The sequence below is a fragment of the Nonomuraea antri genome (assembly GCF_013283785.1).
GTDB classification, from domain to species: Bacteria; Actinomycetota; Actinomycetes; order Streptosporangiales; family Streptosporangiaceae; genus Nonomuraea; species Nonomuraea antri.
Genome location: NZ_JABCPZ010000044.1, coordinates 1 through 55994, shown reverse-complemented (window position 1 = coordinate 55994; position 55994 = coordinate 1). Strand labels below are relative to the sequence as shown.

56 protein-coding genes are annotated in these 55994 nt (G+C 71.8%); 30 read left to right on the top strand and 26 right to left on the bottom strand.

All coding sequences use genetic code 11. The features are described 5' to 3' along the window. Window positions 1–3: 3 nt before the first annotated feature. Window positions 4–2073 (bottom strand): Xaa-Pro dipeptidyl-peptidase, encoded by a 2070-nt coding sequence (locus HII36_RS17235; RefSeq protein WP_173524204.1) that lies wholly within the window; start codon window positions 2071–2073, stop codon window positions 4–6. Window positions 2074–2371: 298 nt separating this feature from the next. On the opposite strand from HII36_RS17235, the gene HII36_RS17230 reads away from it, so the two are divergent. Both HII36_RS17230 and HII36_RS17225 read left to right on the top strand, forming a co-directional pair. Further along, window positions 2372–2884 carry a cytochrome b family protein gene (locus tag HII36_RS17230; RefSeq protein ID WP_173524203.1) on the top strand — a complete coding sequence of 171 codons (513 nt, stop codon included), beginning with the start codon at window positions 2372–2374 and terminating at the stop codon, window positions 2882–2884. Between the two features lie 117 nt (window positions 2885–3001). Continuing rightward, window positions 3002–3448, top strand: coding sequence for a cupin domain-containing protein (locus HII36_RS17225; RefSeq protein WP_173524202.1), 447 nt, complete (start codon window positions 3002–3004; stop codon window positions 3446–3448). Window positions 3449–3751: 303 nt separating this feature from the next. Here HII36_RS17225 and HII36_RS55700 read toward each other — a convergent pair whose 3' ends face one another. Together HII36_RS55700 and HII36_RS55695 are read right to left on the bottom strand one after the other, a co-directional pair. After that, window positions 3752–3976, bottom strand: a complete 225-nt coding sequence (locus tag HII36_RS55700) for a hypothetical protein (RefSeq protein WP_217369620.1) — start codon at window positions 3974–3976, stop codon at window positions 3752–3754. A gap of 11 nt (window positions 3977–3987) precedes the next feature. Next, entirely contained in the window at window positions 3988–4263 is a 276-nt protein-coding gene (locus HII36_RS55695) for an SMI1/KNR4 family protein (RefSeq protein ID WP_217369619.1), read from the bottom strand. A gap of 221 nt (window positions 4264–4484) precedes the next feature. On the opposite strand from HII36_RS55695, the gene HII36_RS17215 reads away from it, so the two are divergent. Further along, window positions 4485–5300: a hypothetical protein gene (locus HII36_RS17215; protein WP_217369618.1), complete on the top strand. Its 816-nt coding sequence runs from the start codon at window positions 4485–4487 to the stop codon at window positions 5298–5300. Window positions 5301–5581: 281 nt separating this feature from the next. Then, window positions 5582–6580 (top strand): NAD(P)-dependent alcohol dehydrogenase, encoded by a 999-nt coding sequence (locus HII36_RS17210; protein ID WP_173524201.1) that lies wholly within the window; start codon window positions 5582–5584, stop codon window positions 6578–6580. On the opposite strand, the gene HII36_RS17205 is transcribed toward HII36_RS17210, so the two are convergent. After that, a complete protein-coding gene (locus HII36_RS17205; RefSeq protein ID WP_173524200.1) occupies window positions 6564–6818 on the bottom strand; it encodes a hypothetical protein in 255 nt (84 codons plus the stop codon). The two genes, HII36_RS17210 and HII36_RS17205, sit on opposite strands and share 17 nt — an antisense overlap. Window positions 6819–7139: 321 nt before the next feature. On the opposite strand from HII36_RS17205, the gene corA reads away from it, so the two are divergent. Then, window positions 7140–8294, top strand: a complete 1155-nt coding sequence (gene corA / locus HII36_RS17200; protein WP_173524213.1) for a magnesium/cobalt transporter CorA — start codon at window positions 7140–7142, stop codon at window positions 8292–8294. A 40-nt stretch (window positions 8295–8334) separates the two neighbouring features. On the opposite strand, the gene HII36_RS17195 is transcribed toward corA, so the two are convergent. From HII36_RS17195 to HII36_RS17175, 5 genes are all read right to left on the bottom strand, one after another. After that, on the bottom strand, window positions 8335–9315 hold the full coding sequence (locus HII36_RS17195; protein WP_173524199.1) for an ABC transporter substrate-binding protein: 981 nt from the start codon (window positions 9313–9315) through the stop codon (window positions 8335–8337). Between the two features lie 29 nt (window positions 9316–9344). Continuing rightward, complete coding sequence (locus HII36_RS17190; protein WP_173524198.1) at window positions 9345–10130, bottom strand: ABC transporter ATP-binding protein; 786 nt, start codon at window positions 10128–10130, stop codon at window positions 9345–9347. Further along, the gene (locus HII36_RS17185) at window positions 10130–11230 is read right to left on the bottom strand and encodes a FecCD family ABC transporter permease (RefSeq protein ID WP_173524197.1); all 1101 of its coding nucleotides are present in this window, start codon (window positions 11228–11230) and stop codon (window positions 10130–10132) included. The genes HII36_RS17190 and HII36_RS17185 overlap by 1 nt, the downstream gene beginning before the upstream one ends. Window positions 11231–11334: 104 nt before the next feature. Then, window positions 11335–12780, bottom strand: a complete 1446-nt coding sequence (locus HII36_RS17180) for a basic amino acid/polyamine antiporter (RefSeq protein WP_328807749.1) — start codon at window positions 12778–12780, stop codon at window positions 11335–11337. 151 nt (window positions 12781–12931) lie between these two features. Further along, on the bottom strand, window positions 12932–15805 hold the full coding sequence (locus HII36_RS17175; RefSeq protein ID WP_217369617.1) for a BTAD domain-containing putative transcriptional regulator: 2874 nt from the start codon (window positions 15803–15805) through the stop codon (window positions 12932–12934). A gap of 393 nt (window positions 15806–16198) precedes the next feature. On the opposite strand from HII36_RS17175, the gene HII36_RS17170 reads away from it, so the two are divergent. Continuing rightward, on the top strand, window positions 16199–19390 hold the full coding sequence (locus HII36_RS17170; RefSeq protein WP_173524195.1) for a S8 family serine peptidase: 3192 nt from the start codon (window positions 16199–16201) through the stop codon (window positions 19388–19390). 89 nt (window positions 19391–19479) lie between these two features. Here the strand turns inward: HII36_RS17170 and HII36_RS17165 are convergent, their stop codons facing one another. Then, entirely contained in the window at window positions 19480–19638 is a 159-nt protein-coding gene (locus HII36_RS17165) for a hypothetical protein (protein ID WP_173524194.1), read from the bottom strand. On the opposite strand from HII36_RS17165, the gene HII36_RS17160 reads away from it, so the two are divergent. Both HII36_RS17160 and HII36_RS17155 read left to right on the top strand, forming a co-directional pair. Further along, the gene (locus tag HII36_RS17160; protein ID WP_173524193.1) at window positions 19628–20119 is read left to right on the top strand and encodes a hypothetical protein; all 492 of its coding nucleotides are present in this window, start codon (window positions 19628–19630) and stop codon (window positions 20117–20119) included. The genes HII36_RS17165 and HII36_RS17160 overlap by 11 nt on opposite strands. A 365-nt stretch (window positions 20120–20484) precedes the next feature. Beyond that, window positions 20485–20667: a hypothetical protein gene (locus tag HII36_RS17155; protein ID WP_173524192.1), complete on the top strand. Its 183-nt coding sequence runs from the start codon at window positions 20485–20487 to the stop codon at window positions 20665–20667. A gap of 240 nt (window positions 20668–20907) precedes the next feature. On the opposite strand, the gene HII36_RS17150 is transcribed toward HII36_RS17155, so the two are convergent. The 3 genes from HII36_RS17150 to HII36_RS17140 all read right to left on the bottom strand — a co-directional run bounded on the left by HII36_RS17150 (window position 20908) and on the right by HII36_RS17140 (window position 22726). Then, window positions 20908–21396 carry a hypothetical protein gene (locus tag HII36_RS17150; RefSeq protein ID WP_173524191.1) on the bottom strand — a complete coding sequence of 163 codons (489 nt, stop codon included), beginning with the start codon at window positions 21394–21396 and terminating at the stop codon, window positions 20908–20910. Window positions 21397–21657: 261 nt separating this feature from the next. Further along, a complete protein-coding gene (locus tag HII36_RS17145) occupies window positions 21658–21984 on the bottom strand; it encodes a hypothetical protein (RefSeq protein ID WP_173524190.1) in 327 nt (108 codons plus the stop codon). 262 nt (window positions 21985–22246) lie between these two features. Next, window positions 22247–22726 carry an AAA family ATPase gene (locus HII36_RS17140; RefSeq protein WP_173524189.1) on the bottom strand — a complete coding sequence of 160 codons (480 nt, stop codon included), beginning with the start codon at window positions 22724–22726 and terminating at the stop codon, window positions 22247–22249. Between the two features lie 175 nt (window positions 22727–22901). Here HII36_RS17140 and HII36_RS17135 point away from each other — a divergent pair, with 175 nt between their 5' ends. Beyond that, window positions 22902–24053, top strand: a complete 1152-nt coding sequence (locus tag HII36_RS17135; protein WP_173524188.1) for a serine hydrolase domain-containing protein — start codon at window positions 22902–22904, stop codon at window positions 24051–24053. Between the two features lie 105 nt (window positions 24054–24158). Beyond that, window positions 24159–24641 (top strand): carboxymuconolactone decarboxylase family protein, encoded by a 483-nt coding sequence (locus tag HII36_RS17130; RefSeq protein WP_173524187.1) that lies wholly within the window; start codon window positions 24159–24161, stop codon window positions 24639–24641. 107 nt (window positions 24642–24748) lie between these two features. Here HII36_RS17130 and HII36_RS17125 read toward each other — a convergent pair whose 3' ends face one another. The 4 genes from HII36_RS17125 to HII36_RS17110 form a co-directional block, all read right to left on the bottom strand. Beyond that, window positions 24749–25591 (bottom strand): hypothetical protein, encoded by an 843-nt coding sequence (locus HII36_RS17125; protein ID WP_173524186.1) that lies wholly within the window; start codon window positions 25589–25591, stop codon window positions 24749–24751. 94 nt (window positions 25592–25685) lie between these two features. Beyond that, window positions 25686–26762 carry a CU044_5270 family protein gene (locus HII36_RS17120; RefSeq protein ID WP_173524185.1) on the bottom strand — a complete coding sequence of 359 codons (1077 nt, stop codon included), beginning with the start codon at window positions 26760–26762 and terminating at the stop codon, window positions 25686–25688. Further along, the gene (locus HII36_RS17115) at window positions 26759–27388 is read right to left on the bottom strand and encodes an RNA polymerase sigma factor (RefSeq protein WP_173524184.1); all 630 of its coding nucleotides are present in this window, start codon (window positions 27386–27388) and stop codon (window positions 26759–26761) included. The genes HII36_RS17120 and HII36_RS17115 overlap by 4 nt, the downstream gene beginning before the upstream one ends. A 157-nt stretch (window positions 27389–27545) precedes the next feature. Beyond that, the gene (locus tag HII36_RS17110; protein WP_173524183.1) at window positions 27546–27950 is read right to left on the bottom strand and encodes a nuclear transport factor 2 family protein; all 405 of its coding nucleotides are present in this window, start codon (window positions 27948–27950) and stop codon (window positions 27546–27548) included. Between the two features lie 61 nt (window positions 27951–28011). On the opposite strand from HII36_RS17110, the gene HII36_RS17105 reads away from it, so the two are divergent. The 5 genes from HII36_RS17105 to HII36_RS17085 all read left to right on the top strand — a co-directional run bounded on the left by HII36_RS17105 (window position 28012) and on the right by HII36_RS17085 (window position 31462). Then, window positions 28012–28608 carry a TetR/AcrR family transcriptional regulator gene (locus tag HII36_RS17105; protein WP_173524182.1) on the top strand — a complete coding sequence of 199 codons (597 nt, stop codon included), beginning with the start codon at window positions 28012–28014 and terminating at the stop codon, window positions 28606–28608. A 177-nt stretch (window positions 28609–28785) separates the two neighbouring features. Next, the gene (locus HII36_RS17100; protein ID WP_173524181.1) at window positions 28786–29175 is read left to right on the top strand and encodes an ArsR/SmtB family transcription factor; all 390 of its coding nucleotides are present in this window, start codon (window positions 28786–28788) and stop codon (window positions 29173–29175) included. After that, on the top strand, window positions 29172–30002 hold the full coding sequence (locus tag HII36_RS17095; RefSeq protein ID WP_456238015.1) for a cation transporter: 831 nt from the start codon (window positions 29172–29174) through the stop codon (window positions 30000–30002). Before HII36_RS17100 ends, HII36_RS17095 begins: the two co-directional genes overlap by 4 nt. A gap of 111 nt (window positions 30003–30113) precedes the next feature. Next, window positions 30114–30560, top strand: coding sequence for a DoxX family protein (locus HII36_RS17090; RefSeq protein WP_217369616.1), 447 nt, complete (start codon window positions 30114–30116; stop codon window positions 30558–30560). 230 nt (window positions 30561–30790) lie between these two features. Next, window positions 30791–31462 (top strand): alpha/beta fold hydrolase, encoded by a 672-nt coding sequence (locus HII36_RS17085; protein WP_173524180.1) that lies wholly within the window; start codon window positions 30791–30793, stop codon window positions 31460–31462. 30 nt (window positions 31463–31492) lie between these two features. On the opposite strand, the gene HII36_RS17080 is transcribed toward HII36_RS17085, so the two are convergent. The 4 genes from HII36_RS17080 to HII36_RS17065 form a co-directional block, all read right to left on the bottom strand. Continuing rightward, window positions 31493–31942 (bottom strand): sunset domain-containing protein, encoded by a 450-nt coding sequence (locus tag HII36_RS17080; protein WP_173524179.1) that lies wholly within the window; start codon window positions 31940–31942, stop codon window positions 31493–31495. 88 nt (window positions 31943–32030) lie between these two features. Then, the gene (locus HII36_RS17075; protein ID WP_173524178.1) at window positions 32031–33068 is read right to left on the bottom strand and encodes an HAD-IC family P-type ATPase; all 1038 of its coding nucleotides are present in this window, start codon (window positions 33066–33068) and stop codon (window positions 32031–32033) included. After that, window positions 33065–33748, bottom strand: a complete 684-nt coding sequence (locus HII36_RS17070) for a cation-translocating P-type ATPase (RefSeq protein ID WP_173524177.1) — start codon at window positions 33746–33748, stop codon at window positions 33065–33067. Before HII36_RS17070 ends, HII36_RS17075 begins: the two co-directional genes overlap by 4 nt. Window positions 33749–33752: 4 nt before the next feature. Beyond that, window positions 33753–35150 (bottom strand): hypothetical protein, encoded by a 1398-nt coding sequence (locus HII36_RS17065; RefSeq protein ID WP_173524176.1) that lies wholly within the window; start codon window positions 35148–35150, stop codon window positions 33753–33755. A gap of 152 nt (window positions 35151–35302) precedes the next feature. On the opposite strand from HII36_RS17065, the gene HII36_RS17060 reads away from it, so the two are divergent. Both HII36_RS17060 and HII36_RS17055 read left to right on the top strand, forming a co-directional pair. After that, window positions 35303–35959 carry a response regulator transcription factor gene (locus HII36_RS17060; protein ID WP_173524175.1) on the top strand — a complete coding sequence of 219 codons (657 nt, stop codon included), beginning with the start codon at window positions 35303–35305 and terminating at the stop codon, window positions 35957–35959. 8 nt (window positions 35960–35967) lie between these two features. After that, a complete protein-coding gene (locus HII36_RS17055; protein WP_236003578.1) occupies window positions 35968–37116 on the top strand; it encodes a sensor histidine kinase in 1149 nt (382 codons plus the stop codon). Window positions 37117–37128: 12 nt separating this feature from the next. Here the strand turns inward: HII36_RS17055 and HII36_RS17050 are convergent, their stop codons facing one another. Continuing rightward, window positions 37129–39993, bottom strand: a complete 2865-nt coding sequence (locus tag HII36_RS17050) for an NACHT domain-containing protein (RefSeq protein WP_173524173.1) — start codon at window positions 39991–39993, stop codon at window positions 37129–37131. A gap of 75 nt (window positions 39994–40068) precedes the next feature. Next, the gene (locus tag HII36_RS17045; RefSeq protein ID WP_173524172.1) at window positions 40069–41934 is read right to left on the bottom strand and encodes a propionyl-CoA synthetase; all 1866 of its coding nucleotides are present in this window, start codon (window positions 41932–41934) and stop codon (window positions 40069–40071) included. A 93-nt stretch (window positions 41935–42027) separates the two neighbouring features. Here HII36_RS17045 and HII36_RS17040 point away from each other — a divergent pair, with 93 nt between their 5' ends. The 3 genes from HII36_RS17040 to HII36_RS17030 all read left to right on the top strand — a co-directional run bounded on the left by HII36_RS17040 (window position 42028) and on the right by HII36_RS17030 (window position 44140). Beyond that, a complete protein-coding gene (locus tag HII36_RS17040; RefSeq protein ID WP_328807748.1) occupies window positions 42028–42678 on the top strand; it encodes a nucleotidyltransferase domain-containing protein in 651 nt (216 codons plus the stop codon). Beyond that, entirely contained in the window at window positions 42675–43418 is a 744-nt protein-coding gene (locus HII36_RS17035) for a nucleotidyltransferase domain-containing protein (protein WP_328807747.1), read from the top strand. The genes HII36_RS17040 and HII36_RS17035 overlap by 4 nt, the downstream gene beginning before the upstream one ends. Window positions 43419–43597: 179 nt before the next feature. Further along, a complete protein-coding gene (locus HII36_RS17030; protein WP_173524171.1) occupies window positions 43598–44140 on the top strand; it encodes a DUF2165 family protein in 543 nt (180 codons plus the stop codon). A 77-nt stretch (window positions 44141–44217) separates the two neighbouring features. Here HII36_RS17030 and HII36_RS17025 read toward each other — a convergent pair whose 3' ends face one another. Next, on the bottom strand, window positions 44218–45150 hold the full coding sequence (locus HII36_RS17025; protein WP_173524170.1) for a GNAT family N-acetyltransferase: 933 nt from the start codon (window positions 45148–45150) through the stop codon (window positions 44218–44220). A gap of 128 nt (window positions 45151–45278) precedes the next feature. Here HII36_RS17025 and HII36_RS17020 point away from each other — a divergent pair, with 128 nt between their 5' ends. Both HII36_RS17020 and HII36_RS17015 read left to right on the top strand, forming a co-directional pair. After that, a complete protein-coding gene (locus HII36_RS17020; protein ID WP_173524169.1) occupies window positions 45279–46211 on the top strand; it encodes a hypothetical protein in 933 nt (310 codons plus the stop codon). A gap of 34 nt (window positions 46212–46245) precedes the next feature. Beyond that, the gene (locus tag HII36_RS17015; RefSeq protein ID WP_173524168.1) at window positions 46246–46764 is read left to right on the top strand and encodes a hypothetical protein; all 519 of its coding nucleotides are present in this window, start codon (window positions 46246–46248) and stop codon (window positions 46762–46764) included. 153 nt (window positions 46765–46917) lie between these two features. Here HII36_RS17015 and HII36_RS17010 read toward each other — a convergent pair whose 3' ends face one another. Beyond that, on the bottom strand, window positions 46918–47712 hold the full coding sequence (locus HII36_RS17010) for a class I SAM-dependent methyltransferase (protein WP_173524167.1): 795 nt from the start codon (window positions 47710–47712) through the stop codon (window positions 46918–46920). A 143-nt stretch (window positions 47713–47855) separates the two neighbouring features. Here HII36_RS17010 and def point away from each other — a divergent pair, with 143 nt between their 5' ends. The 5 genes from def (at window position 47856) to HII36_RS16985 (ending at window position 51365) form a co-directional block, all read left to right on the top strand. Then, the gene (def, locus tag HII36_RS17005) at window positions 47856–48395 is read left to right on the top strand and encodes a peptide deformylase (RefSeq protein ID WP_173524166.1); all 540 of its coding nucleotides are present in this window, start codon (window positions 47856–47858) and stop codon (window positions 48393–48395) included. 7 nt (window positions 48396–48402) lie between these two features. After that, on the top strand, window positions 48403–49026 hold the full coding sequence (locus tag HII36_RS17000; protein WP_217369614.1) for a helix-turn-helix domain-containing protein: 624 nt from the start codon (window positions 48403–48405) through the stop codon (window positions 49024–49026). Then, on the top strand, window positions 49019–50428 hold the full coding sequence (locus HII36_RS16995; RefSeq protein WP_173524165.1) for a pyridoxal phosphate-dependent decarboxylase family protein: 1410 nt from the start codon (window positions 49019–49021) through the stop codon (window positions 50426–50428). The genes HII36_RS17000 and HII36_RS16995 overlap by 8 nt, the downstream gene beginning before the upstream one ends. A gap of 153 nt (window positions 50429–50581) precedes the next feature. Then, the gene (locus HII36_RS16990; protein ID WP_173524164.1) at window positions 50582–50998 is read left to right on the top strand and encodes a CBS domain-containing protein; all 417 of its coding nucleotides are present in this window, start codon (window positions 50582–50584) and stop codon (window positions 50996–50998) included. 10 nt (window positions 50999–51008) lie between these two features. Further along, complete coding sequence (locus tag HII36_RS16985; protein WP_173524163.1) at window positions 51009–51365, top strand: MmcQ/YjbR family DNA-binding protein; 357 nt, start codon at window positions 51009–51011, stop codon at window positions 51363–51365. A gap of 40 nt (window positions 51366–51405) precedes the next feature. Here the strand turns inward: HII36_RS16985 and HII36_RS16980 are convergent, their stop codons facing one another. Further along, a complete protein-coding gene (locus HII36_RS16980) occupies window positions 51406–52494 on the bottom strand; it encodes a TerC family protein (RefSeq protein WP_236003577.1) in 1089 nt (362 codons plus the stop codon). Between the two features lie 251 nt (window positions 52495–52745). Here HII36_RS16980 and HII36_RS16975 point away from each other — a divergent pair, with 251 nt between their 5' ends. From HII36_RS16975 to HII36_RS16965, 3 genes are all read left to right on the top strand, one after another. Next, window positions 52746–53687: a 2-hydroxyacid dehydrogenase gene (locus tag HII36_RS16975; RefSeq protein ID WP_217369613.1), complete on the top strand. Its 942-nt coding sequence runs from the start codon at window positions 52746–52748 to the stop codon at window positions 53685–53687. Between the two features lie 245 nt (window positions 53688–53932). Further along, window positions 53933–55354 (top strand): phenylacetate--CoA ligase family protein, encoded by a 1422-nt coding sequence (locus tag HII36_RS16970; RefSeq protein ID WP_173524162.1) that lies wholly within the window; start codon window positions 53933–53935, stop codon window positions 55352–55354. Beyond that, the coding region (locus HII36_RS16965) for a hypothetical protein (RefSeq protein WP_217369612.1) at window positions 55351–55994 on the top strand (644 nt) is incomplete at its 3' end. The genes HII36_RS16970 and HII36_RS16965, both read left to right, overlap by 4 nt.

Here is a 55994-nt window from a genome sequence, read left to right as displayed (position 1 = left end):
GGATCACGGCCTGGTCAGGCCCAGCTCGTACGCGCCCGACCCCCGGTAGGCGTGCACCCGGTAGCGGTAGTAGCCCGCCGTGCCGTTGTGGCTCACCGTCTCGTTCGCGCCGGACGACGTGCTGCTGGCCACGTTCGCCCACGACGAGCCGTTCCACTTCTGCAGGTACAGGTCGAAGTCGGCGCCTTCAGGACCGGCCAGGCACGCCCGGTGCGTGCCCGCGACCGTGCTCTGGTAGTGGCCGCCGTCCGGCTGGTACGCGCTGCTCCCCGCGTTCAGCGTGCCCCGGTGGGTCGACTGGTGGCCGGTGCAGGCCGGTCCAGGCCCGCCGCCGAGGTCGGTGAGCGGCAGCGTGAGCGTGCTCAGCGCCGGGGCGACGCGCAGCCTGGTGCCGCCGAGCGGGCGCAGCGTGTAGTCGTAGTCGGTGGAGATCACCACCAGCCCGATGCGCCGGCCCGCCGCGAACACGTGGTCCTTGGGCTGCAGGTCGAAGCGCAGCGCGTACTCCTCGCCCTGCACCACCTTCTCCCCGGTCTCCGCCCCGCCCCGGTTCTGCGGGTCGAGCCAGCCGCGGGTGACCACGACCGGGCTCGACGTACCGCCGGCCGGGCCGTAGTCGACCAGCAGGGCGGTCAGGTTGGCGTCGCCGCGGTTCTCCACCGCCACCCGCAGCTCCGCCTGCGCCACGCCGGACAACCGCATCGCGGTGGGCAGCGGGGCCGTGCGGTAGACGAGCCGGTTGGCGTTGGCGGTGTCCGGGTTCGCGGCCAGCGTCTCGGCCCTGATCGTGCGGCCCTGGTCGGTGAACGTCTGCCTGACCTCGCCCGTCGCCGGGGTCGTGGTCAGCTCGCCCGGCGCGGTCGCGGAGCCCGCGCCCAGGTGGAAGACGGTCCGCGTGGCCGCCGGGTCCGGCCAGTCGGCGAACTGCCGCCAGGTGCCGTCGCGGTACTGCACGTCGCTCTTGGGCTCGTTCGGTATGCCGGTGTCGACGCCCTTGACGTACTGGTCGAACCACCTGCCCACGGTCGCCTGGTAGTCGGAGCGTGAGGCCGTGCCGTGCCCGCCGTTGTGCAGCCAGATCTTGCGTGGCACGCCGCGCTGCTTCAGCGCCTCCCACCACCGCGCGTACTGCCGGCCCTTGACGTTCCAGTCGGACTGGCCGTGGATGACGAACACGGCCGCGCCGACCTGGTCGGCGTGCCGGACGTAGTCCCGCTCCTGCCAGAACGGGATCAGGTCGCCGGTGACGCGGTCCTGGGCGGCCTCCAGCGCGTCGAGCTCGTCGCCGCAGCCGGCGCGTTTCACCACGGCGCGGGCCAGGACGTCGGCGTCCTCGCCCTGGTATCCGCCGGGGGCGACGACCAGGCCGTTGGCCCGGTAGTAGTCGTACCAGCTGGAGATGGCCGCGATCGGCACGATGGCCTTCAGGCCCGGCACGCCCGTGGCCGCGGCCATGTTCGGCAGGGTGCCGTCGTAGGAGATGCCGATCATGCCCACGTTCCCGGTGCTCCAGGTGGCAGTGACCTGCCGTCCCGCGGAGTCGTAGCCGCGGGCGCGGCCGTTGAGCCAGTCGATCACGGCGGTCGCGCCGAGCGCCTCGCTCCTGTCGCCGCCGGTGGGACAGCCTTCCGAGGAGCCGGTGCCGATGCTGTGCCCGAGCACGACGGCGTATCCGCGGGGCAGGAAGTAGTCGTCGTACCAGCCGGGCAGGTCGGGCACCGGCTTGTTCGCGGCCATGTCTCCGGGGTCGCGGCCGGCCAGCCGGGCCCCGTCGAACAGGTCCTCCTGCGGGAGCCTGTCGACGTTGACGTTGTGGTTGGGGACGTTGTTCAGCCCGGTGCGGTACGGGCTGTGCTCGAACACCACGGGTACGGGCGCCGAGCCGGTGGGCCGCGCGATGTCGACGGCGACCCGGTCGGGCCGTCCGTCGTGGTCGGTGTCCACGGTGGTTTCCACGTAGACCCGTTCCTCGATCATGGCCGCGTCCGCCGCCGCCTGTGCCGCCGGTACGGCGGGCAGGCCGCCGACGGTGAGCACGGCCAGTACGAGCGCGGCCCTGGAGAGTGATCGCATGGTGATCCCGGGGGGTAAGGGAGGGTGACTCTCCAGAGGTAGCCCGCGACAACTCCGCTGACAATAGGAATCCAGCTTATTGTCAAGAAATGTCGAACCATCGGCCGCTTTCGAGCCAAAGGCAGCCATAAAACAGAGTTATGGGGAAATGTGATTTCCTTTCCCGGGGAGGGAGGCGATAACGGAATCACTCCCGTGAAATACCCGCGCGAAAGGCTCGCCGCACCCCTGCCGGTGTCACGATCCGGGACTTCACCTGGTCGTTGCTGTGAGACGCAACCGAGTGGGTGGGGTGACGATGAAGATCGGGCCACTGGCCACGGCGCTGGACGATCGTTTCGGTGGCGCCGGTTTCCTGAACAAGGCGATGCGCAAGGCGTTCGCCAACCACTGGACATTCCTGCTGGGCGAGATCGCCCTGTACGCCTTCGTGGTCGTCCTGGTCACGGGCGTCTTTTTGACGTTCTTCTTCAAGCCGTCCATGGAGGAGGTCGTCTACGACGGCGCCTGCGTGCCGCTGCGCGGCGTCATGATGAGCCAGGCGTTCGCGTCGTCGCTGGAGATCAGCTTCGAGGTGCGCGGCGGTCTGCTGATGCGCCAGATGCACCACTGGGGCACGCTGATCTTCATCGCCGCGATCGTGGCGCACCTGCTGCGCAGCTCCAGCTGGCTCGCGACACGATGCGGCTCGTCGATGGGGCGCGCGCGCATCCGTATCCGGATCCTGATGCGGGCTGGTGGCAAGATCTCGCTCCTCGTCGCTCCGTCGGACCGTCCTGCCTGTGAGACCGGACGGCGGCCCGGCCCGTGACAGCTCGGGTCCGGCGGGCCGTCACGTGCTGGAGCGGTGTCACGCATCGGAGCGCCAGCTTGTCCTAACTGATGCACGGCCGGATCGAGCCGGTCACCGTCCCGCGGAGGATGCCTGATGAGCACCGACCACCTTTCCCACCTCGACCACCCCCAGGACTCCCCCGGCCGGAGCGGGCCGCCGCCGAAGCTCGACGTGGTCGCCACAGTGCCGGGGGCGCCGCCCGCGCCGGAGGGGGCCGAGGCGATGACGATCCTGGTCACGTTGCCGCCGAACAGCCCCGGCGCGCCGCCGCACCGCCACTCGGGACCGGCGTACGGGTACGTGATCAAGGGAGCCGTCAACTTCGAGCTCGAAGGCGACCCCGTCCGGGTGGTCCGCGCGGGCGAGGCGTTCTGGGAGCCCGGCGGCGACCTGATCCACTACCAGGACGGCAACCACCTCACCGACGAGGAGTCGGCGTTCGTGGTGACGATGTTCTGCGCACCGGGACAGCCGATGCTGACCGTGGTCAGCCAGGAGGAGCTGGAGTCCCGGCGAGACCGCAGAGCACCCCGAGACTGACCGGGAGCCGTACCGGACCACCTCGGCTCAAGGAATTCATCGTGACCGTCCAGCCCCCGCTCTACATATCGGGCCGGCGGCACGGGCGCCCGCCTGCACGCCGCGTACTGCGGCGAGCACCGCCCCACCAGCTCCGTCATGGGGTGTCCGATCTCGCCCTGCCCGACCAGCTCGTCGAGATCGGCGCGGTCGTCCGCCTCGACCTGACGCACCAGGCCGGAAACGTCCGCATGATCCGGCGCCGAACGGCCTTCGGCTACCGGGCGGAAAGTCCCATCCACCCAGGTCGGGCGGTACGGGAGACTAGTGGCCGGCCCAGTGCTTGACCCACCCGGCGAATCCAGGTTCTCCCGAGGAGATGCCGAAGGGTCCGGCGCCTTCGCCGCTGATCTGCCACACGTGCCCCCGGTGCGGACCGGTGACGATGAGGTGCCAGTACAGGCCGCAGCCGTCGGTGCCCAGGACGATCGAGCCGTGATCGAAGACCTCATCGATCTTCTCTGGAGGACGGGGATCGTCTTCCCACACCCATGCCTCCGTCAGAGGGAAGGGCGGGACAATATCCTTGGCGACCGATCGTCTCCCCAGTCCTCGGGCAGATCAGCCAATGGCACCAGCCCGAAGTCCGGCGGTCCCGAGAAGGAACCGTCGCAGATCTCAGCCACGAACGTCCGATACGGCTCCGGCAAGACGACCCCGTGCTCAGCCTCGAAGGCATGGACGGCCTTCCAACCCAGTGGCGGTTCACATGCTTCACCGTCGAACGCGGCACGGAGCACCGCGAGGTCGGCCAGGTCGGCATGATCGGTGTTCATGCGACCAACAGGTACCACAGCACGCCGACAGGACGCGTCGGCGAGAACCCAGTCCTCCGCTCGCCGGCGAGCGAGCCACCCACGCCCAGACAGCCCGAGCGCCCCGTACGAACACGCCCTGAGGTTCCCTCGGCTGGACCCTGGCGCCGCCCCGACCGGCTGGATGGTCGTCTTTCGGCCCGGTTCGGCGGACTCGCCTGCCGCGCCATTACTGTGAGCGGATGAGTGAGAAGTCGACGCCGAAGGTGTTCTCGAATCGCTGGGCCGACACCGTCGGTCCCGGCGGCGGCGGTTCAGCTCGTGATTTCTGCCGGTGCATCGAGCAGACGGGCGCCAGGCCGCAGCGCGCCACCCGTTTCCACCGGGAGCACCAGGACACCACGGCGCCCGGCTGGGTCCGTCTGCTCGAGCTGATCGAGGAGGCGGCGGACGACGGCCGGGAGGTCTTCAAGCCCCTGGTCGAGCTCACCGCGGAGCAGCGGCGTCAGGTCGTCACGCTCCCGCCGACCATCGCCAAGCTCACCGCGGTGAAACACTTCGTGCTCTACGGCAGCAACCTGGTACGCATCCCGCCCGAGATCGGCGCCATGCGGAGCCTCGCGGAGTTCACCCCGTACACCTCCTACCGCCTGCACTGGTTCCCTTACGAGATCACCCGATGCCCCGACCTGCGGCGCAGCACGGTGAGCACCCGCGCGCTCTACGGCAACTACAAGCGGCGGCCGCCCTTTCCGCTGTTGTCGGCGGCTGCGGACGGCGGCCGGGGCGTCGATCTCGGGGACCTGGACCCGGGGGTCTGGGGCGCCGCCGCGATCCGCGGCTGCAGCGTCTGCGACGGGCCCGTCGAGGGCGCGGATCTCCGCCAGGTCTGGATCTCGCTGCGCACGTCGGGCGCGGACGTCCTGCCTTTGCTGGTGAACGCCTGCTCGACGGCGTGCGTCGAGGCGCTGCCCGCACCGGCCGAGGGCTACGTCCAGACGCCGCACGCGGGCGGGCCGGGCGTGACACAGCCGACGGCCGGCCGCCGGTCCCGCTGAACCTCGAACCCAGGACAAGACGAGCCCCGGACAAGAGGACACCGAGGTCCTGGTGATCGGCGCCGGGCCGGTCGGCCTCGCGCCGGCCCGCGCGTTGGTCGCCCGCATCATGGGCGCGGCCGTCCCGGCATGAAACACCTGATGTGACCCGCCCCGGTGGCCGAAAGGCCGGGTCAGGGCCCGGTGCGGTGGCCGAAAGTACGATGCGGAATCCGCCCGATCGGCCGTAGAGCGGCCCGGCGTCCCCTCGTCACACTGGCGTCGTGGTGAAGGAGAGGGCGATGAAGGTATTCACACAGCGCACGTACGGCGGCCCGGAAGTCCTGGAGCTGAGAGAGGTCGAGCGGCCCGCGCCCGCTCGCGGCGAGGTGCTGGTGCGGGTGCGCGCCACCTCGGTGCAGCCCTACGACTGGCACCTGCTGCGTGGCCAGCCGTACGCCGCCCGCCTGACGGGCGGCGGTGGCGGGCTCGGGCTGCGCCGGCCGCGTATCGCGGTGCTCGGCGCCGACGTCGCCGGTGAGGTCGAGCGGGTGGGGCCGGGCGTGACGGGGTTCGAGCCGGGCGACGAGGTGTTCGCGCTGGCCAAGCAGGGCGGCTTCGGCGAATACGTGTGCCTGCCGCAGGACGCGCTGGTGCGCAAGCCGCGGACGCTCACGTTCGAGCAGGCGGCCGCCATCCCGCTGGCCGCCGGCACCGCCCTGCTCGCGCTGCGCGAGGAAGGCCGCGTGAGCGCGGGGCAGCGGGTGCTGGTCAACGGCGCGTCCGGCGGGGTGGGGACGTTCGCCGTGCAGCTCGCCAAGGCGTTCGGCGCGCACGTGACGGGCGTGTGCAGCGGACGCAACGCCGGCCTGGTCCGCTCGCTCGGCGCCGACGAGGTCATCGACTACACCAAGCAGGACTTCACCCGCGAGGGCGACCGGTACGACGTGCTCGTCGACGCGGCGGGCGGTCACCGGGGGTCGGCGTGCCGCCGGGTGCTGACGTCCGAGGGGGCGCACGTCCTCATCGGCGGACCGGCGGGGCGCTGGCTGCAGCCGATGGGCGCGATCATGGCGACGCTCGTGACGGGCCGGTTCGCGGCGCAGCGCACGTGCCTGGCCGACATCGTCCGTCACCCCCACCCGGGGCAACTGCTGACCACGCTGGCCGGGCTCGCCGACGAGGGCCGGCTCATGCCGGTGATCGACCGGGTGTACCCGTTCGACGAGATCCCGGACGCCGTCCGCTACCAGGAGCTGGGGCACGCGGCGGGCAAGGTCGTCGTCACCGTCGGCGGCTGACCTGCTTCCGCGGGCGTGCCCGTCCGGCGAGGGTCAGGAGTGGGCAGGGGGCCTCTCCGGCGGCCTGGACGAGGTCGTTCGCGCCGACGGTGAAGCGGACCTTGACGTCCGTGGAGTGGGTGGTGCCCTCGATCGCGCCGGAGAACCCGCGTACCTCGAGCGGCCCGGTGCCGCCGTTGATGACGATGTCGGCCCCGAAGACCTCCACCGAGCTGTCGGACGACACGGCGATCTCCATGACCGGGGGGTCGGAGCACTGTCGATGCTCCCATGATGATCCGCGTCTCGTCGTCCTCGTCGATCAGGCGGTGACGATCGTGATGCGGGGTTTGTGCGCTATCTTGGGGCTGTTCTTCCTGAACCGGCCGGCCCGGGCCCGAACGCGAGGAGGTGAGGCTGCATGAGCAGTCAACCTCCCAGTCGCACCCGCTGAACGTTCGCTTCCCGTTCTGGCCCCGCGCCGCCGTGTCCGCGCACCGCATGTCGTCTCGACGTCCCCGGTGCGCGCGCGCCTGCGCGGGTGGCCCGCTGAGCCGGTCTCCGGAGGTCCCCCATGATGATGTCCGATTGGCGGTCGCGTGTCCTGCGTCCGGCCAGGCGCGTCGGCACGCCCGCCGTCGCCTCGCGCGAGCCGTCGCCCGAGGAGTCGATGGACCCGCGCGGCCGTGGTCCCGCCCGCCCGGCCGGGCCCCAGGTGGTGGACGCGGCGCTCTACCAGCAGGGCAAGCGTCTCGACGGCCCCGCCACCCCCGGCGACGTCCACGCCAGGCTGCGCCACCTGCCCGGCATCATGGGCTGGATCGGGCTCTACCAGCCCGACGAGACACAGCTGGCCGCGCTCGGCGAGGAGTTCGGCCTGCACGAGCTGGCCATCGAGGACGCCGTCGTCGCGCACCAGCGGCCCAAGCTCGAACGCTACGGCGACACCCTGTTCGTGGTGCTGCGCGCGGCCCGCTACGACGACGCCGCCGAGCAGGTCGAGTTCGGCGAGATCCATCTGTTCACCGGCCCCGACTTCGTGCTCACCGTCCGGCACGGCAACGCCCCGGCGCTGCACCCGGTGCGCGAGCGCATGGAGGCCGACCCCGAGCTGCTGGCGCGCGGCCCGGAAGCTGTCCTGTACGCGGTGCTCGACCACGTCGTCGATGGCTACGCCCCGGTCATCGCCGGGCTGCAGAACGACATCGACGAGATCGAGACCCAGGTCTTCGGCGGCGACCCCGGCGTCTCGCGCCGCATCTACGAGCTGTCACGCGAGGTGATCGAGTTCCAGCGGGCCACCCGCCCGCTGCTGGCCATCCTGGACGGCCTGACCGCCGGCTTCACCAAGTACGGCACCGAGGAGGAGCTGCAGCGCTACCTGCGTGACGTCGCCGACCACGCCACCACCGTGGCCGAGCGGGTCGACGGCTTCCGCCAGATGCTCGCCGACATCCTCACCGTCAACGCCACCCTCGTCTCCCAGGCGCAGAACGAGGAGATCAAGCACATGACGCAGGCCAGCCTGGCCCAGAACGAGGAGATCAAGAAGATCTCCTCGTGGGCGGCCATCCTGTTCGCGCCCACCCTCATCGGCACCGTCTACGGCATGAACTTCGAGGCGCCCGGCATGCCCGAGCTGCGCTGGGCCTACGGGTACCCGTTCGCGCTCGGCCTGATGGTGCTGACCTGTCTCAGCCTGTATCTGATCTTCAAGCGGCGCGACTGGCTGTGATCCGGGCTGAGCGGCTTCCCCTCCTCTCGCGTCCCCGCGGTCACTGCGGCGGTTCGCGCAGGTACTCGGCGAACCCCTCCAGCCCGTCGATGACGCGCGGCCCGCTGATGCCCTCGTTGTAGTCGAGGATGTGGAACCGGTTCTCGACCACGGCGGGCAGCCTGCTGGTGGCGGGGAACTCCTTCAGGAACTTGATCTTCTCGGCGGCGGGCTTGTCCCCGTAGTCCAGGATGATGATCACCTCCGGCCGGGCCTGGACCACGGACTCCCAGGTGACCTCGCCCCAGCGGGCGTCCAGGTCGCCGAAGATGTTCCGGCCGCCGGCGAAGCGGATGATGTCGTTGGGCGGCACCTGGCTGCCGGCGGTGAACGGCTTGTCGGTGCCCGAGTCGTACAGGAAGACGGAGACCGGGTCGCCCTTGGGCGCCCGGGCGCGTACCGCCTCGACGCGCCGGCGGTACTCGGTGACCAGGGCCCGGGCCCGGTCCTCGACGCCGAAGATCCGGCCGAGGCGTTCGAGGTCGGTGTAGAGCGCCTCGAACGGGGTGACCCGCTCCGGATGCCCGGGGTAGTTGAAGCACGATTCGGTGTGCATGAAGCTCTGGATCTTCAGCCCGTCGAGGATCTTGGGGGTGATCCCGCGCTGGTCGCTGAAGCCGGAGCGCCAGCCGGCGACCACGAAGTCGGCCTCGGCGTCCACGACCAGTTCGCGGTTGAGCAGGTCGTCGCCGAGGAACTCGACCTTGGCGTACTCGCTCGCCCAGGGGGACTCGGTGACCGGCGGGTTGGCGGGCGGCATCACGTAGCCGTGCACGTGCTCGGTGAGCCCGAGTGCAAACATCTTGTCCGCGCTGCCGCCCTCGTAGACGACCGCGCGCCGCGGCGTCGTGTACTCGACGTCCTGGCCGCACCTTTTGACCGTCACCTTGCGCGCGGCGGCGCCGTCCGCCTGCACCTGCGCGCCGCATCCGGCGAGCAGGAGCGCGCCGGTCAGGAGCGCGGCGAGGGTAGGGGTCTTCACGCGATGTTTCCTTTCACTGATGTGTCGTGTCACTGTTGAGTCGTGGACGAGTGCAGGTCGCAGAGCACCTGGGGCACTCCGGTGAGCGGATGGGGGACGACGCTCGCCTCGACGCCGAACACCTCGCGCAGCAGTTCCTCGGTGAGAACCGCACCGGGCGGGCCGCAGGCGACGAGACGCCCCTGGGACAGCACCGCCAGCCGGTCGCAGGCGGAGGCGGCGAGGTTGAGGTCGTGCAGCGTGACCAGCACGCTCAGCCCGGAGCGCCGGAGCATCGACAGCAGCCGGAGCTGATGGTGCAGGTCGAGGTGGTTGGTCGGCTCGTCGAGCACCAGCACCCGCGGCTCCTGCACGAGCGCCCTGGCCACCAGGACGCGCTGGCGTTCCCCGCCGGACAGCGTCAGCACGCCGCGCCCGGCCAGGTGCAGCACCTCCGTCCTGGCCATGGCGTCACGGCACAGCTCGCGTTCGCGCGGGCTGAGCGCCTGGTTGCCGCGCAGATGAGGGGCGCGGCCGAGCGCGACGGTCTCCTCGACGGTGAAGTCGAGGTCCGCCCGTCCTTCCTGGGTGAGTGCGGCGATCACGCGCGCGCTGTCGCGCGGCGGCATCCGCGACAGGTCCGCGCCGTCGACCCTGATGACGCCGCCGGACGGCCGCAGCGCCCGGTACACGCAGCGCAGGGCCGTCGTCTTGCCCGAGCCGTTGGGCCCGATCAGGCCCACCACCTGCCGTTCCGCCACGGCCAGCACCAGGTTGCGCACGATGGCGGCGCCGTCGACGGAGACCGAGAGGTCGTCCAGCAGCAGCCGCGTCATCACCGGCCGCCGAACAGGTAGGCGCGGCGGCGCAGCAGGAGGACGAAGACCGGGACGCCCACCAGCGCGGTGATCACGCCCAGTGGCAGTTCGCGCGGCGCCACCAGCGTCCTGGCCGCCAGGTCGGCCCACACCATGAAGATCGCCCCGGCGAGCGGGGCGACGGTGAGCACGCGGACGTGCGCCGCACCCACCCACAGCCGCACGAGGTGCGGCATCACCAGCCCGACGAAGCCGATCGCGCCGCTGACCGCGACCATCGCCCCGGTGGCCAGCGACGTCAGCACGAACAGGCCGCGGCGCAGCTTGGCCGTGTCCAGGCCGAGGCTCGCGGACGTCTCGTCGCCGAGTGCCAGGACGTCCAGGCTGCGGGCGGACCGGCGCAGCACCACGGCGGTGACGACGGTGACGACCGCCACGACGGGCAGCGCTCCCCAGGTCGCGGCGCCGAAGCCACCCATCGACCAGAACAGGACCGTGCTGGTCGACTCCCCGTCAGGGACGAGATACACGATCACGCTCATCACCGCCTGGAACCCGAACGCCATCGCCACGCCGGTGAGCACCAGCCGCAGCGGCATCAGGCCGCCGGCGCCGCGCGAGGTCAGGTAGACCAGCGCGGAGACGAGCAGTGCCCCGAGGAACGCGCCGGCCGAGACCGCGTAGATCCCCAGGGCGGCGAGCGCGCCGGTGACGGTGACCAGCACCGCCCCGGCCGACGCCCCCGACGACACGCCCAGGACGAACGGGTCGGCCAGCGCGTTGCGCACCATCGCCTGGATCGCCACCCCGACCACGCTCAGCCCGGCCCCGACCAGCACCGCCAGCAGCACGCGCGGCGTCCTGACCTGCCAGATGATCTGGTACGCCGTGACGTCGTCGGCGGCGATCGAGCCGCCGGTCACGGCCGCCCACAGGAAGCGAAGGGTCTCCCCCGGCGGCACGGCCGCGGCTCCCGTCCCGATCGCCAGCAGCACCGACGCGGCCAGGACCACGGCCAGCAGCGCCACGATCAACGGGATCGCGACGGGTGCGGGCGTTCGGGGTGCGCGGGGTGGCTGGGCGGCGTCCACGGGGGCTGACGCGGGCGACGATCTCACATCGGACTCCTGAAAATGATTCTCATTTTCGAGAGACCGTACCACGACAAACCATGACGAAATCGGGCGCGGTGGCCGGCACCGTCCGCGAGGGGTCCGGAGTGCTAGAGGGTGATCCGGCCCGTCACCAGCCCGGCGACGCCGGCGACGGCCCCGATGACGACGACGGCGAACAGGCCCAGTTCGGCCGGCGAGAACGGCCGCAGGCCGCGTTCGCGCCGGGTGAGCACGAACAGGATCGTGCCGGGCGCGTAGATGACGCACGACAGCAGCAGGAACTTCAGCCCGGCGGCGACGATCAGGAAGACGGTGTAGCCGGTGGCCAGCGCGGCGACCGCGAGGTCCCGGCCCCGGCCACGCGGCTCGCTGTCGTAGCTCTCCCCGGTCAGGGCCAGGCGCAGCGCGTAGCCGGCCGCCAGCAGGTAGGGGATCAGGGACAGCGCGCTGGTCAGCTCCAGGGTGAAGGTGAAGGCGTCGTCGGAGAACAGGGTGACGGCCAGGACCGCGGTGATCAGGCCGCTGGTCATCACCAGCGCGGCGATCGGCACGTTCCTGCGGTTCTCGCGGGCCAGGAAGGCGGGCATGTCGTGGTCCTTGGCGGCCACGAACAGCACCTCGGCGGCCATCAGCGTCCAGGCCAGGTACGCGCCCAGCACCGAGACGATCAGCCCGGCCCCGATGAGCGCCGCTCCCCAGGCGCCCACCACCGACTCCAGCACCCCGCCCATGGACGGCTGCCGCAGCCCGGCCAGCTCGTCCTTGGGCAGCACGCCGTAGGACAGGATGGTCACCGAGGCGAACAGCGCCAGCACCGACACGAAGCCCAGCACGGTGGCCCGGCCGACGTCGGACCTGCGGCGCGCGTAGCGGGAGTAGACGCTGGCGCCCTCCACGCCGAGGAACACGAACACGGTCACCAGCATGGTGGCCCTGACCTGCTCGAACAGCGCCCCGGCCGAGCGCTCTCCGCCGCCCCACAGGTTCGCGCCGAACACCCCGCCGCGCAGCGCGACCGCCGTGATCACGACGAACAGCAGGATCGGCACCAGCTTGGCGACCGTGACGATCTGGTTGATCCTGGCCGCCTCACGAACTCCGCGCGCGATCACGAAGTGGAAGGCCCACACGCCGAGCGCGGACACGGCCACCGCCGCGATCGTGGCGCCCTCGCCGAACGCGGGCACGACCGCGCCGATCGTGGACTTGATCAGCACCCAGTACGAGACGTTGCCGACGCAGGCGCTGGCCCAGTAGCCGAAGGCGGAGAAGAAGCCCGGGTACTGGCCGAACCCGGCCTTGGCGTAGGCATACACGCCGGCGTCCAGGTGCGGCTTGCGCACCGCCAGCGTCTGGAAGACGAAGGCGAGCATCAGCATGCCCAGCCCGGCGATCAGCCAGGCGACGACCGCGCCCAGGATGCCGGTGGCCTGGGCGAAGTTGCGCGGCAGCGAGAACACCCCGGCCCCGACCATGGACCCGACCACCATCGCGGTCAGCGCGGGCAGCGACATCTTCCGCGCGGCCTCGGTGTGCGTGCTGGACTGGGTCACCGGCGTCCTCTTGGCCTTCGTCTCCCGGGGCTGGGCGGCTCACGCTCGTGGAACCACGTCGTGTGCCAGCCCACGTACCCCGCGGCCGGGCCGGCGGCGCTCCCCGCCGGGTCAAGTTCCCGCCATGAACCGCCTGGTGCGCGGGAAGCCCTCAGCGTGGGTCCAGGTCCGTCGCGGGCTCGAGCCGCGGCGGCGGGGCCGAGGGCGTACGACGCTGGTCCGGTCCGTGCTCGTTCGCCAGGTGATCCCGCAGCCGGGCGTGGCGGAACTGGTACACCGCCCCGCTCTTGCGCAACACGCCCCGCCGGTGGGCGTCGTCGAGGAACCGGAGCAGGCGCAGCGGGGTACGTCCCGTCACGGCGAGCCAGGCGCGGGCGACCGTGAACGTCCCCCAGGCTCGGGAGATCGCGGCGGTCAGGCCCACCGCGAGCCCGAAGACGCCCCCGATCAGCAGCCCGAACGCGAACGAGTCCGAGGTGGGCACCACCTGGCCGCCGAGGACGACGCCCGCGAGCCCGTACGCCACGCCCCCGAGACGGCCGTAGGCGAACCGGCCGAGCAGGGCCGCCGCGAGACCGGCCGCCGCGGCCGTCTCCGGATCGAAGACGTCGGCGAGCCTCGGTATCAGATGGTCGTCGCCGGTGAACCGGTACGCCGTCGCGTAGAACAGGCCGATGGACAGGCCGATGGACAGCGTGAACGACAGCGCGGCGACGCGATCCTGCCGCAGGACGGCCGCCGGGCCGGCGGCTCGCTTGACGTCGGCGGGAATGTCCAGCCAGACGTGCGCCCCGGTGGCGAGCCCGAAGACCAGGCAGAGCATGATCGTCAGGAACGACGGGAGCGTCCAGGCGAGCCCGAGCGCGGCGCCGATCGTGACGCCGATCGACCACCGGCTGAAGAACCGGTTCGCGGTGCCGCCGAAGCGGGCCTCGGCCCGGATCGGGCCCGGCAGCTCGCCCCACGCGCAGGCCACGACGCCGGCCACCCCGAGCGAGGCCCCGTAGACGAGCCCGACCACGGGGCCGTCGGCGATGAAGCCGGCCAGCGCGGACAGGATCGCCGGCGGAAGCCCGCGCACCAGCCCGGTGGCCCGGCGCGGGATGGCACTGATCAACTCCCACCACGCGAAGTCGTGGGTGTTCTTCCGCCGCAGGTGGCCGGCGAGAAAGGTGAGCCACCGTTCGGCCTGCTCCGGCCGGTAGCGGGGCGAACGGTCGGGCCGGGCGCCCGGCGCCGGCGGATGGTGCCGGTAGGCGGTGGAGACGAACCTGCCGAGCAGGTGCTCCTCGATCTCGGGCTGGCCGGGGAAGCGGCGGGAGTCCAGCAGGGCGATCGGGTCGCTGTCGGGGTCGGCGTAGGCGCTGCGGGCCAGATCCACCATGAGCGGGGTGGACAGCGCGCGCGCCAGCGGCCCCCGCGGATGGGCGCGCAGATGGCCGACGATGGGGTCCCAGCGATCCTCGCCGGCCCGGCGGCGGGCGGTGAGGTAGGTGATGGCGTCCTCGACCCCGACCGGTTCGATCTCGATGACGGCCGCCCTGGACAGGATCGCGTGCCTGGCCGCGCTCTCGTACTCGGTGCTGCGGCAGGTGACCACGAGCGGGCAGCCGCCGGTGATCGCCTCGTCGAGCGCGTCGATCGCGGCCGCGTGCAGGCCTGGCGGGGTCTCGTCGAGGCCGTCCAGGATCGGGATGACGCGCCCGGTGCTGACCAGGCGCGCCGGGGCGTCCGGGCCGTAGGCAGACTGGTTGGCCAGGCCGGGATACTCCTCGGCCAGCCTGCGGGCGATCCAGGTGTGCAGGTGATCGCGATGCGGGTTCCAGGACGACAGCGGCAGCAGCACGGGAGTGGGCTCCCCCGGCCTGGGGTCGTCGAGCAGCCCGAGCGTGAGCAGGATCGCCAGCACCGTCTTCCCCGCGCCGGGCTCGCCGAGTATCACGAGCTGGCGGGCCGGTAACCCGCGGAAGGCGGCGACCAGGTCTTCGGGGTCGCCGCGCAGATCCATCGGCTTCGCCCGGTCTGGCTCCCTGTCGTCCTCGCCCAGGACCGCGAAGTCCATGGCGGCGATCGGGCGGGCCGTGCTGGACCAGCGCAGTCGGACGGGTTTGGGCCGGTGCAGGGAGCGGGCCGCGGCCTCGGCGATCCACTGCCTGCTGACCGCCAACGCGAGCTCACGTGCCGCCCGGTCGAGACGATGATCGTCGGACGAATCGCCGTCCGGCGCCTCGTCGTCCGGTTCCACGGCCCTGGGGCGGGCCGGCGCCGGCGCGGGTTCCGCCAGTTCCGGCTCGGCGCGCAGGATCCGCTCGTGCAGGTCGCGGAGTTCCGGACCCGGATCGATGCCCAGTTCGGCGGCGAGCAGCTCACGTATGTCGTGGAAGGCCACCAGGGCGTCCGCCTGCCTGCCGGACCGGTAGAGAGCGAGCATCAGCAGCCCGCGCAGGCGCTCCTGGAGCGGGAACTCGCCGATCAGCCGCGTCAGATCGGCGATGGCCGCGGTGTACTGGCAGCGTTCCAGGCTGATCGTCGCGCGCAGTTCCCTGGCGAAGCAGTGGCGTTCCAGCAGCCGCCGGCGCTCGGCCTCCACCCGGGGGCCGCGCAGCCCGCCGAGGGGCTCGCCCCGCCACAGGGCCAGCGCCGCCTCGACCTCCCTGGCCGCCGCTTCGAGGTCTTCTCCCGCGTACTGTTCCTGGGCGGACGTGAGATGCCGCTCGAACCCGGCGGTGTCCAGGTCCGCGGGGTCGCCGCACACCTGGTAGCCGGCGTCCGAGTGGACCAGCACCCTGGGATGCGAATCCGACGTGCCGTCCGGCTGCAGAACGCGCCGCAACCGGCTGACATACGTCTGTACGGTGCTGCGGGCATTACGCGGCGGATCGTGGTCCCAGACCGCGTCGATCAGCGTCGCAATGGACACCGGGCGATTCATCTCCAGCACCAGCACTGCCAAAACCGCCTGCTGCCTGGCCCAGCCGAGGTCGAGCTCCTCCCCGTCCCGCCATACTTTCAGCGGACCCAGCAATGCGTATCGAAACCTCCCCAAGGTTTCCGCCACGCCACCTCCAAAGGCAATCCGTGGGCACGGATTCACGTTAGCCCGCCGACACCGGCGATGCGCGGTGGATCAACATTTATGCCGCTGACCTGCCGCTAAAGCGCTGTGAAAACGCCATGAAGGCGCTGCTAATCCGCTTGCCGACATGCTTGCCTGACGAGTAGTAAATGCCTACGCTTCGTGACCCGTCCGACGTTTTCCAGATTTCATGAGCCTCTTTCATGAAAGGAAATTCGAAGAGGTCCGAAGAAAACCGAAAGGAAAGCGACATGGCCGGAACGTCGAATGCCCCGGCGTAAGCCGCCGCGCGTGCCCGACCCGGGGACACGAGTGGTGAACGACGAATCACCAAGGATGCCAATGACGCGAAAAGCCGCAGTACTCGCCCTCGCGGTCCTGACCGCGCTGAGCGTGCCGACACCGTCCGCGACCGCCGAGACGGCCGCCGCCCAAACCGGCCCTTCACCGGCGCCCACCACCATCACCCTCATCACCGGCGACCGGGTGACCGTGCCCGGCGCGTCCGGCGGGGCGCGGGGATATCGGGTGACTCCCGGCGCCGGGCGCAAGGTCACCTTCTCCATCGAGACGGTCGGCGGGCAGACCTCCGTGCTGCCCTCCGACGCCAAGCCGCTGATCGACCAGGGCCTGGTCGACGCGCGCCTGTTCAACGTGACGCGCCTGCTGGAATGGGGATACGACGACGCGCACCGCACCGGCATCCCGGTGCTGACCAAGGGCGGCGGCGCGCCCGGGCCCGCGCTCGCCGGGCGCTCCTTCAGCTCCGTCGGGCTGAAGGCCGCCGAGGTGCCCAAGAGCCAGGCCGCCACCGTCTGGCAGCGGTTACGCCCCGCCGCCGGCGCCAAGACGCTCGCGGCCGGGGTGTCCAAGCTGTGGCTGGACGGCGGCGTCTTCCCGGCCCTGGACCGGAGCGTCCCGCAGATCGGCGCGCCCGTGGCGTGGCAGAAGGGCCTGACGGGCAAGGGTGTCACGGTGGCCGTGCTGGACTCCGGTTACGACCCTGACCATCCCGACCTCAAGGACGTCGTCACCCAGGCCCGCAACTTCACCGACGCGCCCGACACCATGGACACGTTCAACCACGGCACCCCGGTGACCTCGGCTCTGGCGGGCTCGGGGCAGGCGTCCGGCGGCAAGTACCGGGGCGTCGCCCCCGACGCCGACGTCGTCGTCGGCAAGGTGCTCAGAAGCCGGGACGACAATCTGGTGTCCGACGTGCTCGCCGGCATGGAGTGGGCGGCCAACGAGATCAAGGCGCCCATCATCAACATGAGCCTCGGCATGACGGACACCCCGGGGCTGGACCCGCTGGAGGAGGCGGTGAACACCCTCAGCGAGGAGACGGGCAGCCTGTTCGTCGTCGCGGCCGGCAACGACGGATTCCCCAAGGAGACCGTCCGCAGCCCAGGAAGCGCGGACGCCGCGCTGACGGTCGGCGCGGTGGACCAGGACGACAAGCTGGCCTGGTGGTCCAGCCGGGGCCCGCGCGTCATCGACCTGGCCGTCAAACCGGATATCACCGCACCGGGTGCGGGGATCGTCGCGGCACGCAGCGGGGGCGGCGCCGGCGAACCGTACGAGGCCGAGGACGGCACCTCGATGTCGGCTCCGCACGTGACCGGCGCGGCCGCCATCCTCGCCCAGCAGCACCCCGGCTGGACCCGCCACCAGCTCAAGGGCGCGCTGATCGGCACGGCCAAGCCGGGCGACGGCCTGACCCAGTACGAGCAGGGCGCCGGCCGGGTCGACGTGGCCCGCGCGGTCGCCCAGAACGTGGTGTCCGACACCGGCAACCTCTGGACCTACCTCTCCTGGCCCCACTACCCGGAGGAGATCACCGAGAAGATCACCTACACCAACGCCGGTCAGGAGCCGGTGAACCTCACGCTGGCCGAGGACGGCCCCTACACCCTGTCGGCCGACCGCCTCACCGTCCCGGCGGGCGGCGACGCCTCGGTGACGCTCACCCTGGACCGGAGCCGGGGACCCGGTGTCCACCCCGGCACGCTCACCGCCACCGCGGGCGATCTCACCATCCGCAGCCTGACCGGCGCGTACATCGAACCCGAAGCCCACACGCTGACATTGACGATCATCGGCAGGGACGGCAAACCCGCGCCGAGCGCCACCGCGAGCTCGGGCACGACGCTGACCAACCTCACGACCGGTGAACGCGCGCCGCTGAAGTTCATCGGCGGTGTCGCCGAACGTCGTCTGGCACCCGGCGCGTGGAACCTGTACACGGAATTGAGCGGTGGGGCGACGGGCACCACCTACATCGAGCGCGTGCTCCAGATCGGCTCGGGCGATCTGAACCTGACGCTCGACGCCCGCCATGCCCAGCGGATCAACCTCACGGTGGACGACCCGGCGGCCGAGCCGTTCGGCGACATCTGGACGGCCCTGGGCACCACCGTGGGAAGAGGCGTCCAGCACACCAGGCGGTTGTCGCAGGGGAGCGAGGTGTACGTGCTGCCCGCCCGCCAGCCGGGCCTGACCTACGTGGCGTACCAGTCGCTGGCGGCGGGCGGCGCGAGCCCCAGCCGGTACGACCTGGTCGACCACCGCACCGGCGTGATCCCCTTCGATCCGGCCAGACGGTTCAACCGGGCCGACCTCGCCAAGGTCAGCATGACCTTCCGCGCGCAGGACGTGGCCGCCACAGGCCGGTTCGGCAGATCCGTCAACGTGGCCGGCGCGAGAGCCATCGGCAGTTCCTCCCTGCCCGTGACGGTTCCGGGAACGATCGACAACTACCTGACACCGGGGGACGCCCTGCGCTGGTCCGGCGAGTTCACGCAGCCCGGGTACGCACTCTCCGAGCGTGCGTCACGGACCGTGCAGCGCGGCCAGTTCACCGAGGTGTGGAACACGGCCGTGGTCGGCCCCGCCGCGCCGTCCGTCCACCGCACCGGCGGCGACGAGATCGGCTACGACCCCGTGGCGCACCTGTTCAGTGACGGCGACCCCGGCCGTACCGGCTGGGACGGCAACCTCACCGGCACGGCGTCGCTGCTCAAGGACGGCGCCGTCCTTGAGGAGATCGACCTGCAGGACTGCGACGGCCCCGACCAGTGCGTGGTGGAGGCGCAGGTCCCGGCGGCCGAGGGCGCCTACACCGTGCACGTCTCGGCCCGCCGCAACGGCGATCACGCGGCGCTGGCCACGGCCATCGACGCCTCCTGGACGTTCACCTCGGCGCACACCGACGAGTTCACCGAGCTCAAGGTGCCCTCGCTCCGGTTCACGCCCCAGGGCCTCGACTCCTACAATCGGGCCAAGCCCGGCTCGGTGACCGAGATCCCGATCTTCGCCGACGGGGGCGAGCTCACCAGCCCCCGGGTCGAGGCGTCCTTCGACGACGGCGCCACCTGGCGGGAGCTCCAGGTCCGTCAGAACGGCGAGAGCTGGACCACCTCGGTGACCAACCCCGCCACGCCCGGACACGTCACCCTGCGCGCCACCGCCGACGGCCCCGGCGGGGCGCAGGCGAAGCAGACCGTCACCCAGGCGTACGCCGTCCAGAACTGACCGTCCGACCCGATGCCGGGTCGACCGGGAAGGAGATCCACCACGGGACGCCCGTCATCGGCCGATGGCGGGCGTCCTCGCGCACGCCGTCAGACCGCCGAAGACGCGCGGGCCGGGTCTTCGACCGCCTGGTGGACGGCGGGCCAGAAGGCGCGCGGGGTGACCCGCGAGTCCACGGCGACCTGGGCGAGCACGAATCGATCACGGCCGCCCGAGATGCGGGCGACCCCACCGATCATGGTGTCCATGGATTCTTGGGTATGGCTGTTCATCGGCTTGGGCATCGGCATTCCGTTCAGCATCGTCGCCAACGTCCTCACCGACCCGGCCAAACGGTGGGTGACGCGGCGCAGCCGATCCGCGCGCGAACGTCTCGACCGGCTGAGCGAGGCACGCCTGCGGCGCCTGCTGCTTCTCGCGCGCGATCCCGAGGCATATCGCCTCAGCCAGTACCTGCACGGCTTGATGATCGTGATCGCGTTCGCCGGCATGCTCGTGGGTATCGCCCTGACCCTCATCGGCATCGGCATGCCGCTGGTCAAGCCGGGTGACGACGCGGATTGGCTCATCGCGGCCGGGGGGCTGCTCACGCTGGGGATCGCCGGGCTCCTGGTGCCGTACCTTCTCAACGTCGCCTTCAACACCATGTTCGTGGCACTGCTGCGCGAGGAACTGCGGGAGTCGGCAGCCGATGACGAAGAGCCGGAGGCCGCCGAGGCCCAGCAGTAGCGGCCGTCCACCGGCCAGGGGGCCGTACCGGGCCCGGCGTGAACCGTGGGTCCTGATCGACGACCTGGCCGCCGGTTTCACCCGCTTCGCCACACCTCCTGCAAAGGATCAGTACTTGAGGTAAGTTCAGGGAACTTCCGTCGTATTTGCGCCGGTCTGGTGTTGATCGACGGATGTACGCCGAGTTTGTGGTGATCCTGTGCTGCGGGCCGGCCCCCCGCGACGGCCTGCGGCACCGCGTGCCGAGACGGTGCCTCCAGCCGGGCACCGCCCCGGCACGCACGTGCCCGGCCACGGGGCTTCCCATCAGCCGCCGCCCCGTGACCGGGCAGTTCCCGGCGGCCGCCACTGTTGGAGGAGGTTCGATGACTCTCCCCCCTCCCCCGCCCGACGGCGGCTACTACGGCGGCTGGAACCCACCCGCCAGGAGAACCCGCACCCAGCGCCGATCGCGACGCCGGTCGTGGGCGTGGTCTTGGTCGCGGTCGGCATGGCCGCGCAGGCGCCGCACCTCCCCGGACGACGCCCGCACCGCCGGCTACGCCTGATCATCACCACCGCCACTGGACGCCGTAGATCAGCGCGATGCGGTCTACACCGGCGCTCATCGGCCGACCCGGGAGGCGCGGCGCAGTGCCGGAATGAGGACGACGGCGAAGGCGACGTGCATCAAGGGAGCGCGGTCCAGATCGTGGCAGCGCGGGCGCTGAACCGCTCGATCATCGCTGAGCCCGCGAGCGTGGCCGGGTATCGCCCGCGGGGTCGGCTTCAGCGCGATGAGCCCGGGTTCACACCCACGGTGACCGGCCGAGGTCGACAGCATTGACGGTTCCCCGGGCATACGCCCGGCCGCGTACCGTGCGGGCCTGTCCGAAGCACACCGACCAGGAGTGCGCCGCGACCTCCGCCGACGAGCACGCCCAGCTGCCGATCAGGGCACTGGAGGTGTACAGGCCCAGGGCCGCGGTCGCGGTGTAGGAGCCGGATCCGTCGTTGCGCACGATCACCGCCGCCCGTACGGCGGAGGTCCCGTTCGGCGACCTGATCACGCAGACCCGGCCGTTCACCTGGGCGTCGGCGTCGACCGGCCGTGGGCTTTGACAGCGCCATGTGCCGGAGCCCGGAGTGATCGGGTTCGTGTTGCCGTAAGAACGCCAGATGCCGCTCGCCGCGATGGCGGCGGGGCCGGCGGTTCCCGCTCCCGGGTCCAGGGCCGGCGCGGCGGCGCCGGCGGGTGCCGCCGCCGCGCCCAAGGGCAGGACGGTGGCAGCGGACACGGCGAGTACGATCGCGAGCCTTCGCATGACGGGCACAGGTTCGATCCCTTCGTTGTTTCGGTCGGATGGGTGACGACGAGCCGCCGAACCGACGGCCGCGGCGAGCTGCGCGCCCACGAGCCTTTCGACGTAGGCCGGCAAGAGGCGTTGCTGGTTCCCGCCGGGCGAGCCTGTCAGCTGCGGCGATGCCCCCAGGGCCGGGTGCCCGTCCGTCATGGCCGGGCTGCCACGGCCCCGGGGTCTTTCATCGGGCGATACGCGCTACCAGCGAAGCTGGAGCTTGTACAGGACGGAGAAGCCGGTTCGCTTGCAGCGCCACGACTTGGCCCCCATGGTGCGCTGCAGGATCGGACCGTTGATCCGGCACACCCGCTTGAACCCGTAGACGGCGACGGTCTTCCACGCGCCGAAGGTCTCGGGGTCGTCGTCCGTGGTCTCCGGTCCCGTCTGAGCAGGATCGGGCTCGAACAGAGCGGTGGCGGCGCCGGTGACCGGCTGAGCAGCGGCCGGAGCCGCGTTCAGCGCGAGCGGCGCGACCGTGATCGCGGCGAGCGTCGCGAGCGTCGCGGCTGCCTTTCTGATGCGCATGACGAAGTCCTTTCGTAAAGACGGATGAGACCAAGGACCAAACCGAAGGCGGCGCCGGCCAAGGCGAATGAGAAGTGCCCCGATTCCGCGAATACGCCCTCGGAATGCCGAGCCGGTGGTGATCTTTGCGGCTCGTTCGTCGAGCATGGGGGCGGCCGGACTAGCGGCGCATTCACAGCGCTTTAGCAGCAGCTCAGAACGTACGTTCGGTCCCTTGCGCATCATTGGTTCCGGCGCCCCACGGGGTCCGCCGAACCCTTGGTCAGCCCGCCGTTCGGGCCAGGTCCTCGAGTTGCTGGACGACCTTCTCGATCGGTGCGCGGGCGTCGATCTCGGCCGTGCAGGTGGCCCTGAGCAACGGTTCCACGGTGGCCAGGTCGTGCAGGATGGCCGCACGTTCCTCGGGACGCTTGCCGAAGGGATTGTCGGTACGGGTGGAAATGCGGGCGAGCATGACCTCGGCGGGCGCGCTGAGCAGAACGACCTGGTCGAATCGCGGGTAGAACACGCCCTGGTTGGATTTGCAGCCGGCCACGAAGAGATCGCCCTCGTCGTGGCCGGAGAGCAGAGCGTCGATGGCCGGCTCCCGCCACACCCAGTCGCCCGACCCGTCCGGCAGGGTCACCCAGTGGCTCCACCGGTCGGTGTCGGTGTCGACGGCGTGATGTCCCCGTGCGGCCAGCAGCTTCAGCGCCGTCGACTTGCCGGTGCCCGACATGCCCGTGACCAAGATCTTCGCCATCGGCCGAGGCTATCGGACCACCTTGAGCCGAGTCGGCCGCCCGGCAAGTCGCGGACCCCCGGCCCGGTGAGACCCGGCCCCGGTCCGGTGAGACCTGGCCCCGGCCGGCGCGCGGTCACCTTTCGTCCGTCCCGTCCGTCATGCCGACGAAAGACGCTGACGAAAGGCACTGAACGTGAGTGACACGAACGTCCATGGAACGGTCGCGGACGGTTTCGAGCAGGTACGCGAGGAGTTCGCCGCCGTGGTGGCCGAGCGGGACGGCCGGGTGGGCGCCCAGCTGACGGCCTATGCGCACGGCCGGCAGGTGGTGGACCTGTGGGCCGGCGACGAGGTGAGCGGTGACACGGTGACCGGGCTCTACTCGGCCACCAAGGGCGCCGCGACGCTGGTGGCGGCGCTGCTGGTGCAGGAGGGGGTCCTCGACCTGGACGAGCCGGTGGCCCGGCACTGGCCGGAGTTCGCCGCCGCGGGCAAGGAGACGATCACGCTGCGGGACGTGCTCACCCACCGCTCCGGCGTCATCGGCGTCGACGGCGGCCTGAGCGCGGCCGAGCTCGCCGACGACGCGGTGATCGCGCGCCGGCTGGCCGGGCAGCGCCCGTACTGGCGGCCGGGCGCGGCCTACGGTTACGGCGGGTTCGTCACGTTCGCGCTGGTGAGCGAGGTGATCAGGCGCGCCGCCGGCGAGTCACTGCAGCGGCTCTACGAACGGCGTATCCGCGCCCGCTACGGGCTGGACCTCTACCTGGGCCTGCCCGAGTCCGAGGAGCACCGGTTCCTGCCCATCCAGTGGTGGACGGCCACCCCCGAGCAGGAGGCCGCGTTCTGGTCGAACCTGCCCGGGCCGCACAGCATCATGGGCGTCGGCTACGGGCTCAACAGCACGCCGCCGCTGGACCAGGTGGCCTTCGCCAACACCCGGGCGGTACGCGCGAACGGCCCGGCCTCGGCCGGCGGGGTGGGCAGCGCGCGCGGCCTGGCCGGGTTGTACGCGGCGGCCGTGTGGGGCGTCGGCGGGCAGCCGCCGCTGCTCACGCCGGACACCGTCGCGCGGTTCGCCCAGCTCCACTCCGTCGGCGCCGACCTGGTACGCGGCGACCAGGGCAACTACGCGGTCGGCTTCCAGGCCAAGGGCCTGCGTTACCCGTTCCTGAGCGCCAACGCCTTCGGCCACGACGGCTCGGCCGGCGCCGAGGCCTTCGCCGACCCGCTCAGCGGCATCGCCTTCGGCTACGCGCGGCGCCGCTACGGGTTCGGCTGGTCCTACCCGGAACACGACCGGCTCGCCGCCGCCGTCCACCGCGCCACCATCGCCTCCTCATGAAGATCGCCTCCTCGTGAAGGACGCCGGACACCCACAGCCGGTCACCTTCGCGCCCTGCGATCCGTCATGGCAGCGCAACACCATCCAGAAAGGAACATCACCATCATGACCACCACCGAGTCGCGCCTGCCCAACCCCGTCGCGCTCGTCCCCCAGCTCAAGGACGTCGGCGGCGCCCTCTACCAGGCGACAGGCAACGGCACGATCCCGCGGACCACGATCAGCCTGGTCCAGCTGCGGGCCGGGCAGCTCGCCGGCAGCACGTACCTGACCGTTCTGCACACCGGCAACCTGCGCGAGGCCGGCGCGGCCGAGCAGACCATCACCGCCGTGGCCTCCTGGCGCGACGCGCCCTACTTCAGCGACGCCGAACGCGTCGCGCTGGAGCTGGTCGAGGCGGTGCTGATGCCGAACCCGGCCGGTGAGCGCGTCCCCGACGAGCTGTACGACCGGGCGGCCGAGCAGTACGACGACCGGGCGCTCGCCACGCTCATCATGGCCATCGGTCAGGTCTGCTTCTTCCTCCCGCTGGCCCTCATCGGCAAGCCGCTGCCCGGCGTGTCCCCGGCCGAGCAGTGGCGGAACTGACCCGCGGCGAGGCCCGGGCGCAGGGCGGGTGCTCGCCCTGAGCCCGGGCCGGTCTCCGCGCCGGCCCCGCCGCGGCAAGGGCCGACGTCACCCCAGGTTCGCCCCGGTCAGAGCGCGAAGTCCACGGCGAACCGCTGGTACACCTGCTCCCTGGCGGCCCAGGCCCTGGGCGAGTAGGCGGCGTAGAAGGCCTTGCCGCAGTCCAGGTCCTTCAGCGCCGCCTTGATCTCCTTGTCCAGGTACGGCTTGGCCTGCTCCGGCTTGAGCTGCGGCATCATGGTCAGCGTGCGGCCCTTGGGCACCTTCGGCAGCGGGCCCTTGCGCAGCTTCTTGGCGACCTCCGTGGCCTGCTGGACGAACATCGTCCGGCCCAGCTCGGCCAGGGCCGAAGGCTTGGCCCGGCCGACGCCCAGGCACGTGGCGAACCGCCCGCCGAGCGCGGCGATCCGCTCGTCCTTGTCGAGCGCGGCCGACGACTTGGCCAGCGCGGCGTTGAGCCGCTCCAGGTAGTCGTCCTGCGAGGTGATGGTGAGGCCCAGGTGCTCCTTGGCCGCCTCGGCGAAGCAGGCGTCGTCGGCGGCGCGCCACTTCTTGAGCTGGTCCGCCGGCATCGCCATCAGGTTCTTGTTGTTCACGTTCTCCCCGGACACCGGGTTGACCACCGGGTCGCGCGGATAGACCAGCTTGGACCAGACGCCGAACCCGTACTTGGCCCGGTAGGCACGCAGCGCCTCATGATCTCCCGTCAGCCGCTCGCGCTCGCCCGGCTGCCACTTGCGCTTGATAACCGGCTGGGCCAGGTAGGTGAACCCCTTCTCCTGCATGCAGGCGACGCGCGTCTCCTCCATGGCGGCCTTCTTCTCGTACGCGGCCTCCGTCTCAGGCGAGGCGAACCCGCCGAACGCGGCCACGAGCAGGGTGGCCGTGACGGCCTTGGCTGCGATGAACATGGCATTGCTCCTTCATCCGATAGGCATGCGCGACCAGCAGGTGGGCATGCGAAACAGAACTCCCGGCAGAAAGGGCCGGATCCAGGGGAAAGTCTCAGCAGGGGATCCGCAGGCGAGACGCGTCCGGTGACACCTCGGGCAGCCCCGGGGTCAGGTCGACGGCGAGCACCGCGGTGCCGTTCGCCGTGCCCTTCCGCTTGAGCACCTCGCCGATGGGCAGCCTGGCCTTCCTGTCCCGGCTGTTCACGGTGCGCTCGCCCAGGTAGCGGTAGGTCTGCCGGTCGAAGATCAGCTCGGCGCGGGTGCCGTCGCGCTGGTCCATGGCGACGGCCATGCCGGGCCGGCCGGCGACGTCCACGGTGTCGGGGATGAGCACGATGCCGTCCAGCCCCGCAGCCACCTGGTACAGCGCGGCGCTCAGGCTCGGACGCACCACGGACTCGGCGACCAGGGACTGCAGCGAGGCCCAGATGCGCAGCGGATCCTCCCCCGTCTCGGCCACGATCTTCGCGCGCACCTGGGCCGGGTCGGTGGGCCAGGCGCCGAGCCGGGCGTAGGCGGGCCGGCCGGGGCAGGACGCGGGCCCGTACACGGTGTCCTCGACGCCGTGGTCCCAGCGGTTGCGCGGCGCGGGCCCGGTGGCCGACACGGCCTGCTCGCGGCTCAGCCACGGCCTGCCCACGTCGGCGGACTCCCAGCGCTCCTCGTTGACCAGCACCTTGGTGTACCGCACGGCGCCCGTCTCGTCGGCCAGGTACAGGCTGCGCTGGGCCAGCCGCTTGGTGTGGACGTACTGACCGCGGCCCGGCACCGTGTCCCGCTGCTCGCCGGCGGCCCGCGCGGCCAGCTTGAGCAGCGTCTGCGCGTCGGCGGGCGGGGCGGCCAGCGGGTGGCCGGGATCGGAACCGCCCAGGCCCACCTGAGCGGCGAGGATGCCGACGGTCAGCGCCGCGGCCAGGGCGCCGACCAGCCCGGCCCGCCTGGTCGGCAGGAAGCGCCGGGCACCTGCGCCGTCGGACTCACGGTCGTCGCGGCCCGCCGTCAGGAGCGGCCGGCCATCCCGCCGGCCGGCGATCCTGGACGTCAGGGCGGCACGCGAGCCCGCCAGTTCGCGTGAGCTCGGCTCGGGCGTCTCGGCCCACAGGCGGCCGAGCTCCTCCATCTCATTCATGCTCTGTCCCCTCCAGCCCCTGCCGGACCTTCCAGCGCCTGCCGGACCTTCCTGCGCGCCCGATTGAGCCGGAAACGGACGGTCCCGACCGGGATGTCCAGCGCCTCGGCCACCTCCTCGTACTTCAGCCCCGCCCACGCCACCAGCAGCAGCGCGTCACGGTCGCCGACACGTAACCCGGCCAGGGCCGCCACCAGCGGCTGGTTGACGGCGAGCGTGGTCACGCCGTCCTCGACCAGGCCGCCGCCGATCTCCGACGGGTGCACGCCGCCCCGCGCGTACGCCCGGTATCGGGCCACCTCGCGCCTGCGCCGCTTGCCGATCACGTTCGAGGCGATGCCGTACAACCAGGGGCGGGCGTCGGCCTGGCCGAGCTGGTAGCGGTGCCGGTGCTCGAACGCGGCCAGGAACGTCTCGGACACCACGTCCTCGGCCGCGTCCGGCCCGAGCCTGCGGGCCGCGTAACGGTGCAGGGCGGGCGCGTGCCGGTCGAACAGCACGGCGAACGCGTCCGGCTCACGCAGCGAGCGGCGGATCAGCTCGCTGTCGATGCCGGTCTCGACGCCGGAGTCGGTGCCAGGATCGATGCCGGAGTCGGTGGCCTCGGCTGTCGCCGGTTCGGCCATGTACGGGTCAGCTCCTTCGCGAGTGCGGGCAGATTCGCCTGTACTTACCGCCGCTTCGCCGAAGAGTTCACGCCGGTTCTCGTCCGGGACCCGCTGGGCGAGCTTACGGCCCGTGCCCGGCACCGAAGCTCATGGATGGACTGCCCCGCGCCGCCGGTCAGGCGCCGAGCGCGGACAGGACGGGCGCCAGGTCCCAGTAGGCGCGCAGCGAGGTGATCCGCCCGCCCTCTGCCCGGTAGACGAAGACGCCGTCGTAGCCGGCCGAGGCCCCGGTCGGGAAGCGGACGGAGACCGAGGCGACGACCGCGACCTCGTCCCCGGCGGGATGCACCGCGGCGATCTCGAAACGCACGTCGTTGGGCGCGACGGTGAGCTCCCAGAACCCTTCGAGCGCGGCCCGGCCCCGCAGGCCGGTGCCGTGGGGATCCAGCGGGGAGCCGCCGACCGGGTCGTGGAGCACGGCGTCCGGGGCGTAGCAGGCGAGCCAGGCGTCGCGGTCGCCGGCGCTGACCGCGTCCATGGCGGCGAGCGCGGCGGCGGTCGCGGGGTGGGTGGTGTCCATCGGGTGCCTCCTCGGGAGCCCGCTAGCTTGACGCGTGTCAAGCTAGGGCTATGCTTGACACGTGTCAAGCACGCGATCGCGCATCCTGGAGACCGCCCGGCGGCTCATCGTCGAGCGGGGCCCGCGCGTCTCGATGGCCGACGTGGCCCGCGCCACGGGGATCTCCCGGCAGGCGCTCTACCTCCACTTCGGCTCCCGGGCCAGCCTGCTGGTGGCCGTCGTACGGGACATGGACGAACAGGACGGGATCCGCGCGCGCTGCGAGAAGGCGCTGACCGGAGAGGAACCCGTCGAGGCGTTCCGCGCCTTCCTGCGCGTCTGGCTGCGCTACGCGGCGACGATCCATCCGGTGGCCTCGGTGCTGCTGGCCTCCCGCCGCGACGACCCCGACGCCGCCGCGGCCTGGACCGACCGGATGGACGAGCTCCACGAGGGTTTCCTGGCCGCCGCCCGCCACCTGTCAGCCGCCGGACGGCTGCGGCCCGGCCTGGATCCGGACGTCGCCGCCGACCTGGCCTGGGCGATGACCTCGGTCTCCGTCTGGGAGCAGCTGACGTCCGACCGGGGCAGGCGCGCCGACGACGTGGAGAAGCACCTGGTCGACGCCGTGACGGCCGCCCTCACCGGCGACCCGTCGCCACCGGCCGTCCACATCTGAGCGCGCCACTTCAGGCGAGAGCTTGTGACGTCCGGGCCCGCCGCCTCGTTCGTGCGGGTTACCAGTCCGCGAGGCGGCGGGGTGTTCCGTACGGAAGGACGCCGTAACCCGGCCCACCATACATGATCTTGGGTGGCACGGCATCGTCCGATAGGAATTTCGGGCTATCATCGCTTTATGGCGATCGATAAAGAGGGTGGCCGGTGTGTCAGCACCGACATCGCCGCCGGCATCTCCCCCGCAGCAGCGCTCTTCCACTCCCTGGCCGACGAGACCCGGCTGCGCATCGTGCAGCGGCTCGCCCGTGGCGAGGCCCGCGTGGTGGACCTCACCGCCGAGCTCGGGTTGGCTCAGTCCACGGTGTCCAAGCATCTGGCCTGCCTGCGCGACTGCGGCCTGGTCGACTACCGGGCCGAAGGCCGCCAGTCGTTCTACTCGCTGACCCGGCCCGAGCTGATGGACCTGCTGGCCGCCGCCGAACACCTGCTCGCCGCCACCGGCCACGCCGTGGTGCTGTCTCCCGTCCACGCCGCCGGGCAGGGCGGGCCGGGGGAAACGCGGCCATGACCGCGCTGAACCTGCCCACCCCGGATCGGCGGACCGTGTTGCGGCGCCGGATCCGGCTGCTGGTCGCGGCGACCATCACGTACAACGTGATCGAGGCCGCGGTGGCGATCACCGCCGGCGCGGTTGCATCCTCGGCCGCGCTCATCGGCTTCGGGCTGGACTCCGTCGTCGAGGTCGCCTCCGCCGCCGCGGTCGCCTGGCAGTTCTCCGCCGCCGACCACGAGCAGCGGGAGAAGGCCGCGCTGCGCGTCATCGCGATCTCGTTCTTCGCGCTGGCCGCCTACGTAACCTTCGACGCCGTGCGCGCGCTGCTCGGCGCCGGCGAGGCCGAACACTCCACCCCTGGCCTGATCCTGGCCGCGCTGAGCCTGGTCATCATGCCGTTCCTGTCGCACGCCCAGCGCAGTGCGGGCCGCGAGCTCGGCTCGGCCGCCGCGGTGGCCGACTCCAAGCAGACCCTGTTGTGCACGTACCTGTCCGGCGTGCTGCTGGTCGGGCTGGCGCTCAACAGCCTGTTCGGCTGGTCCTGGGCCGACCCGATCGCCGCCCTGGTCATCGCCGCCGTCGCGGTCAAGGAGGGCCGCGAGGCCTGGCGCGGGGACGCCTGCTGCCCGCGTCCCGGCACCGCGAGCGACGCCACCACGGCGGACGCGACGGGCTGCGCCGACGGCTGTTGCCAGGCCGACGCACCCGCCACCACGAACGCCGGCATCACGACCGGGAGCGGCCCCGACAGCAGGCAGGACGGCCCGGACCGGAGGGGGTCCTCGCCGGCTCGGCGTGAATCGAGCAGTATCGGAGAAGCGCCGGTCCGGGGCCGCGCCTAGCGTGACCGCCATGGTCATCGCAATCCGTGGAAACCCACTTCCCGCGCAACGACTGACACGCCTTCCCGCCACCGCGATCAGCGGTGCGCTCTCCCGCGTAGGGGGCGCGCCGTGAGCGCCGGCGGGTGGCGGCGCCGGCTGATGACCGGCCTGTACGTGTTCCTGGCTCTGGAGTTCGTGGTGGGAGCCGTGACCAAGTACATGCCGGGCGAGACGTTCTACGGTCCGCCGTACTCGGTCAAGTTCGTCGAATGGGGCTACCCGGCGTGGATGCGCTTCGTGGTGGGCGGCCTGGAGTTCGTCAGCGCGGTGTTGCTGGTGATCCCGAGCAGGCGCACCCGGTTCCTCGGCGCCACGACACTCGTGTTCGTGCTCACCGGCGCGGTCACCACGCACATCGTCAATCACGACGTCTGGTTCGAGAGCTTCGCCGCGCCTGTTCATCTGGTCATCATGGGGGTGCTCGCGCTGGCCAACTGGCCCGCCGACTGGCGGGATCTCCTGCGGCCGTCCGCTTCGGCGCACGCGAAACCGGCTCCGGCGCCGAACCGTCCTTGAGAGCCGGACGGCCGCGCCGGGCGCACGGCGGCCACACCGCCGACGGCCGGCGCGACGGGTTCGCCTGCCGCGAGAACGGCAGCGGCCGTCATTGGGTGGCATGCTGTGGGGCCGACAGGATGTGCGCCTGGGGGACGTCCGCGTGCGGGTGATCTGGGACGGCCCCGGGCGGCCACGCCTGCCGGAAGACAGCTGCCCGTGAGGGCGCCACTCGGAGGAGACTGCTGATCATGGATATTCTGCTCGTCGCGGGCCTGTGGCTCGACGCGTCCGCCTGGGACGAGGTGGCGGCCCCGCTCGAGAAGCTCGGCCACCGTCCCGTGCCGGTCGGCCTTCCGGGGTCGGCGTCCGCCACGCTGGACGACCAGGTGGCGGCCGTGCTCGACGCGGTGGACGCGGCGCCGGGCGAGGTCATGGTCGTGGGGCACTCCGCCGCCTGCTCGCTGGCCTGGCTCGCCGCCGACGCGCGTCCGGAGCGGGTGGCCAAGGTCGTCCTCGTCGGTGGTTTCCCGGCCTCCGACGGGTCGGCCTATCACGCGTACTTCAAGCCCCAGGACGGCGTCATCCCCTTCCCCGGCTGGGCGCCCTTCGAGGGACCGGACGCCGCCGACCTCGACGAGGAGGCCAGGCGCGACTTCGCCGCCAGGGCGATCCCCGTGCCCGCGGGGGTGGCGGAAGGGGTGGTGCGGCTGCGTGACGAGCGGCGGTTCGACGTCCCGGTCGTGGTCGTGTGCCCGGAGTTCAGCGCGGCGCAGGCCCGGGAGTGGATCGCCGAGGGCGAGTCGCCCGAGCTCGCCGAAGTCAGGCAGCTGGATCTCGTCGACATCGACTCGGGACATTGGCCCATGTTCACCCGTCCGGCCGAACTCGCCCGCCTCCTGGCCGCCGCCGCCGACGGCTGAGCAGGCGGCCGGGCGGCGGGGGGCCGGGGGTCAGTAGTCGTAGTGGCGGTACCCGGCCGCCTTGGCCTCCTTCTCCGTGCAGAAGAACCTGTCGTCCAGCGGCGTCACCGCGTAGTCCGCGTCCCCGGGCGCGTTGTAGCTCATGGCGGCCGCGAAGCTGGTGCCGACGACGGGCAGGCCCCCGCACCTGACCACGTGGTACGGATAGCGCGTCATCGTGTCGAGGAGCGGCGTGAACGACGCGATCGCGTAGACGGCCACGGCCGTGACCGCCGCGCGCAGCCAGTCCGGCCGGAAGCGGAGCAGGGCGAGCAGGATCAGTCCCGCCAGGTAGGCCAGGATGAACAGCAGCAGGTACGGCGCCGCGACCATCATCCACGACCGCCCGCGCAAGGCGACGATCATCGCGGCCAGGCCCAGCGCGGGCAGTCCGATGACGAACGCGGCCAGCCACGCGCTCGCTCGCTTGAACGATCTCATGGCTGGTTTGATGACCCGGTTCCTGGCTTGGTTCTCCGGCTTGATCAGAGGTTTCCGGCGTGATGGGCGGTTCATGAGTCCGTCCTGTTCACGTGCTGGACGGCTCCGGTGTCCGGGCGTCCCGGGCCCGGAGGAACGCCTTGACGAGCTCGCCCAGCCACAGGATGGCCGAGCCGACGGCCAGGCAGGTCAGCCACTGCCCGATGGTCAGGTCGGCGGTGGCGAAGAAGCCGTGCAGCACGTCCAGCTCGACGATGACCGCGAGCAGTGCGACCACCGCGGCGACGGCCAGCAGCGGGTGGGGATTGCTCAGGGTGTCGCGGTGGAACAGGCTGCGCCTGGGGTGGCGGACGGTGAGCAGGTTGAACGCCTGGAAGAAGACGAACGTGACGAGCGCCATCGTGCCCGCCACCCCGGCCTGGCCGGCGCCGCCGGGCGCCCAGGCCAGCACGGCGGCGGTGCCCGTCGCCATGACGGTGCTCGTCAGCACGATGCGGATGAGCCGCTCCCGCGTGAGTATGGGCTCGCGGACCGGTCGCGGCGGGCGGCTCATCGCGTCCGGGCCGACCGGGTCGACCCCGAGCGACATCGCGGGCGGGCCGTCCATGACGAGGTTCACGAAGAGGATCTGCAGGGCCGTGAACGGCGCGCCGCCGCCGATGCCGGTGACCGAGGTGATCAAGAAGATCAGCACGAAGCCGAGCGCGGTGGAGATCTGGAACCGGGTGAACTTGACGATGTTGTCGTAGATGCCGCGTCCTTCGCGGACGGCCCGCACGATGGTGGCGAAGTCGTCGTCGGTGAGCACCATGGTCGCCGCTTCCTTGGTGACCTCGGTCCCGGTCAGGCCCATGGCCACGCCGATGTCCGCCCTGCGGAGCGCGGGGGCGTCGTTGACGCCGTCGCCGGTCATCGCGACGACGTCGCCGCGGGCCTGCAGCGCGCGGACGATGCGCAGCTTGTGCTCGGGCGAGACCCGGGCGATGACGCCGATGTCGTCCAGCCGGCGGGCGAGTTCGGCGTCGTCGGTGATCCGGTCGAGGTCGGCGCCGGTGCTGGTCAGGCCGGGGATGCCGAGGTCGCGGGCGATGGCGGCGGCCGTCACCGCGTGGTCACCGGTGATCATGCGGACCCGGATGCCCGCGTCGTGGCACTCCCCCCGATGGCCTGGCGGGCCTCGGGCCGCGGCGGGTCGACGATGCCGACCAGCGCGTTCAGCACGAGGCGGTCCAGCAGCCCGGTCAGGTCGGCGCCGGCGTCGAACTCGGCCGCGGGGAGGTCCTGGCGCGCGACGGCGAGCACCCGGCGGCCCTGTCCGGCGAGCTCCGCGTTCGTCTCTTCGTAGCCGCGCCGGGCCTCGGGGGTGATCTCGGCGACGCCGTCCGGGCCGAGGCAGTGGGTGGCCCTGGTGATCAGGACGTCCGGCGCGCCCTTGACGAAGCAGCGCACGATCGGCCGTCCGTCGTCGTCGCGCCAGCGGTGGAAGGTGGCCATGAACTTGAGTTCGGCGTCGAACGGGACCTCGGCCAGGCGCGGGTTGCGCCGCCGCAGCTCCTCGACGTCCAGGCCGCCCTTCTCGGCGAGCACGATCAGGGCGGCCTCGGTGGGGTCGCCGACCGCCTGCTCCGCGCGCAGCACGGCGTCCGTGCACAGCGCCATGGCGATCAGCGCCTGGTCCAGGGAGTCCGGGGGCGGGCGTCCGTCGGTGGACAGGATCCGCCCGGTCGTGGCGTAGCCGTGGCCGGAGACGGTGAAACGCCGGTCCACGAGCATGAGGTCCCTGGCGGTCATCTGGTTCAGCGTCACGTCCTCACACCGGCACAGTAGTCCGCCGTTCGCGCCAGGCGCGATACCGCAGGCGCGGTAGCCGGGCTACCGCCAGCGCGGCGGCGACGCAGGCGAGCGGGATGGCGGGCAGCACGTAGCGGTGGTCGAAGTCGAGCGCCGCCACCGGCGCGACGAGCAGGAACATCGCGAACGTCCACGGCAGCAGCGCCGCCCTGCGCAGCGCGCCGAGCAGCAGCAGCACGCCGAACAGCGTCCCGTGCAGGAACCACGGGTACGGATAGGCGGCCAGGATCGACGCGTACGGCCGCACCGAGGTCATCCCGGTCAGCCCGGGGTCGTAGTCGGCCCGCACCTGGGCGACGAGCGGCTGTTCCTCGGGCAGCGGCCAGGCGCCGACGGGGAACGAGGTGGTGGGTGACATCCGCTTGGGGTGCGCGACGGGTTCCCAGGTGAACGCCAGCGCGGTGTCCTCGACGATCTCGCGCAGGTAGTCGAGCGGCTGGGCGGTGATGGCCGCGACGGCGAAGGACCTGGCCAGGTCGTTGTGCGCGAACCGGCCGCCGGGCAGCAGGTTGAGCGAGGCCCCCGGGGCCCAGACGTACTCGGAGGCGGCGTCCACGACGGTGCCGTTCGGGCACAGCTTGGCCAGTTCCGGCGCCGGCTTGATGATCGAGCAGTCGGCGAAGGTCATGGTGCGCGCCCACAGGGCGACCCCGTCGGAGCCGCTGAGCGCGAACCTGCCGTGGTGCTGGGCGTACCAGCCGGCGTAGCCGAGCAGCGGCAGCGCGCCGGCCAGCGCGAACGCCACCACGCGCCGCCACGGGGTGCGGCGCAGCAGCAGGTACAGCCCGGCCAGGCCGAGCAGCGGGACGGCGGCGGTGCGGGTGAGCCCGGCCAGCGCGAGCAGCAGCCCGGCCGCGACCGCGGCCCGCGCGGACACCTGGTCGCGCCACATGAGCACCGACAGCGCGGCCACGATGAGGAAGATCACCTGGACGTCGGACAGGATCGCGTGCTCCAGCCGCAGGAACGACGGGTCGAACAACACCGGCACGGCGGCCAGCGACGCCCCCCAGCCGGGCAGCGACCTGCGGCGCAGCAACGCGTAGATCATCACGCCGATGCCCAGGCCCATCGCGTGCTGCACCGCGACGACCACCTCCACGCTGTGGAAGGGCAGCAGCAGCCGCAGGAACAGCGGGTACCCGGCGGGGTGGAAGGCGCCCTGCGGCCGCAGGTGCACGGCCGTGTCCAGGTAGGTGAAGGAGTCGTACCAGTACAGCCGCGCGGTGTCGTGGCCGAGCATGACGAGCACGCGCAGCACGGCCGCCGCCCCGAGCACCACGGCGAACAGCCGGTGCCCCTGGCGCGCCCCGAGTTCGGGCGTTCGCAGGCGTGGCTGCGCGAGCGTGGCGATCATGAGACGTCTCCCCCGGGTACGGCCGGACGTTTCCGGCTTCGGGGAAGCAGTTCAGCGGGAGGCCGATAACCTGATCGTCACCAGATCTGGTTATGTCCGCGTTATGCGGCCTAGATCAAAATTTGAGCATTTACCGTGACTTGGGGGGCAAGGTGCGGGTGTTGATCGCCGAGGACGAGCGCATGCTCGCCGACTCGATCGCCGAGGGCCTGCGAGGTGAGGCCCTGGCCGTGGACGTGGCCTACGACGGTGAGGCGGCGCTCGAACGGCTCGGCGTGCACGACTACGACGTGCTGATCCTCGACCGGGACCTGCCGAACGTGCACGGCGACGAGGTCTGCGCGCGCGTGGTGGCCAACGGGTGGATGGTCCGGGTGCTGATGCTGACGGCGGCCGGCGACGTGCGTTCCCGGGTGGCGGGGTTGTCGCTGGGGGCCGACGACTACCTGCCCAAGCCGTTCGCGTTCGAGGAACTGCTGGCCCGCGTGCACGCGCTGGGCCGCCGGGCCCGCCCGGCCGACCCGCCGATGCTGGAGCGGGCCGGGATCAGGCTGGACTGGGCGCACCGCCAGGTGTTCAGGGACGGCGTCTACGTGCCGCTGGCGCGCAAGGAGTTCGGCGTGCTGGCCGAGCTGCTGCGCGCGCGTGGCGCGGTGGTCTCGGCCGAGGAACTGCTGGAGAAGGTGTGGGACGAGCACATCGACCCGTTCACCAACACCGTGCGTACGACGATGATGAAGCTGCGCAAGAAGCTCGGCGAGCCGCAGGTGATCGAGACCGTGCCGGGCGTGGGGTACCGGCTGCCATGAGTGTCCGCATGCGTTTCTCCCTGGCCTGCGCCGGGGTGTTCTTCCTGGTCAGCGCACTGCTGCTGGTCGGCGTCTACCTGATGGTCAGGCAGAGCCTGGAGCCGCGCCCCGGCGTGATGACGCCCAAGTCCTTCACCGTGCCCGTCGGCTGGAACTACTTCGAGCAGGGCACGGACTTCTACCGCATCGGCGTCGAGCGGGGGCGCCAGGTCCGCGAGGTCTACCAGCGCGACACCCTGGTCACCTATCGCGTCGGTGCGCCGCTCATGCTGCTCGCCGCCACCGCGGTGGGCTTCGGGCTGGGCTGGCGGGTGGCCGGGTGGTCGCTGCGGCCGCTCAGGACGGTCACCGAGACCGCCCGCCGGGTCGCGCAGAGCCACGACCTGGCCGAACGCATCGACTACCAGGGCCGCAGCGACGAGCTCAAGGAACTGACCGGGATCTTCGACACGATGCTCGGCCGGCTGGCCCGCTCGTTCGACGGCCAGCGGCGCTTCGTCGCCAACGCCTCCCACGAGCTGCGCACCCCCCTGACGATCAACAGGACGCTCGTGGACGTCGCCGTCCGCCGCCCGGACGCCACCGACGACGTCAAGCGGCTCGGCGAGTCGCTGCTGCTGGTCAACGCCAGGCACGAACGGCTCATCGACGGCCTGCTGGCGCTCACCGAAGGCCAGCAGGCGGTGCTGGACCGGCGGCCGTTCGACCTGAGCGACGTGGCCGAGCACGTGCTCGACCAGGCCGTCGAGGAGGCCGCCGAGCGCGAGGTCACCCTGCACCGGCTGCTCGACCCGGCCCCGACGGCGGGCGAGGCGGTGCTGGTCGAACGGCTGGTGCAGAACCTGGTGGAGAACGCGATCAGGCACAACCACCCCAAGGGCGAGGTGTGGGTGACCACCCGGTCGCGGGCCGGGCTGGTGGAGGTGGTCGTGGCCAACACGGGGCTGCAGGTGCCGCCGTACGAGATCGAGACGATCTTCGAGCCGTTCCGCCGGCTGCACGGCGACCGGCTGCGCTCCGACCGGGGCAGCGGGCTGGGGCTGTCGATCGTCCGGGTGATCACCGAGGCGCACGGCGGCACGGTGACGGCCAGGCCGCGCGAGGAGGGCGGCCTGAGCATCGTGGTCGAACTGCCCATGCACGACCCGGCCGTCTGACCGGACCGGCGGTCAGTCCGGGTCCTGGTGGATCTCCCAGAGCACGTCCTCCGGGATGCCGGACTTGACCAGCAGCTCCCAGGTCGCCATCCGCTCCCCCGGGTCGGCGAGCAGGGCGTGCAGCACGGGGCGCAGGTCGTCCTGGGCGGCGCCGCCGCGCGTCCAGAGCGCGCCGACCGCCTGACACATGGCCGGGGAGCGCACGGCGGCGGTGGTGACCAGCTCGCCGAGCAGCCCGACGCGTTCGCGCGGCGGCAGCTCCGCGCCCTCGCCGAGCGCGCGCAGCAGCAGGTCGAGCAGCCTGCGGTGGCGGGGCGCGTGCCCGGTGGCGACGGCGGCGACCACGTCGCCCATGCCACCGCCCCCGTCCAGGCCACCGCTCCCCTCCATGACACGGGGGCCCGCGCCGGTGGCGCCGCCGAGCACGACGTCCTCGCGGCCCGCCGTCACGACCCGGTGCGCGCCCAGCGCGGTGACCAGCCCGGTCCAGCCCTCCCGGCCGAGCTGGCCCTTCCACAGGTGGGTGAGCGAGGTCCAGCGCTCCAGGTGGCCTGGCTCGCCGAGCAGTTCGGAGACGGTGACGGGCTCGTCGCGGACGCCGGTGACCAGCAGCGCGAGGTTCGCCGAGTACGCGGCCAGTCGGCGCGTCACCGGGGGGCGTACCGGGCGGAAGGCGGTGAAGTGGCGGCGCGGCTGCTCGTCCAGGGACGTGCGCAGCAGCCCGGTCAGCAGCCCGGCGCAGCGGGAGCGCACGTCGGCGGGCAGGTCGGCGAGCAGTTCCAGCAGGAAGCCGACCGTCGGGCCGCGCTCGGCCAGGCAGGAGAAGGAGGTGACGGTGTGGAGCAGGTCGTCGTCCACCGGCTGGAGCGGCAGGTCGCCCGCGGCGCGGTGCCTGCGGTCCAGGTCGCGTAAGGCGTACACGGTGAGCCAGGCGACCAGGAACTCGCCGAACGTGGCGTGCAGGAACGCGTGGCCGTTGCCGCGCACGAAGAAGAACCGCTCGGTGACGCGCCTGACCCAGTCCACGGGGACGCCCGCCTCGCCGGGGGCGAGCGGGCCGAACAGCGCGGGCAGGTCGGTGGCCAGCGCCTCCTCGGTGAGCACCTGACGGCCGCGGGCGAACATCGACAGCGCCGCCACGCCCAGTTCGAGCAGTTCCCGCTCGACGGCCGGGTCCGCGGGCGACTCCCCGGCGGTGGCGGCGAGTTCCCTGGCGGTGAACTCCCTGATCAGCGACTCGTACAGGCGGGCACGGCCGATCGGCGCCCGCTCGCGGCGCAGCGCGTTGCCCGCCGCGTCGTAGAGCGCGAACAGCAGCAGGAGCAGCGGCTGCCTGGCCGGCTCGCCCTGGGCCAGCGCCACGCCGGACGACAGCGGCTTCAGCTTCCGCCTGGCGAGCGTCGCCCGGTTCGTCTGGTCCCAGATGTCGAGCCACTGGCGTACCTGGTCGTCGTCGAACGGCTGCAGTTGCAGCGCCAGCACCCCGTCGGGGAACCTGATCCGGTCGGCCACCACGGTGCGGCTGGTCACGATCACCACGACCGGGCGGCCGTGGCCGGCCTCGTGCCGCTGGAACTCCTGGACGCGTTCCAGGTGGTAGTCGTAGCGGTCGCCGCCGCTCTGGATCAGCTCGTCGAACCCGTCGAGCAGGATGACCGGCAGCGCGCCGTCGCCGGCCGTGACGAGCTCGGCGTACGTCATCTCCGCGCCGGTGATCGTCCGCACCGCCTGCTCGATCTGCCCGGTGATCGACGAGCCGGCCGCCGCGCCGCGCAGCTCCACCCTGATCGGCAGGAACTCCGACCTGGCCAGCCGCGCGGCCAGCACCTCGGCCAGCTTCGACTTGCCCGACCCCGGCTCGCCCAGCACCAGCAGCGGCGCCTGGGTGGCGCGCAGCGAGGTGAGGTGGCCGACCAGGAACGCCTCGGTGTCGACCAGCAGCCGCCTGCCGGACCACCAGCCCTTGTCCGCCGGGGTGCTCTCCCTGCTCAGCTCGGCCACCCGGCAGGCCGGCGTGATGTAGCCCTCGCCGAGCAGCGGCAGCGTGACGTCCGCCGGGGCCTTGCCGGCGGCCAGCAGCGGCTGGTCGAGCGTGTTGGCGGCCATCCTGGCCCGGTGGATGACCGGGCTGTCGCCGACGCGCGGCGGCGCCAGCTCGGCCAGCAGCCAGGCCACCCGCGACAGGCCCGCGCCCGGCCCGGGACGCTCGGTCACCAGCGTGCGCACGCCGAACTCGTGGCTGTCGAGCGCCAGCGACCGGTAGTCCTCGTCGTAGATGCGGATGGCGTGCGCGGGCGGGCCTTCCGCGAGCATCCTGGGCAGCAGGAGCCGCTCGTCCTGGGACAGTTCCTCCCACACCGCCAGGCCGCCGACGTAGGTGGTCACGGCCTCGGACATGCGCTGGTACGCGCGTTCGACGGCCTGCCTGGTCTCGGCGTACGGCACGTGCGGCTCGGGGGTCGGCAGCCGCTCCAGCAGCAGGCTCGCCACCAGGGCGGCGAAGCGCTCGGCCGTCGGCATCCCGTTCGCGATCTTGTCGCTGCGGTCCAGCCGGTCCAGCGTGAATGGCAGCTTGGCCTCGCCGAACGCCTCCAGGTACGCGGCCACCACGATCGCGGCGTGCGCGGCGGCCAGGCGCTGGGTGTGGGTGAACCGGTCCACGCCGCTCTTCAGCTCCGGCAGGCGGCGCATGACGTCCTCGCCGTAGCGGACGACGTCGTTGCGCAGGTCGAACAGGCCGGGCATGAGCTGCCCGCCGCCGGCCAGCGCCCAGCCGGTGCGTTCTGCCGCCGCCGCGAAGCCGATCACCTTGACCAGCCGGGTCTCCTTGCTGCCCAGGATCTTCAGTGCGTCGGCGTAGCTGAGCATGTGTGTCATGGCGGTCTCCGGTGCTCGGATCTCCATCGTCCGTCCGTTCGCCGTGGCCGTCACAGGTCCTTGCGCGGTCGATCCCTACTCGCTCTTGATCGCCGTCGCGATCTCCTCCAGCGCCGCGGGATCCTCGATCGTGGAGGGCGTGGTGTACGGGGCGCCCGCGGCGATGTCGCGCATGGTGCCCCGCAGGATCTTGCCCGACCTGGTCTTGGGCAGCCGTGAGACGACCACGGCGCGTTTGAACGCGGCCACCGGGCCGATGCGTTCGCGCACCAGCGCGACCAGTTCCCGCTCGACCTGCGCCGGGTCGCGGTCGGCGCCCGACTTGAGCACCACGAAGGCCACCGGGAGCTGGCCCTTGAGCTGGTCGGTGACGCCGATGACCGCGCATTCGGCCACGTCGGCGTGCTCGGCGACGACCTCTTCGATCGCGCCGGTGGACAGGCGGTGCCCGGCCACGTTGATCACGTCGTCGATGCGGCCCATGACGTAGAGGTAACCGTCGGTGTCGAGGTAGCCGCCGTCGCCGGTGAGGTAGTGGCCGGGGTGGCGGGTCAGGTACGACTCGGCGAAGCGGTCGTCGTCGCGGTAGAGGGTGGGCAGCGTGCCGGGCGGCAGCGGCAGCTTGACGGTGACGGCCCCTTCGACGCCGGGCGGGCATTCGCGGCCGTCGGGGTCGAGGATGCGCACGTCGTAGCCGGGGACCGGCTTCGTGGGCGAGCCCGGTTTGATGGGCAGCGGCTCGATGCCGACGCAGTTGGCCGCGACCGGCCAGCCCGTCTCGGTCTGCCACCAGTGGTCGATGACCGGGATGCCGAGCAGGTCGGCGGCCCAGTGGTAGGTGTCGGGGTCGAGCCGTTCACCGGCCAGGAAAAGGTGCCGCAATCCCGACAAATCCCACTTTTTGGCGAAATTTCCGGAAGGGTCCTCTTTTTTGATGGCCCTGATCGCGGTCGGCGCGGTGAACAGCGTCCGTACCCCATGGGTGGACACGACCCGCCAGAACGCGCCCGGGTCGGGCGTGCCGACCGGTTTGCCCTCGTACAGCACGGTCGTGCAGCCCGCCAGCAGCGGCGCGTACACGATGTAGGAGTGCCCGACCACCCAGCCGACGTCCGAGGCGGCCCAGTACACCTCGCCGGGTGCGGCGCCGTAGACGTTGGACATGCTCCAGTGCAGCGCGACCGCGTGGCCGCCGTTGTCGCGCACGACGCCCTTGGGCGAGCCGGTCGTGCCGGAGGTGTAGAGGATGTAGAGCGGGTCGGTCGCGGCCACGCTCACGCACTCGGCGGGCTCGGCTTCGGCCACCGCCCGCGCCCAGTCGAGGTCGCGGCCGGGCACGAGGTCGGCCGGGCACTGCTCGCGCTGCACGATCACGCAGTGCGCGGGCCGGTGCGCGGCCTGCTCCAACGCCGCGTCCAGCAGCGGCTTGTACGCCACCACGCGCGCCGGCTCGATCCCGCACGAGGCCGACAGCACCACCTTGGGCCGGGCGTGGTCGATGCGCACGGCCAGCTCGCGTGCCGCGAACCCGCCGAACACCACCGAGTGCACGGCGCCCAGCCGGGCGCAGGCCAGCATCGCGATCACGGCCTCGGGCACCATCGGCATGTAGATCACCACGGTGTCGCCGGTCTCGACGCCGAGCGCGCGCAGCATGCCGGCCGCCCTGGCCACGCGTTCGCGCAGCTCGGCGTAGGTGTAGCTGTCGATCGTCCCGGTCACCGGGCTGTCGTGGATCAGCGCGGGCTGCTCGCCGCGCCCGGACTCCACGTGCCGGTCGAGCGCGTTGTAGCAGGTGTTGAGCCGCCCGTCGGGGAACCACCGCCCGTCGCGGGTCGCGACCGAGGGCGCCATGTCCCACGCGATGCCCAGTGCCGCCTCGGCCCAGAACCGCTCGGGCTCGTCGATGCTCCGCCTGTACGCCTCGTCATAGCCGGCCACCCATCGATCAGATCAGCCCTACCCGCGAGTACGCAAGCCCCCGCGCCACCGCGGGCCGTCCGGGCATGGGTCCCGGTCTGGGAGGGTGTCCTGGTGGAAGATGATGTGATCCTTTCCGTGGTGGTCGGGTCGCGGGCGTACGGGCTGGAGACGGAGACGTCCGACACCGACAGGCGCGGCGTGTTCGTGGCCCCGACCGCGGACTTCTGGCGTTTGGACAAACCGCCCACGCATCGCGACGGGCCGCTGCCCGAGCAGTTCTCGTGGGAGGTCGAGCGGTTCTGCCGGTTCGCGCTGGAGGCGAACCCGACCGTGCTGGAGTGCCTGTGGTCGCCGCTCGTGGAGGTGATCACCCCGTCCGGCAAGCGGCTGCGCGAGCTGCGCGGCGCGTTCCTGTCCAGGCGCGCGCACCAGACCTTCACCAGGTACGCCGACACGCAGTTCCGCCGCATCGACCCGGCCGCGCCCAACTGGAAGCAGGCCATGCACATGGTGCGGCTGCTGCTCAGCGGCCTGCACCTGGCGCGGCACGGCGAGCCGCTGGTCCAGATGGGTGAGCACCGGGAGCGGCTGCTGTCGATCAAGCGGGGCGAGGTGCCGTGGGCGCAGGTGGACGCCTGGCGCCGCGAGCTGTCGGCCGAGGTGGCCGCCGTACAGGCCGCCGGTCCCGGCCCGCTGCCCGAGGCGGCCGACCGCGACTCGGTCGAGGAATTCCTCGTCGACGTGCGCAGGGAGCATCTGTGACGGCCCCGGGATCGCTGCCCGCGTGGCTCGCGGACGTCGCGGGTGAGCAGCCGTACCCGCTGGTGTTCGCGACCGTGAGCGGCGCGCACCTGTACGGTTTCCCGTCCGCCGACTCCGACGTGGACCTGCGCGGCGTGCACGTGCTGCCGGCCGCCGAGGTGGTCGGGCTGCGCACCGGGCCGGAGACGCTGGATCGCGACTGGACCCGCGACGGGATCGAGGTGGACCTGGTCACGCACGACCTGGCCAAGTTCTGCCGGCTGCTGCTGAACCGCAACGGCTACGTGCTGGAGCAGGTGCTGTCGCCGCTGGTGGTGGCGACGTCCGCGGTGCACGAGGAACTGGCGGCGCTGACGCCCGGCTGCGTGACACGCCATCACGCGCACCACTACCTGGGCTTCTCGCGCACGCAGTGGCGGCTGTTCGGCACGAGCGGGGAGCTGAAGCCGCTGCTGTACACGCTCCGGGTGCTGGCCACCGGGACACACCTCATGCGCACCGGCGAGCTGGAGGCCGATCTGACCCGGTTGCCGGCGTACGCGCCGCCGTACACGGGCGAGCTGATCGCCGCCAAGCGGGAGGCCGAGCACGGCCGGGCGCCCGAGCTGGGCGACTACGCGGCGGACGTGGCGCGGATGACGGCCGGGCTGGAGTCGGCCGCGGCGGCGTCCGCGCTGCCCGAGCGGGCGAGCGCCGGAGAGGCGCTGCACGACCTGGTGGTGCGGATTCGGCTACAATAAGTCACGTTGTTCCACCTCAGGCTGAGGGGCCCGCGACGTCACCGCCAGTGACGGAGCCAGTGGAGCGGCCCGGCGAGTTCCTCCACGCCGGGCGAGCGGGCCCCTGCGGATCTTTCCCCTTCGGACACCTCCCCCGGGCCCGTGTGCTCATTCGATCAGAGTTGTCAAAGGAAAGAACCTTGGCCCGCTTCGACACCATCTCCGCGCTTCGCATCGCGAAGGCGCTGCTCACCTTCACCGTCGGCGGCTTCGCGCTGCTGGTCGTGTTCGGCAACCTCACCGACTACGGCACGAACTTCGAGTTCGTCAGGCACGTCCTGGCGATGGACGCGCAGAAGCCAGAACTCGCCGCGGTCAGCCAGATCAACTACCGCGCCATCCCGTGGACGTGGGCGCACCACGCCGCCTACATCGGGGTCATCCTCACCGAGGCGGTCATCATGGTGACCTGCCTGGTCTCGGCCTGGCAGCAGATCAGGGCCGTCGGCCGCGACGACGCCGCCTTCCACCACGCCAAGCGGTGGGGCATCGTCGGCTGCACGGTCGGGCTGCTGCTGTGGTTCTTCGGGTTCCAGGCCATCGGCGGCGAATGGTTCGGCATGTGGATGAACGGCACCTGGAACGGCATCCCCGACGCGGTGCGGCTGTGCACGTACATCGGGATCGTGCTGATCTTCCTCAGCCTGCGCAACGACGCCCGCGAGAACGCCGTGCGTGCCTGAGCCCACCGCTGAACCCGCCGCTGAACCCGCCGGCCCTGGCCGGGCGGCCGTCGCTGTGACGGCCGCCCGGTCCCGGCTCAGCCGGTCGGCGCCGACAGCACCAGGCGGATGGCGAAGTTGCGGTATCCGGCCCGCTCGAAGGCGCGGGCCATCGGCACGTTCCCGCTGTCCGTGTCGGCCGCGATGCGCTGGACGCCGCGTTCGGCGTGGAACCGGGTGATCTCGGCGAGCAGCTCGTCGACGTAGCCGCGCCCGCGGTGCTCGGGCACCACGCCGATGTAGCCCACCACGGGTCCGGCGCTGTTGGCGGACGGCAGCGCCACACCCACCAGGTCACCGTCCTGGGTGAAGGCCAGCCGCCACCAGGACCTGTCGCCCGGCATCGCCCGGTTGTCCGCGACGTCCTCGCGGGCCTGCTCCAGCGGCTCCATGGTGGCCAGCGCCTGCCGGGTGTGGTGGTCGAGCGTGCCCTGCGCCACGCGGGCGAACGCGTGCACGAACGTCTCGTCGTCGTCATCGCCGCGGAACACCAGCCGGCCCGGCGGCTTGGGCAGCGGGGACTCGGCGGCGGTCCACTCGTAACGCAGGCGTTCGAGCTCGTCGGTCAGCCCGGCGCGGCCGACGGCCTCCTGCCGCCAGGCGATGGCCGCCGCGGCGACCGGGTCGTCGCGCCAGCCGTTGCTGAGGAACACGTGGTAGGCGGGCGTCGTGCCGAAGGCCGCGTGCGCATGGCCGAGCAGTTCGGCGGCCAGGCCGACGCGGTCGGTCACCGAGGGGTGCACGTAGAGGCAGTCCAGCGCCAGCGGCTGGTCGCCGTCGGCGAAGCCCCACCAGACGGCGCGGGCCATGATCTCGCCGTTCTCCTCGGCGATCCAGACGCGTTCGTGGCGGTACTCGCCCGACTCCAGGAACGACAGCAGCCGGTCGGGGTGGGACCAGCTGACGTGCTCGTCGACGACGCAACCGAGCAAGCGGTCGAGATCAGCCTCGACCGTGGGACGGAACAACATGAATCCTCCGGAAAGCAGGAACGGACACGGTGAGTGCCCGAGTGATGCGGTACATCTCAACGCCCCCTTTCTCCCGACTTTTCGGTATCAGAGGCACTGTAGCGCAAATCTCGCGACAAGATAGCGGCGTGGACGACACCCTGCCGCTGCAGCCCCCGATCCGCCTGCCCGCCGAGTCCGAGCTGGCCAGAGCCGTGCGCGCGGCCCCGCTGGCCGCCGAACTCCTCTCCCCGGCGGAGGTGGAGGCCGGTGACGACGCCCGGGTGCTGGCGCGGTGGGCGGAGGTCTGCCGCGAGCGCCTGGCCGCCGATCAGCCCGTGCTGATGGAGCTGATCCGGATGTTCCTGTCGCGCGAGCCGCTGACGGGCGAGGTGCCCGCGCTGCCGTCCGGGCTCGGGCTGATCCGCCAGGAGGAGCCGTACGCGCTGTCGTGGCTGGGGCTCTGGGCGGTGCGCGCGATCATCGCCGACAGCACCGGCCAGGACATCCCGGTGATGGGCTCACTGGCCGGCGCGGACGCGGCGGCGCTGCTGTTCGGCCTGCGCTCGTATCCGGAGGCGGAACGCGAGGAGGAGCTGGCGGGCTGGCTGTCCGGCCGGGACCGCGAGGCGGCGGCCGGTGAGATCGCCGCGGCGCTGGCCACGGTGAGCCCGCTGAGCCGGGCGGTCGGGGTGGAGCTGCTGTCGTCGCGCTTCGGTGAGGAGGGACGGCGGGCGCTCGGCGGGCTGCTGGAGGAGCCGCGGCTGGGCGCGGTGGTCGCGGCCAGGCTCGGCAGGGACGACCGGCGGCCCGCGCCCGAGGAGATCCCGTGGGTGCTGGTGGACATGGCGGCGGCGCTGCTGGAGTTCGGCGGCGAGGCCGGCGAGGTGATCGAGTCGATCGCGCTCGGCATGGACCCGGCCGAGCAGGCGGGCACGATCGCGATCCTGGCGTTCGGCGATCACCCGTGGACCGGCCGGGTGCTCAAGGTCCTCATCGACCATCACCCCGACCTGCGGGTCGTCGCCGCCGCGCGCAAGGCGCTGCGCCGTCTGCACGGCCTGGCCGACGTCCGCGGCTGACCCGGGCGCGAGGGGTGGCGGTAGAGTCGCTGCGGTGACCAAGCATACGATCTCCCCACAGAGTGGCCCCCTGGGCGAAGGGTACGGCTGCGACTGCGGCGCCACCATGGTCGGCCGGATGGCCGCAGAACTGCACGCCGCCGAGAACAACCAGTGTTCCGTCTGCCTGGGATCGGCCGAGGAGCAGGTGGCGCCCGGCCTGCTGCGGGCCTGCACGGCCTGCGCGGCGACCGGCGGCCGCCGCGAGCAGATCACCTGGCAGCTCGCGCACGCCGAGGCCGAGGAACTCATCACCATGACGGTCGTGCGCGGGCTCGTCGCCGGCTACGACGGCCCGTTCCACCTGTCGGAGATCGCCGACACCGTGCGCAACGGCCTGGGCCTGCCCGCGGGACGGCTGCCCGTCGGCCCGCGGGTGCGCGACCTGCTGCTGCAGTTGCAGGCGGCCGGCGAGATCGCCATGGTGTCGGCGCCGGACGAACTGCTCGACGGCACGGACATGGTCCTCTACCGCGACCCCCAGTGGCAGCGCGTGCGCACACTGGGCCTGTGACCGCTCTCCAGGTGGCAGCGCGGGCGCACGCCGGGCCTGTGACCCGCTCCCCAGGTGGCAGCGCGGGCGCACGCCGGGCCTGTGACCGCCCCCCGTGGCAGCGCGTACGCGTGCTGGGCTTGTGACCCGCTCCCCCGCGCCGGAACGCCCACGTTAGACGCGGCAGAGGATCTCGCCGTGCGGGACGGTGAACCAGCCGTCCTCGGCCGCCGCCCACTCCAGCCAGCCGTCGGAGATGCGCCGCAGGTCGGCCTCCGTGGCCGCGCCGGTGGCCAGCGCCTGCCTGGCCATGGCCGAGTGCAGGATGCGGTCCGCCCACATGCCGCCCCACCAGTCACGGCTCTCCTGGTCGGCGTAGCACCACACGGACGCCGTGGCGGTCACGTCCTCGAACCCGGCCGCCCGGGCCCACGACAGCAGCCGCCGCCCGGCGTCGGGCTCTCCCCCGTTGGCGCGGGCCAGCTTCTGGTACAGCGCCAGCCACTCGTCCAGGGCGGGCACCCGCGGGAACCAGGCGAAGGCCGCGTAGTCGCTGTCGCGCGCCGCCACCAGCCCGCCGGGCCTGGTCACCCTGCGCATCTCGCGCAATGCCTGGACCGGGTCCCCGACGTGCTGCAACACCTGGTGCGCGTGCACCACGCAGAACGTGTCGTCGGGGAAGTCCAGCGCGTGCACGTCGGCGACGGCGAAGTCGACGTTCTCCGCCCCCCTGGCCGCCAGCTCCGCCCTGGCCAGCTCCAACGCCTCCGCGGTGACCTCGGACGCCGTCACCCGCGCCACCCTGGCCGCCAGGTCGGCGGTGATCGTGCCGGGGCCGCTGCCCACGTCCAGCACCTTCATCCCCGATTCCAGGTGCGGCAACAGGTAGGCGGCCGAGTTCTCGGCGGTGCGCCAGCGGTGCGATCGCAGGACGGTCTCGTGATGCCCATGCGTGTATACGGCTGCCATCGGAAACTCCTTCTCCTCAATCCCGATGACGATCACCTTAGCCACAATCTCATTTTTCGAGAAGAATCGTCTTGATATATGAGACGTTCGAGGCCGCGGATAGACTGCGGTGAAATCGGTGTCATGTGAGGAAAGGCGTGGTCGTGGGAGAGGTCCGGCCGATCGTGCGCGTCGGCGATCCGGTGCTGCACAACCCGTGCGAGCCGGTCACCCGGTTCGACGGCGAGCTGGCGGCGCTGGTCGACGACATGTTCGCGAGCATGTACGCGGCGGAGGGAGTGGGCCTGGCGGCCAACCAGATCGGCGTCGCGCTGCGCGTGTTCGTCTACGACTGCCCCGACGCCGACGGCGAGTACCACAAGGGCGTCGTGGTCAACCCGGAGCTGGAACTGCCCGGCCTGGGCGAGCGCAGGCTCGACCCCGGCGAGGAGGGCTGCCTGTCGGTGCCCGGCCAGTTCGCGCCGCTGCCGCGCGCCGACCACGCCGCGGTGCGCGGCTTCGACGTGAACGGCGAGCCCGTCACGGTCGAGGGCACCGGCATGCTGGCACGCTGCCTCCAGCACGAGACCGACCACCTCGACGGCTACCTGTACATCGACCGGCTGCCGGCCAAGCGCCGCAAGCAGGTGCTGGCCGCGTACGAGGAGTCTCTGAACGCTATAGAGGACATTTCTCCTCTATAGTGGAGGAATGTCGGGCGAAGGGGTGTTGTCCAGCGGGCTGTCCATGGCCGAGCTGGGCGCCAGGGTCCGGGCCGAGCGGCGGGCCCGCGGGCTGTCCATCGAGCGGCTGGCCGAGCTGAGCGGCATCAGCCGCAGCATGGTCTCCGACGTCGAGCGTGGCGCCAAGACGCCGACCGTGCTCGTGCTCGACCGGCTGGCCACCGCGCTGGGCACGTCGATCGCGCGGCTGCTCGACGAGCCCGCGCGCGAGACGCCGCTGGTGTTGCGGTACGCGGAGCAGCGCGTCCTGCGTGACCCCGCGGGCTGGGAGCGGCGGGTGTTGTCGCCGGTACTCGGCGACGTGGAGTTCGAGTTCATGCGTACCACGATCGGCCCCGGCGTCGACGCGGGCGAGTTCGCGCCGCACGCGCCGGGGTCGCGCGAGTACCTGGCGGTGGAACGCGGCCGGCTGCGGCTGACCATCGACGGACGGGCGCACGAGCTGGAGACCGGCGACTCGGCCTACTACCCCGGCGACCGCCGCCACGCCTTCGCCAACAACGGCGCGTCCGACTGCGTGTTCTTCCTGGCCATGGAGCTGGGCGGCGGCGGCCGTCACCACGAATCCTGGAAGGGGACGCACGATGGATGAGCTGCGCGAGGCCGCGGTGCTGGCGGCCGGCCTGGTGGCCGATCACCTGGCGGGCGTGGCCGGGTCCCCGGTGTGGCGGCCGGTGCCCGGCGCCGAGCGCGACTGGCTGAGCGGTCAGGAGCTGCCGGAGACCGGTCGCGGGCTCGGCGAACTGCTGGACGACGTGCGGGCCCACGTGCTGCCGTACCCGATGGGCAACGGGCACCCGCGCTTCTTCGGCTGGGTCAACTCGCCGCCGTCACCCGCGGGGGTGCTGGTCGAGCCGCTGGCCGCGGCGCTCAACCCGAGCTGCGCGGGCGGCGACCACGCCGGGCCGCTGCTGGAGCGCACGGTGGTGCGCTGGCTGGCCGGGCTGACCGGCTTCCCGCACCCGCCCGGCGGCGGGCTGCTGACCAGCGGCGCGTCCATGGCCACGATCATCTGCCTGGCCACCGCGCGGCAGCAGGCCGCGCTGCGCGACGGCTGGGACGCCCGCGAGGACGGCCTGTACGGCCGGCCGCCCATGACCATGTACGTCTCCGGCGAGGGGCACAGCTGCCTGCACAAGGCCGCCCAGCTCCTCGGCCTGGGCGCGCGCCAGGTCCGCACGGTGCCGGTGGACGACGCGTTCCGCATGGACGTCGATGCCCTGCGCGCCATGGTCGCCGAGGACGTGTCCGCCGGGCTGCGCCCGTTCTGCGTGGCGGCCAGCGCCGGCACGGTCAACTCCGGAGCGATCGACCCGCTCGACGCGATCGCCGACGTGGCGGCCGAGTTCGGCCTCTGGTTCCACGTGGACGGCGCCTACGGGGCGCTGGGCGTGCTGGCCGACGGCGCCGCGCCCCGGTACGCGGGCCTGGCCAAGGCCGACTCGCTGGCGCTCGACCCGCACAAGTGGCTGGGGGTGCCGGTCGGCTGCGGCTGCGCCCTGCTGCGCGACCCCGGCGCGGCCCGCGCCGCCTTCAGCCTGGTGCCCTCGTACCTGATCGACGACAACGCCGACGAGCTGGGCTGGTTCGCCGAGTACGGGCCCGAGCAGACCCGGCCGTTCCGCGCGCTGAAGACCTGGGCCACGCTGTCGCACCTGGGGCGCGAAGGGGTGGTCCGGCTGGTGAACCACACCACGGCGCTGGCCCGCGAGCTGGCGGAGCTGGTCGAGGCGGCGCCCGACTTCGAGCTGCTGGCGCCGGTGACCACGTCGATCACCGCGTTCAGGTACCGCCACGGAGGCGTCGACGGGCTCGACGCGCTCAACCGGGCGCTCCCGGCGGCCGTGCAGCGGCGCGGCAACGCGTTCGTCACCGGCACCCGGCTGGGCGGGCGCGACGCGCTGCGTGCCTGCTTCCTGAGCGGCGACACCACCTCAGGCGACCTGCGCGTGCTGCTCGACGAGATCAGGCTGGCGGCGAAGGACCTGGCGTGAAGGATCTGGCAGTGAAGGACCTGGCGGCGACGGTTCTGGCGGTGAAGGAGCGATAAAGCTCCTGTCCGGATTTATCCCGGAACCAGGGGAAAGTCGTGAATCTCACATTCGCCGGGGTAGGGGGTCGGCTGGACCGATCGACAGGAGGATCCCATGGCGAAGACCGTGGCAGACGTGATGACCACCCGGCCGGCGACCGTCGAGGGCGACCAGCCGGTGTCGGTGGCGGCGGCGCTGATGCGCGACAACGACGCGGGCGCGGTGATCGTCAACGACAACGGGCGCATGCAGGGCATCGTGACCGACCGCGACATCACCGTCCGCGTGACCGCCGACGACCGCGGCCCCGACACCCCGGTGCGCGACGCGTGCAGCCCGTCGGTGGAGGCCGTCGGCCCCGACACCAGCATCGACCAGGCGGTCCAGCTGATGCGTTCGCACGCGGTGCGGCGCCTGCCGGTCGTCGAGGACGGCCGCGCGGTCGGCATCATCTCGCTGGGCGACCTGGCGCTGGAGCGCGACCCGAACTCGGCGCTCGCCGACATTTCCGCGGCCGAGGGCAACCAGTAGCCTGGCCGGTGTGATCACAGTCGACGACGTCAGGCAGTTCACCAAGACCCTCCCGCGCTCGTCCGAACACCTCATCCGGGACCGGATCAAGTTCCGGGTGGGCCGGATCGTGTACGTGGCGTTCTCGCACGACGAGACGCTGATGGGCTTCGGGTTCCCCAAGGAGGAACGCGACGCCCTGGTGGCGGCCGAGCCGGCGAAGTTCCTCCTGCCGCGCGAGTCCGACCTGCGGTTCAACTGGGTCGTGGCGCGCATGGCGGAGCTCGACGTCGCCGAGATGCGCGAGCTGGTGCTCGACGCGTGGCGGATGTGCGTGCCCAAGAAGGTGCGGCTGGAGCAGCAGCTCGCCGCCGAACGCAGGCCCTGACGGCCACTCCCCGGACGAGGAGTGGCCGCCGCCACACGGGTTATTCCACCTGGCTCCGGCCGACCGGCGACGCGGGCGGCACGGGCGGCTCCTCCGGCGTCGGGGCCGGCGAGGACACCCCGGGCAGCTCGGACGACCCGGTCGTGCGCAGGTCGCGGCGGGACTTGAGCAGGCTGGCCACGGTGGTGATCGCGAGCACCGACACGATGACCGCCAGCGACACCCAGTTGCTGATCTCCGGCGCCCACGCCACAGGCTCACCGCCGTTGATGAACGGCAGCTCGTTCTCGTGCAACGCGTGCAGCACCAGCTTCACCCCGATGAACCCGAGGATCACCGCCAGCCCGTACGACAGGTAGACCAGCTTCTCCACCAGCCCGCCGAGCAGGAAGTAGAGCTGCCTGAGCCCCATCAGCGCGAACGCGTTGGCCGCGAAGACCAGGTAGGCGTCCTGGGTGATGCCGAAGATGGCCGGGATGGAGTCCACCGCGAACACCAGGTCGGCCCCGCCGATGGCGATCATGACGATGAACATCGGGGTCAGCCAGCGGCGGCCGTCCTGCTTGATCGTCAGCCGGGCGTCGTGATACTGGTCCGTCACCGGGAACAGCTTGCGCACCAGCCGGACGACTCCGCCGTTGGGGTCGTAGTCCTCGTTCTCGTTGTCGCTGAACGCGAACTTCCAGGCGGTGTAGATGAGGATGCCGCCGAAGATCCAGAAGATCCAGCTGAAGCGTTGCACGGCCTGCGCGCCCACGCCGATGAACACCCCGCGCATGACCAGCGCCATCATGATGCCGATGAGCAGCACCCGGTGCTGGTGGATGGCCGGCACCGCGAAGCTCGACATGATCAGCATGAAGATGAACAGGTTGTCGACGCTCAGCGAGTACTCGGTGATGTACCCGGTCAGGTAGGCCGCCGCCTGCTCGCCGCCGCCGAAGACCCACACACCGACGCCGAACGCGACGGCACAGCCGATGTAAAAGGTGATCCACTTCGCCGACTCGCCGACGGTGACCTTGTGCGGCCTCCGGTTGACGATGAGGAGGTCGACCAGGATGAGCCCGAGCAGGCCGACGATGGTGGCGAGCCACAGCCACGCGGGCACGGGCATGGGTGGGGGCATGATGCTCCTCCGACTGATCGTTGCTACGTCCGTCGGAGGTCTTCTCCGCCCGCGCCCCCTGGCACGGACCGACCGCGCCGGGTCCCGTTGACGGGTCCGTGATGACGACGCGGCCGCGAAGGAGTACTCCCCTCCACTACTGCCTGCGATAGTACATACGGAATGCCGTATCCGGAAATTCCTTGATTTCTCCGTACCTGACCCTATAAGGGGTGGCAGGTGGAGCGGACCGGCTCTGGGAGAATCGTGCGGTGATCTACGTGACCCGGTTGCTGACGGACACCGCGATGGCCCAGGTGCGCGCGCTCGGCGAGGTGCGCGCCGGCGGCGACGACCCGCCCGCCCGCGCGGAGCTGCTGGAACGGGCCGAGGGCGCGCGGGCGGTGGTGTGCACGCTGACCGAGCGCATCGACGCCGAGTTCCTCGACGCCGCCGGTCCGCGGCTGGAGGTGGTGGCCAACGTCGCGGTCGGCTACGACAACATCGACGTGCCCGCCGCCACCGAGCGCGGCGTCCGGGTCACCAACACGCCGGGCGTGCTCGACGGCGCCACCGCCGACCTGACGATGGCGCTGATCCTGGCCGCCTCGCGGCGGGTGCTCGACGGCGACCGGCTGCTCAGGTCGCGCACGCCCTGGGTGTGGGGGCCGCGCATGCTGCTCGGCCTCGACCTCAGCGCCGGCGCCACGCTCGGGATCGTCGGCTACGGGCGCATCGGCCGGGCGGTGGCCAGGCGGGCCCGGGCGTTCGACCTGAAGATCCTGGCCACGCCCAGCTCGGCCCCGCCCGGCGACGAGCCGGTGGAGATCGTCGACCTCGACACGCTGCTGGAGCGCAGCGACGTGGTGAGCCTGCACTGCCCGCTCACCCCCGGCACCCGCCACCTCATCGACGAGCGCGCGCTGGCGCGCATGAAGCCCACGTCCGTGCTGGTCAACACCGCCCGCGGCGGCATCGTGGACGAGCGGGCGCTGGTCACGGCGCTGCGCACGGGCGTGATCGCGGCCGCCGGCCTGGACGTGTTCGAGGGCGAGCCCAGCGTGAACCCGGCGCTGCTGGAGCTGGGCAACGTGGTGATCACCCCGCACATCGGCAGCGCGGGCACGGTGACCAGGGAACGCATGTGCGGCCTGGCCGTCGCCAACGTCGCCGACGTGCTGTCCGGCGCGGCGCCCCGCACCCCGGTGAACTGATCCCTGTAGCGATCGTGTAGCGGTCATGTAGCGGCCGCTCCGATCGTGGTCTCAGCGGGCACGAGGTGCGTGCCCGGTGAGCAAGGGAGAAACCGATGGTCAAGACCGCCCGCCGGTATGCCAAGTACGCCGTGAGCGCCCTGTCCACCGCCGTGTTCGTGCACATCGGCTAGTCAGCCGGCAGGTTCACTCCCCCGGGAGGATCACTCCCGGGGGACACCACCGGCGACGAAAGGACAGGGGCCGTGTTCGGGACCGCGGTACGCCAGCTCGGCTACGCCTGGTCGATGATGTCGGGCAGGCGATTCCGGCTGCGGGACGTGTCCGCGCTGGTCGACGATCTGCGTACGACGCTGGAGACGTTCGGCTCGCCCGGCGAGGGCGCCGACGACATGCTGGCGGGCAACGACCCGGAGCTCCAGGAAGACCTCACCAAGCGCAGGCTGCGCCGCACGATCAAGCACGCGGCGGCGGAGAGCCCCTACTACCGGCGGTGGTTCGCCGAGCACGGCGTCGACCCCGCCTCGATCACCCCGGAGACCATCGCCTCGATCGCGCCCACGCCCAAGTCGGCGCTGCGCGGCATGCCGTCGGCGTTCGTGTCCGACCTGGCCAAGCCGGCGCTGCTGGCGCACACCACAGGGACGACGGGCACGCCCACCCTGGTCTGGTTCTCCGCCTACGAGATCGAATTGATGTCGTCGATGGCGGCGCTCGCGCAGATGCTCACCGGCGGGGTCAGGGCCGAGCACGTGTGGGCCAACGCGATCAACTCACGCTCCATCGCCCAGGTCATCGCCGAACGCTCGGTCACCAGGACCGGGGCCGCGTTCGTGCACCTGGGCACCGTCGACCCGGCCGCCGCGCTGGACCGGCTGGCGACCCCGCTGCACGTGCCGGGCAAACAACCGCAGATCACGCATCTGAATCTCACCGCGTCGTACCTGGGCGCGCTCGTCCAGGAGGCCGAGCGGGGCGGCTGGACCGCCCGCGACTTCGGGCTGGTGGAGATCTGGTCGGGCGGCGAGGTGCTCACCGACGCGCTGCGCACACGGGCCGAGGAGACGTTCGGCGCGACCGTGATGGACGGCTACTCCATGACCGAGATCGCCCCGGTGACCGGCCAGGTCTGCCCGGACGGCCACCTGCACCTGCCGCCCGACCAGGGCCTGGTCGAGGTGCTCGACCCGGTCACGCTGGAGCCGGCCGCGCCGGGCGAGATCGGCACGCTGGTGGTGACTCCGTTCTCCACCTATCGCGACACGACGCTGCTGCTCAGGTACCTGACCGGCGACCTGGTCCGCGCGCTGCCCGAGGACGAGAAGCCCGCCTGCCGGATGGCCGCGATCCCGGCCACGTCCCGGGTGCTCGGCCGGATGAGCGAGTCCGGGATCACCACGCGCGACGTGCTCGACCTGCTGCAGGGCGAGCCCGCGCTGCCGCTGCCCACCAGGTACGCGCTGGACGGCACGCTGCTGCACGTGGTGGCCGGCAAGGACGATCCGGCGCTGCTGTCCAGGCTGGAGGAACGGGCGCACGGGCTGCCGCTGACCGGCATCGTCCTGGCCGAGACGCCCGAGGACCTGCCCAGCCCGTGTCACGTCCGCGCGGACCTGCTCGAGCACAGCTTCGAGCGGCCCGTCCCGCCGTTGATCGGAGCCCGATGATCTCGCACGCGCTGGCGCTCTACGCGCTCGTCGCACTGACCGTCGCGCTCACGGCCGCCTATCTGGGACGCTTCGTCATGCCCAGGCCGCCGGTCGGGCGGATGGTGCGCTCGGACATCGCCTTCATGATCATCGCGTTGGTGGCCATGCCGTTCGCCTACCTGCACGTGCACGTGGCCGTGGTGGTGTCCATCTTCGGCCTGGTGGTGTTCACGTTCGTGCAGCTCACGCTGGCGCCCGTGCTGGGCGGGCGGTGGGCGTCGCTGGCCGCGGCCGGGCTGTGCGCGGCCGACGTCGGCTCGTACCTGGCCGGGTGGCCGCTCGGCGTGCTGGTCGTCAACGACGTGGTGGTGATCCTGCTCGTCGTGGGCGCGGTGAACCTGTGGGTGCAGGCCGCGATCACGCCGAGCCAGGTGGCCGCGCTGGCCATGGCGCTGACCGTGTACGACACGTTCGCGACCGGGCTCAGCACGCTCACCGTCGACTTCGTGAACCGGCTGGACGGGCTGCCGTTCGCGCCGGTCCTGGCCACCAGTCACGGGCCGAGCCCGTCGCTGATCGGGCTGGGCGACTGCCTGATGTTGTCGCTGTGGCCGGTCGTGGCGCTGCGGGCGTACGGGAAGGCGGCGGGGTGGTGGGC

Excerpts from the sequence above, each read along its gene's own strand:
- corA (WP_173524213.1), top strand. The coding sequence starts at position 7,140 with ATGTCCGATTGGCGGTCGCGTGTCCTGCGTCCGGCCAGGCGCGTCGGC.
- HII36_RS17075 (WP_173524178.1), bottom strand. The coding sequence starts at position 33,068 with ATGATCACCGGTGACCACGCGGTGACGGCCGCCGCCATCGCCCGCGAC.
- HII36_RS17140 (WP_173524189.1), bottom strand. The coding sequence starts at position 22,726 with ATGGCGAAGATCTTGGTCACGGGCATGTCGGGCACCGGCAAGTCGACG.
- HII36_RS17215 (WP_217369618.1), top strand. The coding sequence starts at position 4,485 with ATGAGTGAGAAGTCGACGCCGAAGGTGTTCTCGAATCGCTGGGCCGAC.
- HII36_RS17225 (WP_173524202.1), top strand. The coding sequence starts at position 3,002 with ATGAGCACCGACCACCTTTCCCACCTCGACCACCCCCAGGACTCCCCC.
- HII36_RS17100 (WP_173524181.1), top strand. The coding sequence starts at position 28,786 with ATGGCGATCGATAAAGAGGGTGGCCGGTGTGTCAGCACCGACATCGCC.
- HII36_RS17160 (WP_173524193.1), top strand. The coding sequence starts at position 19,628 with ATGGTGTCCATGGATTCTTGGGTATGGCTGTTCATCGGCTTGGGCATC.
- HII36_RS17130 (WP_173524187.1), top strand. The coding sequence starts at position 24,159 with ATGACCACCACCGAGTCGCGCCTGCCCAACCCCGTCGCGCTCGTCCCC.
- HII36_RS17205 (WP_173524200.1), bottom strand. The coding sequence starts at position 6,818 with ATGGAGATCGCCGTGTCGTCCGACAGCTCGGTGGAGGTCTTCGGGGCC.
- HII36_RS55695 (WP_217369619.1), bottom strand. The coding sequence starts at position 4,263 with ATGAACACCGATCATGCCGACCTGGCCGACCTCGCGGTGCTCCGTGCC.
- HII36_RS17165 (WP_173524194.1), bottom strand. The coding sequence starts at position 19,638 with ATGGACACCATGATCGGTGGGGTCGCCCGCATCTCGGGCGGCCGTGAT.
- HII36_RS16990 (WP_173524164.1), top strand. The coding sequence starts at position 50,582 with ATGGCGAAGACCGTGGCAGACGTGATGACCACCCGGCCGGCGACCGTC.
- HII36_RS17025 (WP_173524170.1), bottom strand. The coding sequence starts at position 45,150 with ATGTTGTTCCGTCCCACGGTCGAGGCTGATCTCGACCGCTTGCTCGGT.
- HII36_RS17230 (WP_173524203.1), top strand. The coding sequence starts at position 2,372 with ATGAAGATCGGGCCACTGGCCACGGCGCTGGACGATCGTTTCGGTGGC.
- HII36_RS17080 (WP_173524179.1), bottom strand. The coding sequence starts at position 31,942 with ATGAGATCGTTCAAGCGAGCGAGCGCGTGGCTGGCCGCGTTCGTCATC.
- HII36_RS17000 (WP_217369614.1), top strand. The coding sequence starts at position 48,403 with ATGTCGGGCGAAGGGGTGTTGTCCAGCGGGCTGTCCATGGCCGAGCTG.
- HII36_RS17095 (WP_456238015.1), top strand. The coding sequence starts at position 29,172 with ATGACCGCGCTGAACCTGCCCACCCCGGATCGGCGGACCGTGTTGCGG.
- HII36_RS17155 (WP_173524192.1), top strand. The coding sequence starts at position 20,485 with ATGACTCTCCCCCCTCCCCCGCCCGACGGCGGCTACTACGGCGGCTGG.
- HII36_RS17050 (WP_173524173.1), bottom strand. The coding sequence starts at position 39,993 with ATGACACACATGCTCAGCTACGCCGACGCACTGAAGATCCTGGGCAGC.
- HII36_RS17145 (WP_173524190.1), bottom strand. The coding sequence starts at position 21,984 with ATGCGCATCAGAAAGGCAGCCGCGACGCTCGCGACGCTCGCCGCGATC.
- HII36_RS17235 (WP_173524204.1), bottom strand. The coding sequence starts at position 2,073 with ATGCGATCACTCTCCAGGGCCGCGCTCGTACTGGCCGTGCTCACCGTC.
- HII36_RS16995 (WP_173524165.1), top strand. The coding sequence starts at position 49,019 with ATGGATGAGCTGCGCGAGGCCGCGGTGCTGGCGGCCGGCCTGGTGGCC.
- HII36_RS17085 (WP_173524180.1), top strand. The coding sequence starts at position 30,791 with ATGGATATTCTGCTCGTCGCGGGCCTGTGGCTCGACGCGTCCGCCTGG.
- HII36_RS17010 (WP_173524167.1), bottom strand. The coding sequence starts at position 47,712 with ATGGCAGCCGTATACACGCATGGGCATCACGAGACCGTCCTGCGATCG.
- HII36_RS17190 (WP_173524198.1), bottom strand. The coding sequence starts at position 10,130 with ATGACGCGGCTGCTGCTGGACGACCTCTCGGTCTCCGTCGACGGCGCC.
- HII36_RS17210 (WP_173524201.1), top strand. The coding sequence starts at position 5,582 with ATGAAGGTATTCACACAGCGCACGTACGGCGGCCCGGAAGTCCTGGAG.
- HII36_RS17170 (WP_173524195.1), top strand. The coding sequence starts at position 16,199 with ATGACGCGAAAAGCCGCAGTACTCGCCCTCGCGGTCCTGACCGCGCTG.
- HII36_RS17125 (WP_173524186.1), bottom strand. The coding sequence starts at position 25,591 with ATGTTCATCGCAGCCAAGGCCGTCACGGCCACCCTGCTCGTGGCCGCG.
- HII36_RS17110 (WP_173524183.1), bottom strand. The coding sequence starts at position 27,950 with ATGGACACCACCCACCCCGCGACCGCCGCCGCGCTCGCCGCCATGGAC.
- HII36_RS17065 (WP_173524176.1), bottom strand. The coding sequence starts at position 35,150 with ATGATCGCCACGCTCGCGCAGCCACGCCTGCGAACGCCCGAACTCGGG.
- HII36_RS17115 (WP_173524184.1), bottom strand. The coding sequence starts at position 27,388 with ATGGCCGAACCGGCGACAGCCGAGGCCACCGACTCCGGCATCGATCCT.
- HII36_RS17120 (WP_173524185.1), bottom strand. The coding sequence starts at position 26,762 with ATGAATGAGATGGAGGAGCTCGGCCGCCTGTGGGCCGAGACGCCCGAG.
- HII36_RS17055 (WP_236003578.1), top strand. The coding sequence starts at position 35,968 with ATGCGTTTCTCCCTGGCCTGCGCCGGGGTGTTCTTCCTGGTCAGCGCA.
- HII36_RS16980 (WP_236003577.1), bottom strand. The coding sequence starts at position 52,494 with ATGCCCCCACCCATGCCCGTGCCCGCGTGGCTGTGGCTCGCCACCATC.